This is a genomic window from Streptomyces sp. NPDC000345 (assembly GCF_042898825.1).
In the GTDB taxonomy this organism is placed as follows: domain Bacteria; phylum Actinomycetota; class Actinomycetes; order Streptomycetales; family Streptomycetaceae; genus Streptomyces.
The window spans coordinates 171167-227868 of the sequence record NZ_JBIAZE010000007.1; the positions used below are offsets into that span (position 1 = coordinate 171167).

A 56702-nucleotide genomic window follows, 5' to 3' on the forward strand; every position below is an offset into this window, starting at 1 on the left:
GGCGGTCAGGGAGATCGCGAAGACCACCGGCATCCGGCAGTTCATCGACCTGGGCAGTGGCCTGCCGACCGCGGACAACGTCCACCATGTCGCACAACGGCACGCTCCCGAATCCCGGGTCGTCTACGTCGACATCGACCCCCAAGTGTTGGTCCACGGCCGCGCATTGCTGGAGAACAACGACCGGACCCGCGTCGTCGCGGTCGATGTGCGCAACCCCGAAGGCGTCCGCACTCACCCCGACATCCTCGAAATCATCGACTTCACTCGTCCCGTCGCCGTCATCCTCAGCGCCATCCTCCACCACGTCAACGATGACGAGGACCCGGCCGGCATCGTCCGCTACTGGCGCGACCACGTCCCCTCCGGAAGCTACTTCTTCATCAGCCACTTCCGCTCCGGCAACAACCCGGAGACCGCGGAGGCCGAAAAGGTCCTCCAGCAGACGTTCGGCCGCGGCCGGTGGCGCACCGACACAGAAATCGCCTCCCTGCTGAACGGCCTGGAGATCCTCGACCCCGGGATCGTCCCCGCGTCGCTGTGGCGTCCCGACGAGCCCGACAACGCGTGGAACAGCGGCGAACGACGCGAGCTCACGGTCTGGGAACACCTCATCGCCGCCGGACTGGCCCGGAAAGCCTAGACGTGGGCCCCGGACGGGATCGCCAGGCGGTGAAGATGCCTGCCAGATGGAGCCCGGCGAGGTAGAAAGTGGCGGTCTTCTCGTAGCGGGTGGCGATGCCCCGGCACTGCTTGAGGCGGTTGATGCACCGCTCGACGGTGTTCCGCTGTTTGTAAGCCGGGGGGCTGTCAGTCCTCGAGGCGTTGAAGGATCCGCGTGAACTCGCCGGTCTCGATCAGCCCGGTAAGGACCTGGGTCATGTTGCTGGTGGCACGCTTCCGGCGTGAACAGCGATCTTCTGCCCGACGACCTGTGGGAGCAGACAGCCCCGCTGATCCCACCCCGGCCGCCGCGACGCCACCGGTTCCCCGGACGGAAGGTCGTCGGAGCTGACGACTACACCCTTCACCGTGAAGGCTCGCTCTTCCCAAGGACGCCGTTTGCCGCAGTCTCGGCCGACAGCTCCACCGGATCGGCGCCGCTGACCTGGGCACCCGTGTCGACGATCTCACCGCGGAGAACCAGCGGCTGCAGGAAGAACGCGACAAGACCCTCGCCCACGTCCAGACATTGACCAAGCAGCTCAGCGAGGCCAGGACGATCTGGGGAGCGCCCGGCTCAGTCCGCGCCGAATGATCCGCACCGAGAACCAGGCCCCCTCTCCAGGAGGGCGGCAAAGCGAAGTGTCCGCGATCGCGGGCCGTTCGCGGGTGGGCTGGGCTGAAGCTTTGACAGAACTCAAACCGCCGTTCCCCACGCGTGGAGATCATTCCCCGAGTGCGTGCGTAGTGCAATCACGTAGGGCTCCGGGCCCTCCGAAGCAGTGCCGCTCCGCCGACCTGATCTGCTGCAGCGTCATGGGTTTTCTTGTTACTCCACAGCGCGGCCGATGAGTTTGCGGTGCCCTGCCGGTCCAAACTCGTGACACCCCCAGGAAAGGACACCGCCATGTCGGAGCTTCTCGTCGACTTCATCACCTCCCTCGACGGCCACGCATCGGGAGAGGGATGGCCCGGGTTCTGGGGCCTCGAGGGCCCGGAGTACCTCGCATGGCTCGGCGAGCAGCCCGAGGCCACCTACCTGATGGGAGCGAACACCTACCGCCTGATGTCGGGCTTCGCCGCAGGCGAGGTCCCGAATGGCCAAGACGAGTTCAGGCCCGAAGAAGAGGCGTCCGTCGACGAGCTCACTCAAGCTTCCAAGGTGGTGTTCTCCTCCTCACTCGAGGAGCCACTGACGTGGGCCAACTCCACGCTCGTCCGCGACGACGCCGTCGAGGCAGTCCGCGCCATGAAGTCGAGTGGCTCGGGGCTCCTCAGCACGATCGGCAGCCTCAGCCTGTGCCGGTCCCTGCTACGAGCCGGACTCGTCGACCGTTTCCGGGTCGTGATGTTCCCGGTGATCACCGGCGCCACGGGCGAAGAACGCATCTACGACGGCTATCCGGACGTTGCCCTCGAGATGATCGACCACCGCACCTTCGACGGCCGCATCCAGCTGGTCGAGTACAAGCCCCCGCGTGCTCGAGCACCCGCCGCTCGGCGTCCCTGCGTGACGTCGCCCCGTCCGCCGGTCTGGACGGCGCCGGCCGGCGTCGGCGGGCGCGGAGCAAGACTCAATAGAGGGCGAACGGCCAACGTCAGGACGCCCGGTCCAGGTCGCGCAAGCAGTAGATCAGCCGAGCGAACGGTGACCGTGCGGGTCGGGACGTTGCGGTACGACGTCGCCACGTCGCCCCGGCCTTCATGCGCGCCGTTCAGGTGGCTGCCCTGCGGGCTCGGATCTGGGAGTCCTTCGTCCGCCCAGGGCGGGTTCCCGGGCCTCTCGATCGCGGGTGCGGTTTGCGGGGTCGACGGCCCGACGCTTCGGCAGCGCGTGCGATGCGCCCATGGTCCATTCCCCCGGTGATGGGGAGCCTGGATCACCGTCGCCCAGGGCCTGCAGGGCGTGTGGAGACGGGGGTCGGATTCAGCCTCATCCCATCGCGACGACGACCTTTCCGGCCTTGGCGCGGCCCTGCTCGGCGTACTCCAGGGCTTCACGGGTCTGGTCGAAGGGGAAGACGCGGTCGACGACGGGGCGAATGGCTCCGGCGTCGATGAGACGGGTGAGTTCACGCAGCTGGTCGCCGTCGGCCCTCATGAACAGGAACGAGTAGGTGACGCCCCGGCGCTTGGCGCGGCGGCGGGTCCGGAAGCTCAGCGCGTTCATCGCCAGTCGCAGGATCCGGTTCGCGCCGAGTTCGCGGGCGAAGGCCGCGTCGGGCGGCCCGGCGATGCTGATGACCTTCCCGCCGGGCTTGAGGACCCGCACCGACTTTTCGAGGGTCTTGCCGCCGAGGGTGTCCAGGACGACGTCGTAGCCGTCCAGGACGTCCTCGAAGTCCTGAGTGCGGTAGTCGATGACGATGTCCGCGCCGAGTTCCTTGACCAGGTCGGCGTTGGCCGCGCTTGCGGTGGTGGCTACGTGCGCGCCCAGGTGGCTGGCGAGTTGGAGGGCGATGGTTCCCACTCCGCCGGAGCCCGCGTGAATCAGGACTTTCTGGCCAGGCTGGACCCGCGCTCTCTCGACCAGCGCCTGCCAGGCGGTGAGGGCGACCAGCGGGAGGGAGGCGGCCTGCGCCATGGTGAGGGCGGCGGGTTTGGGAGCCAGGTCGTCCTGGTGGACGGCGATGAGTTCAGCGAAGGTGCCGATGCGGTCCTTGGCGGGCCTGGCGTAGACCTCGTCGCCCACCGCGAACCGGGTGACGGCCGAGCCCACCTGGACCACGACGCCGGCGAGGTCGTTGCCGAGGATGAGAGGGAGGCGGTACGGCAGGATCGTCTTGAACGCCCCGTCGCGGATCTTGAAGTCCAGCGGGTTGACGCTCGCCGCATGGATCTTGACCAGGACGTCGTCGGGTCCCGGCTCCGGATCGGACATTTCGGCGGCGCGCACTGGGGACCGGTCACCGTACTTCTCGATCAGGTAGGTCTTCATCGCCGTCTCCGTGCCTCGTCCACACAGGGACGAAATATCTGCCCGCTCCGGTTTTTCTCCGGTACGAGATGCTTTCTGGTATTCACTACTGGTTCATGGCGCTCCACACCGATGCGGCCGGGCGCGCCTCATCCTGCGTTCGGCGATGCGGCCAGGCTCCGCTTCACGTGCCGGGTTGTCTCGTCGGCGAGAATCTCGGGCAGGCCCGCCTCGATGCCGGACAGGGCTTGGGCGGCGACCTGGGCGGGGTCAACCTTCTGGCCGGCGGGAACGCCGGCGGCCATGTCGGTGTCCATGTACCCGACGTGCAGTGCCGTCATGGTGATGCCGCGGGGCGCCAGTTCTTCTCGGGCCGCGCCGGTCAGCGCCCATGCCGCGGCCTTCGCCGCGGCGTAGGCGCCGAGGTCGGCCGGGTGCAGCCAGGACAGGACCGACAGCACGTTGAGCACGCCGCCACCGCCGTTGGACTCGATGACCGGGGCGAAAGCCCGCGTCACGGCGAGCGGGCCGAAGAAGTTCACCTCCATCTCCAGGCGTACCGCGTCCGGGCTGCCCGTGATCAGAGGCGTTCCGGTGGAGATGCCTGCGTTGTTGACCAGCAGCGTCGCGTCGGCGGCGACGCGGGCCGCCGCCCGGATCGACTCCGCGTCCGTCACGTCGAGCCGCAGGGGTATGACGCCGGGGACGTCCACCGTCTCGGGTCGCCGGGCAGCCCCGTACACCTTGGCCCCGCGCTCCACGAGCTGGGCGGCCAGATGCCGCCCGAGACCCCGGTTGGCACCGGTGATCACCGCGACCGCGTCCTTCAGTTCCATGAGCACTCCCTGTGTCGTGGGCGGCAGGCATTCGACCACCCAAATAGATTACAGTCGACATCTAATGGCGAGTCTAGAATAGATTTCACTCGACATCCAACTGGGAGGGTGACCGACCGATGGGCCGCGTATCGCAGGCACAGGCACAGGAGAACCGCCGACGGGTCGTGGAGACCGCCTCCCGGCTGCTGCGGGAGCAGGGGACCCAGCTCAGCGTCGCCGACCTGATGAAGGCGGCCGGCCTGACGCACGGCGGCTTCTACAAGCAGTTCGCTTCCAAGGAGGAGCTCGTCGACGAAGCCACCGCCCACGCGTTCGCCGAACTCACCCGGCACCACCGGGACGGGCTCGACCAGCACCCCGGACGGCGCGACGCCGCCCAGCGGGCAGCGATCGACGCCTACCTGTCCGTCGAGCACCGTGACAGCCCGGCCGACGGGTGCCCGGTCGCCGCGCTCGCCGCCGACGTCGCACGCGCCGGCGTGGGCGAGCAGGCCCGCCGCGTCTACACCCAGGGCGTCGGCGACTTCGCCGACTGGCTCGCCACCGACGACCAGAACGGCATGACCCGGCTGTGCACCATGCTCGGCGCACTCGTCCTGTCCCGGGCCACCAAGGGCTCCCCGCTCTCCGAGGAGATCCTCACCACCGCACGGGAGGCGTTGACGGCCACGGATTGACCGGAACCTGACTCGCCACATGGTCAATCGCCGAAGGACGTGCGACGCAGACCACCAAGTACCAGGTACCGAGCGAGCCCCGCCGCCGCCGAACGCATGATCGGCCGCGAGCAGTGCGTACCTGATGAATACTCTGCGTCTCCCGAGTTTCACGGCTTCAGGGAGGTGGCTGTGGCCTCTCGGCCACGGTCACGCTGTGGTCGCTACGGCACCGACGCACGCGGAGATCGTTCCGCGTCGCCGTGAGCGACGAGCTCTTTGTCCGCGACCACCCCGGGTACTTCCCCGACCCGGCCAGAAGGGCTGCACGGCGGCGACCCCGGTGAGGAACCTGCCGACCTCAGTCAGGACCTTGGTGCGGTCGTCCGGTCCGTGAGCGGGCAGTTGGTCGCCGCGATCAGTGACGGTAGGCGACCAGCGATCGGGTATCCGGTGCGCCGATCTTGTTGTTGTGCCAGATCCCGGCCGCCATCGCCAGGACACGCCGGGCCACCCGAATGGCGATGCCCTCGAGAGTTCGGCCGCCGTGTACTCCAGATCAAGCCGGCCTTTCGCCCCGGGCCGCTTCGCCGGGGCCACCAGGTCGTTGAGGCCGCCGTGAGCTGGAAGACCTTGCCCGCAGAGTGTCCGTGCCACCGCGTATGCCCGAACCCCACCGACTCGTGCGGCAGTTGGGCGACCATGGAGCGACCTGCGAGAGACAGCGTTCGGTAATCTCGCAGCATTCGACATCCGCGAGGGAGTCATGGCCGCATTATCCGGGCCGAAGCCCAGTCCCACTCACGATCACAGGTCAAGGTGGTCACCACCACCGGTCCCCATGTCCAGTGGCCCCGGCTGCTTCCCCTGGACAACGCTTGCGATTCTGATCACCCTCGTCTCCGGGCTGTTCGCAACCCTGAATCTCGGTGACGACGGGCCAGGGAATCAGAGGACCTACAACGAAGAGATCGGCCAAGCCCGCCAGCAACTCTTCGAAGGCCAACTTGTCTACACGGACGCCAGATCTCTAGGGCTTGTGGCAGGCGGGGAACCTCGCTCGTTCCGTGTCGACGTCCTGGGCAGCTGGCGCCGGGCGAAGCCTGGTCAAACGCAGGCCCCGGTCAGTGCGGGTGCGCAGATCGGGGTGAAGCTGCATTGTTCGGGCGACGGAGTGCGGTGCTCCCCGCTGTCGTCGGAGCGCCAGAACGTCCTTTCCAAGAAGGACAAGGCAACCTGGATGTGGGATGTGAGCGCCCAGCGTGCCGGGAAGGTCAGCGTTGCTCTCACTGTGACGGCCTACTTCCGCGAGAGCAACACCGTGCTGATCGAGAAGCCGCCGGTGACGTCACGCGTCGACGTGGCAGCACCTCCCCGGGACGACAGTTGGTTCTCCTGGGCCAAGGACCTGTGGCAGTGGGTGAGCGGCGCGGTCACCGGTCTCGGCGGGCTCGCCGTGTCAGTGAGTGCCATCGTTGCCGCGGTCGTCATGGTGATCCGCCGGGGGCTTCCTGGCGTCGACGCGGATGAGGCTGCGGGCACCACTGAGCGCGTGCGCGGCGTCGGTCGCCGACCGGGGGCACGGTCGGCGCGCGAGGGCCATTCACGCCTGGGCCGCCCACGCACGCGGCCCCATGCGGTGAGGAGCCCTCGGCCCCGCCGTCGGACAGACGCTCACCGCGAGCCGCGCGAATGACCATGGAGGGACGGCCATGACGCCCATCGCCGCGGCGGCGGCGAAGTGAGGCGATGAAGCGCTTGGTTCGCCTGCTGGACTACCTCCCAGAGAGCGGCGACCGGTCGGGCAAGTGGTGGGGGCCGTTCGAGGATTCGGCGGCCGCGTTCAGGCTCGGTACTGGTTGCAGCGACAGGCAGGTGGCGGACTTGTCGGCGCTGGAGGTACACGTGGGCGTGGCCGAGATCGCGGAGTCGGTGATCGCTGCATCGCCTACGACGAGCGGGGCGTCAGGGGGTGCCCCCTGCTCGCCACCCTCACCCTCAGCGGGGACAACCCGACTGGCCGCTGATGGACCGAAGCCGGGCCGCCGTGGCGTGCCGGTGGGGGCGGGTCCGTGGGATGAGTCCTCCGAATCCGACGGCCGTCGACGTCCATGACGTGGGCGCCCGTTGCGCGCGGCGCAGCCGACACACCGGCGTTCGCAGGCACCGCCGAGCGCCACTGGCCCCGGTCTTCCAATCCGAGATGAACGACCAGGCATCGACGCTGTATCGCGGTCAGCAGAGAAGGTCGTCTCCACGCCTGTCGTCGCATTCGGGTCTTGGACCCGCTGCCGCACGCTGCGGCCCCGTCAGGTGCGCCAAGGAGCGAGTAGTTGATCGAGCGTCTTGACCTGCCGGGCCCCCACTGCCGCTACTCCCCGGACGACTCCCTGTGAGGAGGTCTCGTCGACGGAGGGCGGAACGCGGGAAGCGCTCAGCAGGCGGGTCAGGCGCCGAAGCGTTGATGGAATTCGTCGGCCACGGCGCCGCCTGCCACCTCCACCAAGTGGATCACCACCGGGTGGACCACCAGTCCCGCCACTGCTTCCGTGAGCGCGGGCAGGTGGCGGCTGAACCAGCGACGGACGTACGCCATCGTGGACAGACCGTCGGTGTCGGGGGCGGTGGCGGACTCCTCCAGTTCGTCGAGCAGGTCCAGCGCCCGGTCCGCGTCCGGGGCGTCCTGCGGGACGAGCGCGCGCACGCGAGCGAACTCGGCGCGCAGTTCGGCCAGTTCGCGTTCGGTGACCGGGATGGTCGCGGACTGAGCCACCTCGAGGCGGGTGACGGTGTTGTCGCGGCCGACGACGAGTTGTCCGGAGACGTCGTGAGCGCGCACGTCGTAGCGGTCGCCTTGGCTGTCGGTCATGTCTTCAACCACCGTTCGAGGGTGTCGTGGCACACGTGTAGTACGGGGATTCGACCGGGGCCCAGTCCGAGGCTCCGGCACTGTTGACGGCGCGGACTCTGAAGCACATGTGGGTGCCCGGGGCCAGGCCCTCCCAGGTGTATGTGTTCCGGCCGCCGGGAACCGTCTGCGAGGTCTCACCGTTGTTGATCTCGATCTCGGTCGGATTGCCGGGGACATACCCCCAGGAGACGAATATGGAGGTCGTGTCCGCAGGGAAGGAACCGACATCGGTGGGTGCGCCGGGAGGGGCTTCGGCGGAGGTTCCGGTCACCTGCAGCGTCATGGATTCGCGCCGTGAGTCGTCGAGCATGGTGACCCGTGCGGTGTATGTCTGGCCCGGATCCTGAGGTGTGAAGACCACATCGAATGCGCAGGCCCCGGACTGGTCCGGAGGCGGGCAGGAAGTCGGCTTCACTCTCCAGTTGGTCGTGTCGTCGACGGCCAGAGTGTTCTTGTCGCCGCAGCCCGAGAACACGGCGAATTCCATGTGGCGGGTTTCCTCTTTCCCGGCCGCCAACGGGCCGAACGTCTCGGGCCCCATCGAAACGGCCGTGCACGTCCTGGGGCTGTCTTCGGGCCCCTTCGAGGGGGGCCCGGAGACATTGTCCGTCGTCTCGCGGGACCGGGATGGAGACGGTCTGTGTCCCACGGAGGGGGCTGACTGAGTCGGAGGGAAGGCCGTCGCCTGGTACGACGCAGCCGGCGCGGCCGCCGGCTGCTCACCGCCGCCGCCTGTGAGGCCCGCTGTGAAGATGCCTCCGGCCACCAGGGCCGCCACCCCGACGCCGATCGCCGTGGGGCTGGTGGCGATCGTGGCCACGCCCGATTTGGCGGCCCCCGACGCGGCCACGCCCGATTTCGCCGTGGCGCCGTGCAGAGCACCGTGGCCGAGCACCGCCGCCGCCCCGGCGGTGACGCCGGCCGTCACCCCGGCCGCCAGCCCCAGACCGCGCCTGCGAACCTGCTCTTCGCGTAAGAAGTAGGCCTCATCATCGGCCGATCCCAGCGCACGGGCCGCTTCCAGGCCGGACTCCAGTACTTGCCGCCAGGCACCCCAGCGCAGCGTACGGGCGAACACCGGCGCCACGGCCCGCGCCAGGTCCCGCACGGCCACGTGGTCGCCCACCCGGGCCGCCGCCGTGAGGACGTGGCAGATCACGGCGGCTTCGCCGGCCACATCGCGCCGGGCGGCGGTGGTCTGTATCCAGTCCGTCAGCGGCCTCGCGAATTCCGCCGCACCGCGCACAGTCCCGGACCGCTCAGCGACCAGCTCGGCGAACCGTCCCACGACGCGGTAGCCGGTGCTGTCACACGCGACCAGGGCCAGCGACTCCAGCTCCGTGACGGCGGCGCGGTCCATGCCGCCTGCGAGCGCCGTGAGCAGGGCCGGGGAGAGGGAGAACGGCTCGAAGGCGCGAAGGAGACGCAGGAGCTTGCCCGCTTCGTCACTCAGTCGGCCGGCGAGCCCGACCGCGAGCGTCGACTCGTGCACGTCAAAGCCGGTGCCGGCGGGACCCGCCCCGGATTGGGGCTCTTCACCCGTGTCCGGCCTGGCCGCCGCTTCGCCGCGTTCGAGAGCGGCAATGGCGCCGGCGGCCTGGACGAGCGTCAGGGGGTGACCCCGTACGGTGGTGATCAAACCTCTGGCCGCGTCCGGTTCACCGCCGCGCAGCGGTCGGCCGAGTTCCCGCGCGAAGAGCGCGAGTGCGTGCTCTTCGGCGAGCCCGTTGAGGCGCAACGCTCTCGCCCCGTCCCAGGCGATGTGCTCGGCACAGGCCACCACCACCTCGCAGCCGGGAGCGGCATCGACGAGGGCGGCCAGATCTTCGGGGGCGCCCTGGAAGTCATCGACGACGAGGAGGGCACGGACCGCCCCCATCAACCGCCGCACTCTGGCGTGGTCGGGCTTGTAACCCTCGGTCTCGAAACAGGCGTGGAAGAGATCCTGGACGACATCCTCAACGGGCAGGCCGGTGGCCGGAAGGTAGATCACATCGCCGCCGCCGGGTCTCGCGGCGCGGTCCGCCGCCACACGCCGCAGCAGCGCGGACTTGCCGACTCCCGGCGGCCCGTACACCTGCACCGGGTGTCCTTCAGACAACCAGTCGTCGAACCGGGCCACTTCGTGCTCGCGCCCGAGCAGTGCGGGAATACGGCGGGGCAGGGCCCGGCCCACGGGCCGATCGCGCCGCTCGACCTGCGGGGGCCCTTCGGGGCGCACCATGACGGAGGAGCCCCGTGCCGCGTTGACGACGACGGTCTGGACGACATTCCGACTGCCGACGACAACCTGCCCGTCGACATCTCCGTGTACGTGGACATTATTCGCACTTGTCATCGAACTTCCCCCGCGGCGCCCGCACTACCCCCGGGAAAGTCGTAACACGTCGCATCAGGTGACCGTGCGTCAAGTTTCGCTATTGCTCAGGAAATGACTCCCCTGTCGCATGTGTGGGTCACTCTGTTGCGCGTTGGGGCCCGGAGCGTTGTCACATTGGCCCGGAATGATCTTTGCGTGGGTCTCCTCGGGGAGGGTTCGTGTCGGGTGAGTCGCCTTCGTACAGGAGTCACCGCTACTCGGCAGGGATCATCGCGCACCGCCTGTCCCGCAGCAGTGACGAGCCAGTTCTCGTCGTGCCGTGCATGAGGAGAATCGACTGGAGGGCGCCGACGGATCCGGGCGGTCGGCGCGTCGGCCCGCCACGCCGCCCGCGTGACCAGCGCTGCGGCAGGGGGCTGCCTCGCGGGGGCAAGCCGTCGGCGCGCCTCTCGGTGAATCGGCGCGGCGCCGGTGGGCAGCGGGATGCCGCCGAACGGCTCAAGTGAACGGTCGCGCGGGGCACGCCGTGGATGAACTTGGGCGCCGTTGTCGATCCAGCCACGTCCCGTTCGACATCCTCATGCAGGACGCGTCTCCGCACGAGGAGGCGACCGGGACTGATGAGGAAACACATGGATCAACTGCTGCGCGTGCAGAACTTCACCATCTCCAGCGACGGCGTCGCCGCGGGCGAGGACCAGAGCCTGGAGCGGCCCTTCGGCCACCACATCGATCCGGGCAGGCTCTTCGCCTGGGCCGGCGCCACGGCGAGCTGGCCCAACCGCACCGAGCCCGGGGGAAGCAGGGGCCTCGACGACTACTTCACCCGGGACTTCAGCCACAACATCGGCGCCGAGATCATGGGCCGCAACAAGTTCGGACCCCAGCGCGGCCCGTGGCGCGACCACGAGTGGCGCGGCTGGTGGGGTGACGAGCCGCCCTTCCACACGCCGGTCTTCGTCCTGACCCACCACAAGCGTCCGTCGTTCACGCTCTCCGACACCACGTTCCACTTCGTGGACGGCGACCCCGCCACCGTTCTCGCGCAGGCGCGGGAGGCGGCGCAGGGCAAGGACGTGCGGCTCGGCGGCGGCGTGACCACCGTCCGGGAGTTCCTCGACGCCGACCTCGTCGACACCCTGCACGTGGCCGTCGCGCCGGTGAAGCTCGGGTCCGGGCTGCGCCTCTGGGACGCGCCGGAAGAGCTGCTGGACCGGTTCCACATGGAGGTCGTGCCCAGCCCGAGCGGCGTGACGCACCACCTTTTCTGGCGCAGATGACCAGAGAGGCAACGCGGCAACCCGAGCGCGTACGAAAGGGGGCCCGGCGGGTGCCGGGCCCCCGTTTCGCGGAAGGTGTCACTCGTGGGAGACGGTGAACGCCACCGTCGCGTTGTCGCCGCCGCCACCGGTGCGCGAGCAGGTGTAGTGCGCGGGTACGGTGCAGGAGTAGCTGTTCGAGCCCACGTACGGGTTGTTCCAGTGCACGGTCACGTAGCCGGCCCCGGCGAGGAGGTACTGAACCTCGCCCTCGGTGCCGGTCATGAAGCCGTCCGACTCGCTCTGCCAGGAACCGCTGCGGCCCGGCGGGATGTTGCCCGGGGGCAGCTGGTTGTCGGTCCAGATGCCCCCGTCGAGGCGGTCGTAGGTGCGACCGAGCAGGCCGCCGGTGTTGTTGTTGAGGGTGACATACGTGCTGCGCGCGGCCTGGACGGCGGCCGGGCTGTGAGCCTTCGTCAGGGCCTTCAGGCGCTGGTGGCCGCCCGTGATCGTGAAGGTGACGTTGGCGTTGTTGCCGCTGCCGCCGCTGCGCGAGCACGCGTAGCCGTCCGGGACGGTGCAGGAGTAGCTGTTGGAGCCCGCCCACGGATTGTTCCAGTGGATCTTGACCTGCCCGCCGTCGACCGCGAAGTCGGCGTCGCCCTCGGTGCCGGTCATGAAGCCGCAGGACTGACTGCCCCACGCGGTGGACTTGCCGCTGGGCAGATAGTCGGTCGGCAGCTGACCGTCGGTCCAGCACCCGTGGGCGAGGCCGGCCCAGACCCGCTGCATGCCGCTACCGCTGTAGTTGTTCACCGTCACACCGGTGCTGCGCGCGGCGGACAGGGGCGCGGCGGGCTGGGCCGTGTCCTGCCCCGCGGACGCGGAGGAGGGGGTGGCCGCCGCCGGGGCGGGTTCGGCGGCGTGCGCGGACGGGATTGCCGCGATGAGGCCGCCGATCACCAGGGCGGCGGTCGACAGGGCCGTGGCCACCGCGCGGGGCGTGCCGGCGGCGGAGGTTCGGGGCGGGCGCTTCGTGCTCATCAGGACAGTCACCTTTCGGTCGGGAGGGACGACGGGCGGGATCACGCGGCGCTCGCGGCCTACCAGTACCAGAGGACCCAGTCGGGTCCCTGGGCCTGGACGTACTCGACCACGTACGCCGCGGCGGTGCCGGCGAGCATCAGCAGGGCACCGGCCGCCTCGGCCGACGCCCTGTCGGAGTACGAGCCGCCCCAGTGGCGGAAGTCGGCGGCGGTCCGAGGCGCGGCCGCGGGGGCCTGCGGCGCGGCCGCCGCACGGCTCGGGTGCGGGGACGCGGCGTGAACCGCGGGCGCGGCCGCGGCGGTGGCGGGCGGGGCGACGGCCCCGGCCGTCACGACGGCCGCCACGACGGCGAGGCCGGCGGCGCCGAGGAGGCGTCGGACGGTGTGGTGGGCGGGAACGGGCATCTCCGTGCCTTTCTCATCCGGCCCGGCGGAGGGTGGATGTGCGATGTGCAGTGCACCGGGCACGCATCACCCTGCCGGGCCGGCGGAACGGCGGGCATCGTGGAAAACCACGAGCCGTCCGGGGGCCGTGCGCGTTCGTGACTCAGGACGTCCCGATCTCCGTGAGCCTGGCCAGGAGTTGGGTGCGGCGGGTGACGCCGAGTTTGCGGTAGGCGTGGGTGAGGTGGGTTTCCACCGTGCGGCGGGAGAGGTGGAGTTCGGCACAGATCTGCATGTTCGTCCGGCCCTGGACGGCGAGGTCGACGATCCGCCGCTCGGACGGGCTGAGCGGGCTGTCGCCCTCCGCGGTCGCCGCCCGGCACGTTCGGCGGGTGGCGTGGACGGCGACGGCGTCCCGGGCCTCGACGACCACTCTGCCCTGACCGGTGGTGGACCGGGCCAGTAGCCGGACCGCCAGGTCGTACGCCTCGCGGAGATCGGCGCCTCCCTTGCGGCGGTTGCCGACCAGGATCCGCGCCCGGCCCAGATCCAGCAGCGACTCGATCAGCTCGACGGGCGCGGGCGCCGTCCGGAGCAACGCCACCGATTCGGTCAGCGACTCCAGCGCCTGCCGGCTGCCGACCACGGCGGCACGGGCCCGCAGCGCCCGGCCGACCGTGCGCGGGGTGCCCCAGGTGCGGGCGTGCGCCAGTTCCTCGTCCGCGAGCGCTCGGCCCTCCACCGGCCGGCCCAGCCGCGCCAGCGCCAGGGCCGCACCGGAGCGCCACGGCGTGGCCACCGGGCTGACGAAGTCGCGGGCGTCCTGACCGGCCCCGCAGGCCAGGAAGGCGTCGAGCGCCGCCCGGTGGTCGCCCTCGTACGCGTGCAGGACACCTCGGGCGTAGTGGAGTTCGTTCCATTCCCAGGAACTGTCCGGGTTCTCCTCTCCCCCGCGCCCCAGGAGTCGCCAGGCCGCCTCGCGCTCGCCGAGCTCATACCGGGCACGGGCCACCATGGCCGTGAGGTGGGTCAGGCGGATGCCGCGTTCCGTGCAGGCGTCCAGCAGCGGGGCGTTCTCGGCGAGTACACGGCCGAAGTCACCGGCCATCAGGGCGGCTTCGGCCCGCACGCTGACCAGGCACTGATGGCCGGCGTCGGCCGGGTCGGGCAGCGCGGGCAGTGCGGGCAGGCACGCGTCGGCGAGGGCGCGGGCGTCGGCGAGCCGGTCGGCCCACTGGAGCAGGGTGGCCGCGCTGCCGAGCCAGGCGGTGCGGATCCTCGGGTCGACCGGCTCCGGTGACGCGAGCCGCGGCAGCACCAGGTCGAGCACCGCGGCGGCGGACAGCCGGCCCGCCCCGGCGTCGTACTCGGCGACCAGCGCGCGCATCAGCGGTTCGGTCGCGGCGGGCGCGGTGGCCACCGACTCCCGCATCCCGGCGACCGCGTCGCGCCAGGCGACGGCGTCGTGCGAGGCGATGAGGGCGGTGACCGAGCGGAGCGCGTCGGCGCACCGGGCGTCGTCCGCCGTCCGGTTCTCGCGATGCAGGACCTTCAGCGCGCTCTCCGTCCGTCCCTGTGCGGCCAGGGCCGTGCCGAGGGCCGATGCGACAGCGGCGCGGTTGCCCGGGTCGGCGTGCAATTCCAGGGCGGCGCGCAGGCGGCGGACGCCCGCGTCGGCGTTGTGGCGCAACTCGAGGCCGCCCAGGCGCAGGGTGATGTCGGCGCGGCGGCCCACCGGAAGGGGGCCGGTGAGCGCGTGGCGCAGGAAGGCGATGGCCTCCGCCGTCCGGCCCTCGCGGAGCGCCTCCTCGGCGGCGTCCTCCAGGGACTGCGTCATCCACTGCTCTGCGAGCGGGTCGAGGTGCACGAGGTGGGCGGCGACGGTCGCCGCGGACGCGCCGCTCTCGTCGAGCCTGCGCGCCATTCGGCGGCGGAGCACCGCGAGTTCGGCCGGGTGGGCGGCGCCGAGGGCGGCCTCGCGGGCCGGCGGCTCGGACAGGATCCGCGCGAGGTGGTCGGCGCCCGGCGGCAGGGTGCGGAACTCCGGACCCAGCGCTGCGACTTCGCGCATCATGGCGCGGGGATGCGGGCAGTGCTGTGCGGCGACGGCCAGGGCGAGGATGAGGGCGCGGACGACCGGGCCGGCACCGGATCGGACCCAGTTCTCGATCGTCCGGCCGTAGCGGCCCGGTTCGGGCCCACCCGCCGCGTCGGCGAGGAGGGCATGGACGAGGGCCGGGTTGCCGTGCGCCGCCTGCGCGACGCTGCCGGCGAGCCGGCGGACGGCGGCCGGGCTGAGCGGGTCCAGGTGCACCGTGCCGCCGGCAGCCTCGGGCAGCGGGCCGACGAGCCCGTCGGCGCTCGCGGTCAGCAGGAGGAACACCGGCAGTCCCACGAGCCGACGGGCCAGATAGCCGAGCCAGCGCTTCGACGGTGTGTCGGCCTCGTGCACGTCGTCGACGGCCAGTAGCAGGGGCTTTCGGTGGGCGTCCCGGGCGACTGCGTCAAGGAGGCGGTGAAAGGTCCGCTGTTCGTCGACGGAGGATTCGCAGGCGAAGGGTATGTCCTCTTCCGTCACTGGAAAGAGCTGGCGCAACAGGGCGAACGGGAACGCCCCCTCCTCGCGCGAACCGCGCGCCTGCCGGACGGCCATCGTTCCACGCACCGACTCCTGCCCGACCACTTCGTCAAGCAGTGCGGTACGCCCCATTCCGGGCAGCGCCCTGACCAACAGCCACCGCCCGGTGCCGGCCCGCGCGGACGCCTCCGCGTGCGCCGCGAGGGCGCCTGCCTCATCCCGTTCGACCATCGGGTTCCCCACTCGTTCCCTCCTGCGGCGCACCGATCTTCCCTGCACAGGTAGATGGCATTCCGGAGAGTGAGGAGCTGTCGACTATCGGTCAGATTTCCGGTCGGGGCACTGCGCACCGTCGATTCCCTGAACCGGTGACCACCTTGATCTCAACCGGGCTTGAGGTTGCACCATGTTCCACATGAACGCGGAATCCACGGCGTACGCCGCCGACATCGAAGCCATCAAGCAGGTCGTTGCCACCGTCGAGCACTCCCAGCAGCACAAGGACCCCGACGAATTCCTCGCGCTCTTCCACCCCGACGCGGTCTGGACGACGGCTCACGGGAAGGTGCTCATCGGCCTCGACGCGATCTCGGAGTTCACCCGCAAGGTGCTCCCCGCGGCCCACTGGGACGGCGAGGTCAGTTACGAGGTGGTCCACGTGCTCTTCATCCGCCCCGACGTCGCGGCGGTCAAGGTGCGTCAGCGTTACCTGGGCGGCACCGACGAGAGCGAGGGCGCCCCGCTGTACGTGATGAGCAAGCAGGACGACGCTCGCTGGCTGCTGACCGCCTGCCAGAACACGGGCGTCGTCGCCGACTGATCCAACTGGGCGCACTCTCCCGAGGCCGTCGCCGTCGCGGACGTACGCTCGGAGCACATCGGCTCCGAGCGCACCGACGCCGGCGGCCTGGCAGTCGACGACGGGCCCCTCGAGCTCGACCGCCCCGGGGCCGGCAGCGAGTGGGCTCCCTTCACCGCCCCAGGTACGCCGTCGTCACCGCCAGGGCCGTCGCCATGATGCTCAGCTGCGGGTTCACTTCGGGGCAGCTTGGGAGCAACGCCCCGTCCGCGACCAGCACACCGCGCGCACCCCGCAGCTGTCCCGTCCCGTCCACGGGAAAGCCCTCCGGGTTCGCACCCGCCGCGACCGTGCCGGTGGGGTGGTAGGCCGAGAGATGCAGCTGCCGTGCGCTCGTGCCGGCGAGGACCGCGTCGAGGTCCGTCAGACCGCGTACCCAGGGCGCGGCGGGGATGCCGGTGAGGACTTCCTCGGCGCCCGCAGCGAACAGCAGCTCGCCCATGGCGCGTACCGCCCGCATCAGACGGCCCGCGTCACGGCGGTGCAGGTCGTAGCGGAGCAGCGTGCGGTCACGGCCGAGCACCCGGCCGGAGGGCAGGTCGGCGATCATCGCGCCGAGGGTGGCCAGCCGGTCGGCGCCTTCCAGTTCACGGCGCAACTCGCCACCCACTCCGGGCAGCACGAAGGAGCCCATGCCCGGCGGGGTGGCAGTGGCCTCGATGAGGACGCCTGCGTGGTGATGTTCCTCCACGCCCACGCTCTGCAGCACGCCCTGCCAGGCGGTGACCGGTTCCGCGAAGCGCCCGGCGACGCTGGTGGCCGGGTGGACGCTGAGGTTCCGCCCGAGCCGGGGATGCCGGCCCAGGCCCGAGCGGCGCAGCAGCGGCGGTGATCCGAGGGCGCCCGCGGCCACGACGACCAAAGGGGCGAGGATCTCGAACCCGTCGTCCTCCCGGCGCCCCCGCACCCCCGCCGCGTCCTCCCGGCGCACCCGCACTCCCGCCGCGCGCGGCCCGCCCGGCCGGTCCGTGCCGACGAGCACGCGCTCCACCCGCGCTCCGGTGACGATGCGGGCCCCGGCGGCGCAGGCGTCGGGGAGCACGGACAGCTGCACGCTCTGTTTGGCGCCGGTCGGGCAGCCCACGACGCACTGGCAGGAGCCCTTGCAGCCGGGCGCGTTGCGGCGCAGCGGGGCCGCGTGCCAGCCGAGCCTGCCCGCTCCGGTGAGCGCGATCCGACCGTTGCCGCCGAGGACGTCCAGGGGCTGGGTGGCCACGCGCAGGGTGCGCTCCGCGTCGTCCAGGTGGCGGCCGAGGTCCTCGGCGAGCGCGAACCCGAAGTCCGTGCTCCAGCGGGCGAGGACGTGGTCGGGAGTGCGGTAGCACGTACCGGAGTTGACGACGGTGGTGCCGCCGACGGCCCGGCCCACCGGCAGCAGCAGCGGCGGGCTGCCGACGGCGACGGTCGCTCCGCCGTCCCGGTACAGCTCGGCGAACCGCTCGAGCGGTGTGCGGCGTGCGAACGATTCGGTGGGGTGGTGCTGTCCTTCTTCCAGGACGACCACGTCGAGTCCCGCCCGGGCCAGGGTCCGCGCGGCCATGGCCCCGCCCGCCCCGGATCCGATGACCACGGCGTCGGCGGTGGACCGCGCGGGCCAGGCGTACGACGGCACGCAGTCGAGCGGTGGATCCGCCCGTGTGAGCCCGTGTGCCGGCAAGCCGTCCTCGAGCATCCGCTCGGTGCCGGCCGCGAGGAGAACGGGCACCTTGAGCACGTCCAGGAACGGCAGCAGCGCCGGCCGTGCGACGAGCCCGGCCAGCACCGACTCGCGCTCGGGCCCGGTGAGCGCGGCCAGTGGGCGTCCTGTCCGCGCCATGGCGTACGCGTCGAGGCCGCGCGCCGCCGCCCGTACACCGACGCGGGCGGGAAGCGGCATCGAGGCGAGGACCGTCTCCAGCCTCGCGGGGACGCGGGTGGGCCAGTCGGCCGTGCCGTCGTCGGCGATGACGGCGGCCACCAGGCCGGTGAGGCTCATCGGTGACCCACTTCCGCATGGGCCGTTCCGTCGAGCGTCCATTCCCTCTCGGTGCGCCAGCCGCCGAACCACCAGCGTTCGAGCAGGACATGGGCGTCGGCGCGTTCGCTGTTGCGGCAGGTCGCACGGGCGCCGTCGGGGTCGGTGTAGTCCAGGGCGAGGGTGCGGTCCGCGGGCTGGGTGACCTGCACGCGGATCCGGCGCAGTCCGGCGCGGCCGGTGACGGTCCAGGTGGGCAGGCCGACGGCGGCGCGGAAGCGTCCCGCTCCGGCCCAGCCGAGCGCAGCACGTTCGGGGCGGCGTGGCCAGGTGCGGCCGTTGCGGCGCAGGCGGAGGAAGACCAGTGGGGGGAGCCTGCGCAGGCCCGGGCGCGTGGAGACGGCGGCGACGATCTCCAGGATGTCGCCGCCGCCGAGGTCGGCGTGCAGCCAGGCCCATCGGCGGGCGTTGCCGTGACCGTAGATCCGGGCGGACGCGCCCGGGGCCGCGGTGAGCGTCAGGGGCGTGCCGTCGTGTGTGAAGGTTCCGTCGTAGAGGGCCCGTGCGGCGGGCAGCATGTGGGCGGCGGGCAGCACTGCCCGGCGCCACGACCACCGGGGGAAGGTGAACAGCGGCTCGGCCACGGGCTGTTCGGTCAGCTGCCAGTGCAGAGAGCCGCCGTCGGCCGACCCGGTCAGCCGTCCGGGCCCGGCCAGGACTCCGTCCGCGCGGAATCCGGCCTGGTCGGCGGTCCACGGAACGGGTCCGAAGCGCGCGTGCCGTACGGGTCCGTCTTGGGGGAAGAGGGCGGCCCAACCGTGTGCGTACGGCTCGGATCCGTCGGCAGGTGCGGTGAGTTCATGGTGCAGCCACAGCCCGCTCCCGGTCGCCGGGTCGGTGATGGTGGTGTACCAGACCTCGGTACGTCCCGGCTCGCCCTTCCAGCGCGGCGCGAGGAGCGCGTCGCGGTTCTCCCGCCGAGGGAAGCGGAAGCTCGCCAGGAACGGAGCGAGCTGTGTGGCCAGGGGAAAACGCAGGGTTCCGGTGCCGATGGGTGCGCCGTCCTCGTACACGGTGTACGGCAGTACGGTCATGGAGGCCACCGGTCTGCGCGGTGTCACGGACTTCCAGCCGTCGAGGGTGAGCCTGCGGCCGTCGGCGGTGAACGCGATGCGGTAGCGGATACGGCGCGCGGAGAACGGGGAGATCTCCAACTCGCCGTGGGCGTCCGGGTCGTCGGCCCAGCCCGCGACCCGTATCCGGCCGGTGGCACGGGCCTCGGTCGTGCCGGTCAGCCGCATGACACGGTCAGCCGAGACGGTCAGGTCGAGGCGTAGCGGGCGGGCGCCGTTCTCGTGGTCGAGTCGCAGCGTGCCGACCATGGCTTCGCGGAAGACGGTGCCGCGACCGGGGGTGGTGCCCTTCGGGGGCGAGGCGGGGAGCGTGCTCATGCGAGACCCTCCAGCATGATCCGTTCGGTGGCCGTCAGATACTCCTCGGCCGCCCGCCGTGCGCCGGTCTCGTCGCCGTCGACGACCGCGTCGACGACCGGGCGGAGGCGCCCATGGGCCGCGGCGGCGTCCGTGAAAGGACGGACGAGCGCGGCGCGCACCGGCAGGTAGGCGTTGAAGAGCGTGTTGGTCAGCAGGACGTAGACACGGTTGCCGGTGGCGCGGGCCAGGGCCCGGTGCACCTCGATGTCGGCGAGCTGGACGGCGTCGCCGCCCTCAGCCTCGCTCACTGCGGTCAGCAGGCCGCGCAGCTCGGCGCGCTGCCCGTCCGTCGCCCGGGCGGCCGCGCGCTCGGCGATCAACGCGCCGATGCTGCGTCGTACTTCGAAGATCTCGCCGAGCCAGTCGGGGCTGTGCCGGACGAGCATGGGCAGCAGGTCGGCCCCGCCGAGGCGCAGGTAGTCCCGCACTCGGGTGCCGACGCCGTGGCGGGTCTCCAGCAATCCGGCCTGGACGAGCCGGCCGAAGGCGTGCTTGAGAGTGGTTCGGGTGACTCCGTAGCCGTCGGCGAGACTGCGCTCGGGTGGCAGATACGTACCGGCCGGGTGCCGCCCGGTGAGGATGTCCTCCCGCAGACGGCTCTCCAGCACGTCGACGATGGTTTCGCGCGGCAATGGCTCCACACGGTCCTCCCCAGTGGCTCAGTGGATGAGCCACTCAACCAACAGCCGTTGATGAAGTCAATGCCCCGACCGCCGGTGTGGGCAGGCCCGTTACGGACGGATCGCCATGACGGGCGGCGGACTGTTCTTGTCCTCCCTGACGCAAGAACGGGCAGGGCCGGGAGCTTCGCCGCCGCCCGGGGTGGTCAACCCGCGTAAGGGCCCCTGACGACACTGTCCCCGGAGTGGTCCGGCTTGCCGTTGTACGGCTGGACGGAGACGTCGACCACCGAGTACTCCTCGAGGTCGATGGTGTCGGGCACCGGCAGCACGGCGTGGCCGTCCGGGCCGAGGACTCCCATCGAGACGAGTTTGCTGTGGGTGCGGTCCATCAGCCAGACCTCGAAGTAGCCCTTGGTCTTCGGCAGCCCCTTGACGGTGATGTCGAGGGTGCGGTGAGCGCTGCGTCCGTCGAGCCGGGCGTACCCGGCCGAGCGGGGCTGGAGGGAGTCGAGCCGTCTGCCGTCCTCGGCGGATGTGACGGAGGAGTTGTCCTGGTTGACCCACCAGGTGACCGCGCTGCCCGCGCCGGCGCCCAGAAGCGCGGCGCATGCGGCGATCATGACGGTGAAGCGGGCGAGACGGCGGGGCTTGGGCAGGGAGCGCACCGGCGTCCCCGGGTCCGCGGCGTCCGTCGTGGCCGGCGGGGCGTGCTGTCCGGTGGGCAGCGGCGGGAGGCTCGCCGGGTCTCGTCCGGGCGCGCCCGCGCCGGTTGCATCGGTGGTGTGGGAGGCCAGGTCGAGTTCTCCGGCGATGGCCTCCCACAGGTCGTCGGGCGGGGCCATCAGGTCGTCCTCATGAGGCAGGGGCGTCTTGGCCGTGGCGACCACACGGCGCAGTGCCTTGAGTTCCTCCGTGCAGCGAGCGCAGTGGCGCAGGTGCTCCTCGGCGGACGGGGAGGCTGTGTCTCCGATCGCCATCAGCGCCAGCGTCTCGTCATCCGCGTGCTTCACCGTCCACCTCCAGCCTGTTCTTCAGACGCATGAGCCCGCGCCGGGTGTGGGTCTTCACCGTGCCCAGGGGCAGCCCGGTCCGTTCGGCGATCTGCGCTTGGGTGAGATCTTCGTAGAAGGCCAGTCGGAGCACCATCTGTTGCTCTTGGGAAAGTCTTTCCAGCTCATCCGTCAGCAGAACGTAGTCCACCACGGAGTCCGACGGGGAGATCTGCTGCCGGCCGTGGTCGGGCGTGGACACGAGGCCCACCGCTTCGACGTCGCGCAGCTGCCGTGACCGTCGCGTCAGGGCGTCGGCCACCTTCTTGTGCGTGATGCCCATGAGCCAGGTCTTCAGCGACCCACGTCGTGGATCGTACCGCTCACGGCCGCGCCAGGCCCCGACGAACACCTGCTGTGCGACGTCCTTGGCCTCCTCGGCATCGCCCAGCTTGCGGGCCGCCACCGTGAACACCAGGGCTCCCCAGCGGCGGTAGGCCTCGTTGAGGCACGCTTCATCGCCGTCTGCGAAACCGTGGCCGAGATGCTCGTCGGAGACGGACGTCACACGGGACACACTAGCCGCCAGAACCTGCGAGCCGCCCCATGCCGGGGTCACTTCGACGCCTCCACGGCCGTCACGACGAGATTGTTCTGGTAGCCACCGTCGTCCGGCAGGTACGGGCCCGTGCAGGTGATCAGTGTCAGGGCGGCCGGACCGTCCGTGCGGAAGGCACCGGACGCCGCCAGCGCCTGCTTGGCGACGGTACGACGGGAGACGACGCGGTAGTCCGCGCGGCTGCCGTCCGCCCGCTCGACCGTCACCCTGTCGCCCTCGCGCACGTCCTTGAGGGCGACGAGGACTCCGAGGCCGCGATCGTCGGAATCGACGTGGCCGACGATCACGGACGACCCGGCGGGTGCGCCCGGCTGCGGCGAGTAGCGGTACCAGCCCACGCGGCGCGGGTCTTCCGGTACGGCGACCCGGCCGTCGTCGGTGACGCCCACCGGATCGACGGCGGCGCGCAGCTCCAGGCGCGGCAGGCTCAGCCTCGTCGGAGCGGGAAGGGACACGGGTGTGGCCGGTGAGCCGTACTCCCCCGTGCCTGCGGGGGCCGGGGCCGCGCCGGACACCGTCGGACCGGTGGGGGCCGGGGACACCGCCGCGGGGGCACCGGGGGCGGCGCCGGTGACCGGCTCGGCGCCGAAATCGTCGGCGTCGGCGCGCCCGCCGGCGGAGCCGGCACGCACCACGAGGACCACGGACGCGGCGAGCCCGCAGAGCGCGACGGTGAGAGCGATCAGCAGCGCGGAGCGAGAGCTGAGCCAGTTCATGCGGTGGTTCCTCTTCACCGATGGGGACGTGGTGTGCCGCCGTCGCCCTCGCGGCACACCACGTCAGGGGCAGGGGTCCTGAGCCGCGGACGCGTCCGGAGGAGGGCTCAGCGCGCGGTCGTGCGCAGCCGGTACAGCAGACCGGCGGCCCCCAGGAAGGACACGGCGCCCAGAGACAGCGCACCCAGCGGCAGGCTCGCGTTGTGTGCGGCGGCCTGTCCGCTCTCGCCGGCATCCGCGCCGGCCGGTGCGGAGTGCATGCCGGTCAGGGTCTGGGTCTTGAGCGCCAGGTTCTTGTCCGCGGCGCTGCCCCAGGCGTACACGACGGTGTTCGTGCCCTCGGCCAGGTTCAGGTCGGCCGGGCCGATCGCCACGGTGTCGGTGCCGGCGAGTACCACGTCGGCGCTGACCGTACCGGCCGCTACCTCGCCCTTGGCTTCCTTGGGGTTGACCAGGCCCTTGAACACCGGTGTTCCGTCGGCGCGGACGTCGACGGCGGGTGCAGCGGCGACGTGGCGCACGGTCAGCCGGGCCTTTCCGGCCGGCACCTTCGACATGTCGTTCACGAAGGTGTCCAGCGCGGGCTCGCCGTCCGCCGTCAGGTGGGCGACGAGGGTGGCGTTCGCGCCGGCGGGCACGTCGACCGTCTTCTCGATGGCGGGCGTTCCGTCGGGTCCTTCACCGTCCTTGAAGATCTTGATGTCGTAGGAGCCCGCGTCCAGTTTCATCGGGTCGGTGAGCGTGCCCGGCTTGAAGTCCGGGATCAGCTCGTCGTTCCCCGCGTACACGTCGACCGTCAGGCCCGGTACGGCGTGCAGTACGGAGACGGTGGCCTGCTCGCCCGTGGCGTTCGGCTGGGCGAGCGCGGGAGCGGCGGCGGTGACGGAGACAACGACGGCGACACCGGCGGCAAGGGCGGCACCCGCGGCTCGTGCAGTCATGGCGGTTCCCTTCGATCGAGTCTGTCTCGAATCTGTGAGAACGCATTCCGTCACCTGGGCGGGGTTGGTTTCACCCGCCGCCGAAATTCTTTTCGGGCTCCCGCTCGACTCGGGGCGTGCCGGCTCTGGTGGTTGGAACGCGCCTGGTCAGGGCCTTGTGGAGCGGATGCCGGCCGATCCGACCAGTGGCCGGGGTCATGGTCGGGTCGGGTCGGGCGTTGAGTGCCTGAGGTGGCCCCTCGGGCTGTCACGGTCGGCCACAGGCTGTGATGATCAACGTCTGTCTGCGTGCCCTAGGCTGGCGTGATGGGTGTGGGGATCGAAGTCCTGATCGTGGACTGGCCGCGGGTGGAGGCGGCGGCGCCCGGCGACCGCGAGACGTTCCTGAGCGATGCCGCCTTCGGAGAGGCGTACAGCGATGATCTCTTCGAGCACGGCTGGTCGTGGTCCGCACAGCCGGGTGACGACTGGTTCCGCAGGTACGCGTTCCGGGACACGCTCGGCTCGTTCAAGCCTCACTTCTGGGCCGGTCACCGGTGGGACCACATGCGGGACTTCGTCGAGCCCGACGTGCGCGACGTACTGGACCGGTTCAACGACGCGCTGTTCTGGCACGGTCTGGAAGACACCACCGGGGCCGGTTCGGGGCTGCCGGAGCAGCCGTGCACCTGGGACGCGGATCTGCTGCTGTGGTGCCCGCCCGATCACGTGCCGCTGATCGCGGGATGGTGGCGGCAGGCGGCACCGCGCCTGGAAAGTCTGCGCAAGCCGTTCACCCGGCATGCCGCGGATTCCGGCGGCTGGATCACGACCTTCGCATCGTTCGCGTACCTGCTCACCGACTGGGGAGAGGTGGTCACGGATGCGGAGCGGCGCGGCTGGGGGGTCGTCGGCCTGCGCTGCTGAGCGCCTCCACGGTCCGTGTCCAGCAAGATCAGGCTGACACCGCACGGCTTCATGCCGCGGGCCCCTGCCGAGTCGGCAGGGGCCCGCAGCATGGACAGTCACCGTCTGCCGGCGGTGCGGCCCGGCCTCACCTCAGGTGCCGGGTGAAGAACCGGGCCATGGCGTCCCCCGCGAACCGCGGGACGCCGGTGTGCCCGCCCATATGGGCGTGCAGGGACTTCTCCCTGGAGCCGAAGGCGTCGAACAGGTCCAGGGCCGTCTGCCGGTCGTTGCCTTCGTCGTCCCACTGCAGCAGGACGTGCAGCGGAATGGTGACCTGGCGGGCCTCGTCGAACACGGCGCGAGGTACGAAACTCCCGGCGAAGAGGCCGGCGGCCACGATGCGTGGCTCCACCACGGCAAGGCGAACGCCGATGGAGATCACTCCCCCGGAGTACCCGACCGGGCCGCCGATCCCGGGCAGCGACAGGAGGGCGTCGAGGGCGGCCTGCCATTCCGGGACCGCCTTGTCGACGAGCGGGAGGACGAGGGCGTCGATGATCTCGTCGCTGACCGGCTCGTCGGCTTCCACAGCCCGGCGCAGGTCGGCGCGGGCCTGCTCGGCGGCGGCCCAGCGGGGGCGGTCACCGCTCCCGGGAAGCTCGATGGTGGCCGCGGCGAAGCCGTCCGCCGCGGCGTGCCGGGCCCGCGCCACGAGCCGGGGGTAGATCTTGCGCAGTCCGAGCGGAGGATGGCCGAGCAGGATCAGCGGCGCCGGTGCGGGTGCGGGCGCGGGCGTCCACAGGATGCCGGGGATGTCGCCGAGGGTGAATTCGCGTTCGAGGACGCCGTCGTCGAGGCGTTGTCCGGAAGTGAAGTGAAGGGGCATGGTCGTGCCTTTCGGGAGTGCGCGTGAACGGCGCTCCCGGACGACCTATCGCCCGACCGTGACCCCGGAGGAGAGCACCCATGTCGAAACGTTCACGGGTACCACCTCCTCGTTCTCTCGCACGACCTCAGCGAAGGTAGCAGCGGCCGCCGTGGTCCGCCAGTCCGGTCCAGGCCTGCGGCAGTTGCCGTACTGGCTGCGGGGGTGGGGACGGCGCGGCGGCGACCGCCACGGTTGCGTCGGTTCGACAAGCTGTCGGTGACGTCGCGGAGGGTGTCAGTGTCGTGCAGCCGCCCGCTTCACTCGCCGTGCAGGTGGGCCTGGTCGGCCTTGGCATGGTGCCGGTCGTGGGAGCCGGGCTGACCTGGACCACGCCGGGGGCAAGCACTGTCGGAGGATGCCGAATGGCCTCGCCCGGGCCTCTGCCGTTCAGTTCGGCCCGGCGGAGTCGGAAGCCGAGATCGCCCGACCGCTCGTCGAACTGCTCCAGGAGCACCTGCCGGCGCATCGCACTCCCCCACCTGCGATTCACCGGGCGATGTGAGGTACGTGCAGGTGGCGAGGACTCCGCCCATGATCAGGACGGCCGCGGCGAGCGCCAGCCACAGCCGGCCCTGGCGCAGTGCCCGGATCTCGCCGCGCACGGACACCTGGGTGGGCCGTTCCGTGCGGGGGACGACGCGGCCGGTCACGGCGGCTGCGAGGGCGGCGAGTGCGGCCAGGGCCCAGAACAGGCCACGCCAGCCGATGACGTGCCCGGCCGGCGAGCCGGCGGGGACGCCGAGGACGTTGGCCAGGGTCAGGCCGCCCAAACCTGGTCACCGGGCCGGACGACCTCGATCGGTCCGTCGCGGCGCTGGCACGGACCGATTCCCTCGGTGACGAAGACGGTCTGGCCCAGGGGGTGGCGGTGCCAGTGGGTGCGGGCGCCGGGCATGAAGTGGACGAGGGACAGGTGACCCGGGACGGGGGCGGAGCTGCGGGGACGGCGTCGATGCAGACGTCACCGGTGACCAGTCGGCGGGGCCCTTGACGGTGGCGATCGCGCTGCGGGTGAGGTGCACGGTTGCTCCTTGTGCGGGTCAGGGCTCGAGGAGGGCCTTGATGGCGCGGCGCTCGTCCATGGCCTTGTAGCCCTCGGCGACCTGGTCCAGGGGCAGGGTGAGGTCGAAGACCTTGCCCGGGTTGATGGCGCCGGTCAGGACGCGGTCGACGAGATCGGGCAGGTAGCGGCGTACGGGGGCGGGGCCGCCGCGCAGGCCGACGTGGGAGAAGAACAGTTCCTGGCCGTCCACGGCGACGTCGTGGGGGACGCCGACGAAGCCGACGTTGCCGCCGGGCCGTGCGGAGCGCAGGGCCTGCTGCATGGCCTGGGCGGTGCCGACGCACTCCAGCACACTGTCGGCGCCGATCCCGCCCGTCATCTCCTTGATGCGCTCGACGCCTTCGTCTCCCCGCTCGGTGACGATGTCGGTGGCGCCGAACTCTCGGGCCAGTTGCTGCCGGGAGGCGTGGCGGGACATGGCGATGATCCGCTCCGCGCCCTTCGCCTTGGCGGCGATCACCGCGCACAGACCGACCGCGCCGTCCCCGACCACCACGGCGGTCGAGCCGGGCTGCACCTCGGCCGCATCCGCGGCCCACCAGCCGGTGCCCATGACGTCGGAGACGGCCAGCAGGCTCGGCCAGAGTTCCTCACCCGGGACATGGTCGGTGGCGACCAGGGTGCCCTGGGCGTTGGGTACGCGCACGTAGTCGGCCTGGCAGGTGGACATGAACTCGCGGTGCAGGCAGTTCGACTGAAAGCCGTTCTTGCAGTGGGCGCAGGTGTTGTCCGAGGTGGCGAAGGAGCCGATCACGAACTGGCCCGGCCTGACCGAGGTGACCTCGCTGCCGACCTCCTCGACGAAGCCGACGTACTCGTGTCCCATCGGGTGCGGCTCGTCCGTCGGCTCCAGGCCCCGGTAGGGCCACAGGTCGGAGCCGCACACGCAGGTCACGGCCGTGCGGATGACGGCGTCGGTCGGGTTGACGGTCTTGGGGTCGTCGAGGGTCTCGAAGCGGATGTCGCCGGGGGCGTGGATCACTGCGCCGCGCATGAGAGAAGTTCCTTCGCGTGCCGAGGCGTAGGGCACCGGATGTCCGGGGCCGTCGCCGAGTGCAGGGCCAGGTGCACGCCGGTCGTGAAGGCCGGACGGAAAGCACCACGTCATCCAGGTAACCCGCTCTCGGCGGGGGGAGCGAGACACCATCAAGGGGTGTACTGGCAGTACATCCCTGCTGCGGCGGGTGGGACGTACCGTCGAAGGCGTGGACAACCGAGCAGAGGTCCGCGAGTTCCTCACCTCGCGACGAGCGAAGATCACCCCCGAGCGGGCGGGCCTGCCGTCGGGCAGCCGGCGCCGGGTGCCCGGCCTGCGCCGCAGCGAGGTCGCCGCGCTGGCCGACGTCAGCGTGGAGTACTACGCCAAGCTGGAGCGCGGCCACCTCGCCGGTGTCTCCCCGGCCGTCCTGGAAGCCGTCGCCCGTGCCCTCCAACTCGACGACGCCGAGCGCGCCCACCTGCTGAACCTGGCCCACGCGGCCGACGGCTCCGACGCCCTCACCCGGCCCCGCCGCCGCGCCGCCCGGCGGGCGTGGACGCCGCACCGGAGCCTGCAGTGGGTCCTGGACGCGGTCACCGCCGGCCCCGCCTTCGTCCGCAACGGCCGTATGGACCTGCTCGCCACGAACCAGCTCGCCCGCGTCTTCTACGACGACGTCTACGCCACGTCCCGCAACCAGGCGAACCTGGCCCGCTTCAACTTCCTCGACCCCGCGTCGCGCCGCTTCTACCCCGACTGGGAGCAGGCCGCAGACGTCGCCGTCGCCATCCTGCGCACCGAGGCCGGCCGCAACCCCCATGACAGGGACCTGCACGACCTCGTCGGCGAGCTGTCCACCCGAAGCGACGACTTCCGCACCCGCTGGGGCGCTCACAACGTCCGCCACCACGGGACCGGCACCAAGCGGTTCCGCCATCAGGTCGTCGGCGAACTCACCCTCGCCTACGAGGGCCTGGAGATGGCCGCCGAACCCGGTCTCACGCTCACCATCTACACGGCCGAACCCGGCTCGGCCTCCGAGGAGGGACTGCGACTGCTCGCCTCGTGGGCCGCCACTCAGGACGCCGGCTCCCCGGCGGAGCGGGGAGCCGACTGACCGTGCCGGACGGGCCGCGTACCGCCGCGAACAGACTCAGTCGCCGCTTCTCAGGTTCTCGTTCGGCGAGAAGGTCTGGCGTACCCACGGAGAGGACGTCACGACGGCGTGGACCTCGCCCTGCGGTCTCCGAGGCCGAGCCCGGCCGGTGCGCCGCTTCCGGATGGGTCGGCGACGACGTCGAAGCTCTACCACTGCCCGCCCTCGTATTCGGCAATTCGGGAAAAGATGGCATTCATGCAGCTCAGCTTTTCCATAACGGCACATGTCGGCTTGCGGGCCCGTCAGAATCCCGTGGGTGATACGTCTTCCCGAACACGCGCAGCGACAGCGCGTCGGCAAGGTCCTGCTCGTTGTGCTCGGTGTGATGTCCCTGGGGGTCTTCGCCTGGATTGGTGTTTCCAGCAGCGACACCGCAGGTCAGATCACGGGCGTGGCCGGACTGGCCGTCTCCGTCGCGGGGCTGGCCCTCGCGTTGGTCCCGTTCCTGCAACCGCCGCCTCCGGCGAGCGAGAGAGAACTGGCCGACATCCTCGCCGAGACGCTCCAGGGCCAGTGGGACGACGAGGTGGGGGCCCGCAGGCTGCGAGACCCGTCGGTGATCCCCCTGGTGTGGTCCGCCACCGAGCGGTCCGTCGCCGACACCCCGAACTCCATCGCGGGTTCCAGCGGCACCCGGATCCGGTCCCAGGCCCTCGAGGGCCGGCTCCACGGCAGCTTCGACGAGGCGATTCGCCGGCTGGGTGACGGATACCGGCAGATCCCCAGCGGACGTCTCGTGGTGCTCGGCGAGCCCGGAGCGGGCAAGACCGTGCTCGCCATCATGCTTGTGCTCGGCCTTCTGGGAAGTCGCGAGAGCGGCACCGCGGTACCCGTGCTGTTGTCGGTCTCGAGCTGGGACCCGGTGAGCGAGTCGTTGGACGACTGGATCGTGCAGTCGCTCGCCACGGCCTACTACAACGGCCGTCCCGAGGTCCCCCGCCGTCTGCTCGACCGACGCCTGCTGCTGCCGGTGCTGGACGGCCTGGACGAGATGCCCGAGTCGGCGCGCCGCAGCGCGGTCCGCGGCGTCAACACCGCTTGCGGCGACGGGCGGGGGGTCGTCGTGACCTGTCGGTCGGCGGAGTACGAGGACGTGATCGCGGGCGGCGCGCCGGTCCTGCGCCGGGCGCCGGTGGTGGAAGTCCGTCCGGTTCCCGCGCCGGACGCCCGCGCCTACCTGAGTGCCGTCGACTGGCCCGAGGCGACCGACTGGAGCGAGGTCTACGAGCGTCTGGAGTCGGAGCCCGACAGCGCCGTGTCCACAGCGCTGTCGACCCCGCTGATGCTGTCCCTGGCCCGGACCGTCTACCAGCACTGCCCCGAGGCCCCGGCCGGTCTTCTGGACCACGCCAGTCGACACGAGGTGGAGGACCACCTCGTCGACCGGGTGATCGTCGCGGCCTACGCGCCCCGACAGGTACCGGGCGACCTGTCCAGCGCCGGGCCCGACTGGCGAGTGCGGGCCGATGAGGCCGAGCGCTGGCTCACGTACCTGGCCAGGTACCTGCACCAGTACCGCGAACGCGACCTCGCCTGGTGGCTGATGAGCGGCCGCCTGCTGTCCCGCTGGGCCGGACCGGCCATCGGTATCGGGCTGGGGATGATCGTATTGCTGGCGGCCTGCGCCGTGGCCGCCCTCATGCCCGCGACCACGACCGAAGACGTTCTCGCCGCCGGTGCCGGTATCGGAGGCGGGTTCGCCGTCCTGGCGATGTTCATCTGGTTCGCGGCCCCCGAACGTCCCCCCGGCCGGCTGTCGTTCGCCGTACGCGGATCCCTGGGCCGGCTGCGCCGCGGTTATGCCACCGGACTCGCGCTGACCGCGATTCCCGCCGTGCCCCTGATGGCCGGGGCTGCCGTGACCATCTCGATCGACACCGGGTGGTCGCCCGACGAGGTATGGGGGTACTTCGGCGTGATCACCACGCTGCTGGCGGTCGCCTCGTCGGTCGGTCTGGCACTGGCCGTGCACAACTGGCTCGACGCGCCCCCCGAACGCTCGGTCCGGGCCGACCCACTGGACTTTCTCGTCCAGGACCGCAAGTCGTCCCTGACCGCGGCGCTGTGTGCCGGAACGGTGCTGTCCCTCTCGGCGTTCCCCCTGCTGGCGATCGTCGTGCTGGCGGACTTCGTCATCGTGGCGGTGGCCACCGGTTGGTCCCACGAGCCGATCCTCGACGCGGCCTTCTCCGGCCTGGCAGTCGACGACCTGGGCGGCGGCCTGCTCGTGACGATCTGCCTGGGCGGAGCCGGAACGGTCCTCGCGCTGCTCGTCCTGCTGACGAGGGCCTGGCCTCGATTCCTGCTGACGCGTCTGGTTCTCGCGGCGCAGCGCCGGCTTCCGTGGCATCTGATGACCTTTCTCGCCGATGCGAGGAAACGGCAGTTGCTGCGCCAGTCCGGTGGGACCTATCAGTTCAGGCATGTCCGTCTGCAGGAACGGCTGGCGAGCCGGTCGCTCGCCGAGGACCGTGAGCCGCCTGACCCGAGCGTCGTCGGCCGGCAGCGGCGTCGGCTTGCCGTGACGGTCGCCGTGGCCGTCGTGGCACTGTGCCTGATACTGAGCGAGTCACTGCCCAGCGACACCTCGCGGGCGACCTCGATCACCGGTGACATCGACGGCATGGTGCTCAGCCCGGACGGCTCGACCGCGCTCACCGTCTCCCGCGGGGAAATCACCCGCTGGAACGCCGGGACGGGGACGCCGGCGGGATGGCGGCACCGCCCGCAACTGCCGTCGACCGAAGGACTTCTGAGCCTCACGGAGACAGCCGCCGGCCGGATCGTGGCCTATCAGGGTGGCGCGATTCGCGTGTGGGACGCCGGCACCGGCAGGCAACTGGGACACCCGAAGTCCGTCCACCTCCACGACTACCGGGACAGCAGTCACCGCTGTGAGTGGGACATGGACCAATCGATCACTCTCAGCGGCGACGGCACGCGCCTGGCCCTCGAGGGCAGACGCTGCCTGCTGGTCTGGGACGTCGTCGAAGACGCTCCCGTTGCCCTGGCGTGGCTGGACGGCGAGGACTTCGGAAGGCAGATCGGACTGAACGAGGACGGTACGCGGCTGACCGTGTGCGGTCCGGTGGACTTCGCATCAGGCGGTGTCCTCGTCAGTCGGTGGGACCTCGCGAGTGCCGTCGACGCGGACGACGTCCCCACCATCGACGCGTCCGGGCGGTCCCACGTCTATCTGCAGGACTACTCCCAGCTGATCACATTGAGTGGCGACGGCACCCGTCTCGCAGGCGTCCGGGACAACGAGGTACGTGTGTGGGACACGGGCATGGTCCCGGGGACCGGCCGAGGGACGCCGGTCGCGGATCTCACCGGCCATGTCTCGGACATCCATTACCTGGCCCTCAGCGAGGACGGAAGCACGCTGGCCGCGACGGCTGGGGACAGCGCCCGCTTCTGGACCGTCAGGTCTCAGGGCGGCCCGAACGGGGTTGCCGCCCGGAGCCGACCCGCACATGTTCCCTGACGATGCCCAGCAACTCGGCCGGACCGCTTGCCGACGCGGCCGACTTGACGTCTGCGCTGACGGCGGTGTGCCCGTGGACGAGAGAGGCACGGCCCGATGAGGTCATGCCTCGTTTGAAGCAGCGCATCACACGGAGGGACCGGCTCGGACAGGCGCGCCAAGGGTGAAAGGTCACAACGGGCACTGCCTGCGAAGACGTGAACCGGCACTCTGGAGAGCGAGCGGATCAGCACGACGAACGGCGTCCTCGCCGTTCACGAAGCCGCGTTCGAAAAGAGAGCAGTCGCCTTCGACGGCGTGAAGGGCCCCGCCCGGGCCTTCTCCCGCCTCGGCGGGGACGTCACGGTCTGTGCGGGGGGGGCGGATGTGACACCACGGCAAACGGTCGGGAGTTACACCTCATCAGGTCAAGGCGGCGCTGTGCCGCGCGGGTTGCCCCGTCACGTCGCGTGCGTGATGGACGGCAACGGGCGGTGGGCAGCGCAGCGGTCGCTGCCGCGGACGTCGGGCCACAGCGCCGCGGAAACGGCGGTGATCGACGTCATCGAGGCGGCCCGTTCGGCCGGGGTCGGATGGCTGAGCTTGTACGCGTTCTCCACCGAGAACTGGCGCCGCCCGAACGCCGAGGTGGACTTCCTCATGCGGCTGGTGCGGCGCGTGGTGCGCAAGCACGCCCCGCTGCTGCACGCGCGGGGAATCCGCTGCCGCTTCCTCGGCGCGACCGATCCGCGGGTGCCCGCGTCACTGGCCCGGGATTTCGCCGACCTGATGACCCTGACCGGCGGCAACCGGGGCATGACGCTGACTGTCGCCTTCGACCACGGTGGGCGCAGGGACATCGTCGAGGCCGCACGGTCACTGATCCGCAGTGGTGTGCCGGCCGACGCCGTGGACGAGAAGAGCTTCGCCGCCCACCTGCCCTTCCCCGACACCCCTGACGTCGATCTGGTCATCCGGACGTCCGGGGAGCAGCGCATCTCCAACTTCATGCTCTGGCAGGTCGCCTATGCCGAATGGGTGTTCCCGCCGGTGCTCTGGCCCGATTTCCGGGCAGCGCACTTCCTCGAGTGCCTGCACACCTTTCAGCAACGTGATCGCCGCTTCGGCGGCGTGCTGCCCCACCAGAACGGAGAAGGCCGACCTTGACCCACGCAGACAGCGGCTACCGCGCCCACACCGGTACCGATGCCCGTGCCAGTACCGAGGCGGATGGGACGGAACGCAAGGGAAGTTCTGAGCAGGTGGACGCCGAAGGCAGGACAGCACCGGTGTTCGGACCCGGCTCGCAGTTCCACGAGTTCTTCAACGATCCGCGCTGGGCACTGGCCATGCTCCGGGCGACCGTACTGGAGGCGGCGCACCCGCAGATCGGCGGTGCCCTGATCGACAACTCCACTTTCGTGGCACACCCGTGGCGCCGCCTGCGCAACACCTTGCTGAGCATGCAGCGCATGTTCGGCCCGGACGATCACGTCCGGCAACGGGAGGCGGCCCGGCTGAACCGCTTGCACGCACGGCTGAACGGCACCGACCCGCAAGGGCGTGCCTACGACGCGATGGCCCCCGACGTGCGTGCCTGGGTGGTGGCGACTCTGTTCGAGAGCGCCGTCACCATGTGCCGGCTGAGCGGACAGCCCCTGGAACAGCAGGTCATGGAGCGGCTGTACGCGGAGTTCCAGGCATTCCTCGCGGTCATGGGCGACGAGGCCGGCCATCTGCCGCCCTCCTTGCCCGACTTCTGGCGCTACTACGACCGGGTGGTGGAGGAGGAGCTCGAGAACACGGAGGCGATGCGCATCATCCTCTACAAACTCTTCGACCACCTCCCGGCCCCGCCACTGCTGAACGGCCTGCCCACTTTGTGGGCGGCCGGCCGGGCGGTCGCCGGCCCCGTGATCGGCGCTGTCACCGTGGCGTCCTTGCCCGAGCCGTTCCGCCGACGGGCAGGTCTGCCGGAACTGCCCGGTGCGCAGACCCTGATGCAAGGCGCCTATCTGGCGGTCGGTCTGGCCCGCCTCCTGCCGGACGGCTGGATCCAGGCCGACGCCATCACCGGCCTGCTGTCCCTCTCCCCCGACAGCGACGACCCACGAGCGCGCACGATCACCGCCATGCGCGACACGATGAACCGGGCCGGTGCCCTCATCCGGCTCATCTCCCCGCTCCCCCCGGAACCGGAGCCCGCACCGGAAGGCGGGACACGGCGCAGCGCGCAGCAGTTCTTCGCAGAGGTGCTGGACCAGACCGGCGACGGACACCTGGACTGGCCCGACCTCGCCGCCATGGCCCGCGAGCTGTCCAGCCGCCTCGACCTGGACGAACCCGAGGAGACCAGGCTCTACGACGCCTTCGCCGACTGGTGGCGGGAACTGCAGACCGCCCTCGACAGCGACGGCGACGGCCGCATCAGCGCCCAGGAGTACGCCGCCGCCGTTCCCTCCCTGGCCGGACCCGCATTGATCAGAGTCGCCGAGGTCCTCTTCGACGCCACCGACAAAGACGGCGACCAGAGCATCGACGCGGACGAGTACCGCGCCCTGTTCCACACGGCCTTCCAGCGCGAGACAGCCGGCACCGAGCCGGCGTACACCCGCAGCGCGTTCATCAAGGACTTCCTGTCCTTCATGACCGGCCGCCGGCGCACCACTGCCTACGACCCGCTGCTCGGGCAGGCCTGACCGCCTGCGCCCTCGCCGCCCCCACCACGGCAACGTGTCGGGGGCGGGCCGGCCCTCGCCGACGGCCAGGGCCACGCAAGCCCCTCTGAGCCAGAGGGGGGCAGGAACCTGGGGCTGCCAGAGGCTATTTGGGCGGCAGACCGGCCGCGAAGGCGTACCCCTGGTCGATCCAGTCGGCCAGGGCCGCGTCCTCGGCCACCGCGGACGCGGCCACCACGACCCAGCCGCGCATCGGGCGGCCGGTGAGGTCGAAGGGCCGAGCCCCTGGGCGCGCCAGGGCGGCCTCGGTGGCGTCCGGGCCGACCCGGACCATGAGCTCGTCCCCGCTCACCCCTACCGCCATGTTGCCCTCGTACAGGAACGCCAGCCCGCCGAACATCCGTTTCTCCGTCACCCCCGGATCCGCACCCAGCCGTGCCCGGACGCGTTCCGCCAGTCCCTCGTCGAATGCCATGACCGCCCTCGCCCTCCCGTTCGCCCACTCACCTGCCGCTCCAGCGCCGTCTGACCAGCGACGTGCGCATCCAGCGCCCCATCATGGGCCCGGCCGACCGGTGGAAGCCGGAGGCCTCGCCGCGCACCCGGATCCGGGCGATCGTGCCGCCGTCCGGCAGCGGGGCGAGGCGCTGGGTCACAGGCCTCGGTGTCGGGCCGGCCATGGGGACCACGCCAGCGACCGCGGCGGCCGGTCACCGACGCCGGAGCCGGTCGCCGACCTCTCCCAGCACGACCAGCGGTGGGACCGTCGATGCCGCGCGTCGTGGGCCGGCCCGTGGCTCGGCCCGAGCAGCCGCGTCGCAGACTTCACGGCATGCGAGTTCACGGCTTCCGACAGGTCAAGCCCGGACCGCACGCCGATACGGGCCGACGCGCCCCCGGGAGGTGACGACCAAGGCGATCGGGAGGCTGGTCACGCGCTCCCGAAGGGGCGCGGACCGACGAATCTGCCGAAAGGGCAGGCGACGGCCGATGAGTTTGACCATGATCGACAGTCAGAGATCGCGGTTGGTTCGCCGCATCCGCGGGTGCCGTGGAGATCTGTGCCGACCGAGTCTGCCGAGAACCGGACACCAGAAACTGAGGAATTGAGATGCGCACCCTGATCAGCACCGCCTTCATCTCGCTCGACGGCGTCGTGGAGGCCCCGGGCGGCGAGCCCGGATACAGGAACGCCGGATGGACCTTCAAGGACATCGCGTTCCTTCCCGAGGCATTCGACATCAAGGCCCGCGAGCAGGAGGAGGCCACCGCGATGCTGATGGGCCGGACCAGTTATGAGGCATTCAGTCCGGTATGGCCCGACATGCCGGACTTCGCCGGCTACAAGGTGATGCCGAAGTACGTCGTGTCCACCAGCCTCACAGAGGCCGACCTGGTGTCGAACTGGGGCGAGACGACGATCCTGCGCTCACTGGACGAGATCGCCGCGCTGAAGAAGACCGAAGGCGGGCCGATCATCGTCCACGGCAGCGCCGCCCTGAACCAGTCCCTCTCGGACGCCGACCTCATCGACCGCTACCACCTGCTCGTCTTCCCCCTCCTGCTCGGCGCGGGCAAGCGGCTCTTCAGCACCACGGACAAGGACACGCAGAAGCTGCGGCTGGTCGAGCACGCCGTCTATGCCAACGGGCTGCAGAAGAGCGTGTTCGACGTCGTCCTCTGACGGGGCGGCCAATCGTTTCTGCGGTCTTCCGAGGGCGGCGGGCGGCAAGGCCGCCGCGCGTCGGTCCACTGCCGCGCTCCGGCCTGCTCCAGCAGCTCGGCGATCGCAGCGACGTCAGCGCGGTGCGTCTCGGCGCGGTCGGCCTCGGCGTCGCCGAGCGCACCGACGGCCATGTTCCGTCCCACGACCCGATGCCGCCAGGACGCCACTTCGTGCCCTGACCGCAGGAGCGGGTGCTTCGAGTACGGCGACGGCGTCGCCGCTCCCGGTGCCACGCGCGGGGCGGGGGGACGGCCTCATGGGCACAGGCCCTCGCCTCGCCCCATGTCACCGCGGGGACACGTCCGCAGCTCACGTCCGGCTCCCCACGGCGAGGGTGGTCCACCTCGGAGGGTCAGCGGTGCGTGAGCAGCAGTCGCCACGCCTGGGGGCCGCGTTCGAGGTACTCCACCGCGAACGCGCCCGGGTGGCGGTCCTCGATCTGGCCCAGCAGGGGAAGGGGGTCGTGCGGGGCGACCAGGACCATGGCCCGCCCTGAGGGCACCGCGGCGATCGCGCCGAACACCGTGGCGTGCCGCAGCGAGTGAGGGACGTCGCGTACGTCCAGTTCAGGCACGTCCGTCTCGTCGGAGCCTCCGCAGCCGCAGGCACCACCGCAGCCACCGCCGGCCGTGACCGCCTCGCCGGTGTCACCGTGCTCGTGGCCGAGGATGTCGTGCATGCCCGCGAGGAGTCCGGCGAGGGAGATGCCGGGGGCGCCGGCCAGCAGCGGCAGGACCAGAGTGTTCTCCTTCTCCAGGTGCTCCTCGAACAGCACCTGGAGCGCCCGGCCGTCCGCGGCCGCCCGGACGGCCGTGCCGGCGGTGCGCAGTGCGTCGACGAGCGCGGTGAGCCTGCGGTGCTCGGCGAGCATGCCGTCGACGAGAAGGCGCGCGGCGGGCAGGTCGTGGGCGACCGGGTAGAGGGTCTCCTCCTCGGCGGCCGCGTGGGGCAGCAGGTCGCGGTCGCAGAAGTCGACCAGTCCGGCCCGGACCGTGTCGGCCGCCGCCGGGTCGCGGTCCGCGGCCGCGATCAGCATCGTGACCCGTCCGGCCAGCTCACCCGCCAGCTGCGTGTGATGCGCCTCGACGGCTTCGGCGGCCGCCGCGTCCTGGGGGTCCGATGCGAGGGTGAGCGTGCTCATGGGAGGCGTCCTTCCAGCAGCCGGCAGCCCGTCCCCGTTCGGTCCGGGCCGATGACTGCAATATAGTACGGACATGACCGTGGAAAATAACGGACCGCTTCCCGGCAGCGGAACGAACCGCGTACCGCTGTCCCGGCAGCGCCGCGGTGTCCTGCAGTACCTGCGTGGCCGGTCCGCTCCCGTCACCGCGAGCGGACTCGCCCAGGTGTGCGCGCTGCACGTCAACACCGTCCGCGAACATCTGGACGCCCTGGTCGACGACGGCCTCGCCGTCCGTGAACGGTCCAACCCCTCCGGACGCGGCCGCCCCGCCTTCCGCTACCGGGCCCGCCCGCCGCAGGAGTCACCCGCACGCGAGTACGCCGGGCTCGCCGCCGTCCTCGCCGCGCAGATCGCCCGCTCCAGCACCGACCCACGCCGGGACGCCCTCGCCGCAGGTGAGCACTGGGGGCGCGTCCTCACCGCCGGGCAGACGCCCACGACGGATCCCCAGGAGGCGCGGACCCGGCTGCTGGACCTCCTCGACGAGATCGGCTTCGCCCCGGAGGCCGACGCGCAAGCACGCCAAGTCCGTTTGCCCTACTGTCCGTTCGTCGAGACTGCACGCGAACATCCCGGCGTCGTCTGCGGTGTTCACGAGGGCCTGGCCCGGGCCGCACTCACCGCTCTGGGCGCGGCACCGCAGGATGTCGAGCTGCTGCCCTTCGCCGAACCGGACGCCTGCCGACTGCACTTGGGCATGACCGAGCGAAGCGGCGGCGAGGACGCCGACGAGCCCCCGGCCCCGGCCGGCACACCCGAGGCGCACCGGTGACCCCGGCGACCGGCTCCGCCCCCGGCAGAACGGCCGCTCGGCGGGTGGGGGCCCGCCGCGCGCCCCTGCTGCTCGCCGCCGGGCTGTGCCTGCTGGCCGGGCTCGACGCCGCCCTCGGCCTGCTCGGCCTCCCGGCTCCGGTCACTGCCGACCGGCTGCCGCAGGTGCACGGCGTGCTGATGGTGCTCGGCTTCGCCGGCACGCTGGTCGCCCTGGAACGCGCCGTCGCCCTCGGCCGCCCCTGGGCGTACCTGGCTCCCGGCTGCCTCGGCGCCGGCGGCTTGTTGCTGCTCGGCCCGGTGGACCTGGTCGTCCCCCGGCTGCTGCTCGTCGCCGGATGCGCGTTCCTGGTCGCCCTGTACGTAGGTTTCTGGCGCCGGCAGCCGAGCGCCGCCCTGATCGCTCAGGCGGCGGGCGCCGTGTCGGCGCTGGGCGCGGTGCTGCTGTGGCTGGGCGGGACCGACGTACCGCGCATCCTGCCCTGGCTGGTGGCGTTCCTCGTGCTGACCATCGCGGGCGAGCGGCTGGAACTCGCCCGGGTCGCCGTCCTGGCGCCCTCGGCTGAACAGACGTTCCTGGGCTGCGTCGCCGCGGTCACCGCCGGAGTGGTCACCACCCTGCTGTGGCCCGCGACCGGCAGCGTACTGCTCGGTGCCGCGCTGCTCGCCCTGGTCGCCTGGCTCGTCGTGCACGACGTCGCCCGGCGGCTGCTGCGCTCCACGGGCCTGCCCCGATTCACCGCCGCATGCCTGCTCGCCGGATACACCTGGCTGGGTGTGGCCGGCGCCCTCTGGCTGCTCACCGGGCCGGTCACCGAGGGGACGGGGTACGACGCGGTGGTGCACGCGGTGTTCCTGGGCTTCGTGATGTCGATGATCATGGCGCACGCCCCGGTGATCCTGCCCGCCGTACTGCGCCATCCCCTTCCCTACCGTCCGGCGCTCGCCGCGGCGGCCTGGCTGCTGCATCTGTCGCTGGCGCTGCGCGTGGTCGTCGGTGACCTGCGGGACGTCCGAGGCGCCTGGCAGCTCGGCGGCGTGCTCAACATCGCCGCCGTGCTGCTGTTCGTCATCTCGGCGGCCACCGCCTCCGTCACAGCCGCACGGCGCGCGTCAGCGACGGCCTCAGCCTCCGTCTCCACCCCCGCGTCATCACCCTCCGGAAGCCCGAGGACCATCCGGTGACCACGAACCTGTCCCCCTCCGCGTCGAGCGGGTCCGCCCCGAAGCCCCAGCCTCCCGGCCGCTCGTCGCGCACTTCCTGGCACCTCGGCGTGAACGCGATCGTGGTCGTCTGGCTCGCCCTCTTCGCCGCGGTCGGCACGGCTCACCACTTCCTGCCGCACGCCTTCTGGCTGCTCGTCCATGTGCTGCTGCTCGGCGCCGTGACCACCGCGATCGTCATCTGGTCCGGCCACTTCGCCGCCTCCGTCCTGCGGCTGCCCGAGGCGAACCGCGGTGCCCCGGCCGCCCTGCGCCTGGTCTGCCTGAACGCCGGTGCCGTCGGGGTGATCGGCGGCATGCTCTTCGAGCGGTGGTACGTCGTCCTGGCCGGCGGGTGCCTGGTCGCCGCGGCGGTCACGGCGCACGCCGTCTGGCTGCTGCGGCTGATGCGCCGGGCGCTGCCGGGCCGGTTCTCCATGACGGTGCGCTACTACGTGGCCGCCTCCGCGCTGCTGCCCGTGGGTGCCGCGCTCGGGGTCGTCATGGCTCGCGGTGGTCTCGCCGGTGATCTGCCCGAACGGCTGCGTCTCGCCCATGAGACGGTCAACCTGCTCGGCTGGGTCGGCCTCACCGTCGCCGGAACGCTCATCACCCTGTGGCCGACGATGCTGCGCACGCGGGTGGTGGACGGCGCGGAACGAGCGGGAAGGGCCGCCCTTCCCGTCCTGCTCGCCGGCCTCGGTGCCGCCGTCGCCGGCACCCTGCTCGGCCCGCCGCCCCTGGCCGCCCCCGGCATGCTCGTCTACGCCGCCGGACTGGTCGTCGCGGGTCGGCCCTGGCTGCGCGAGGCCCGGGTCAAGGCGCCGCGTTCCTATGCCGCGTGGTCGGTGGCCGCGGGATGCGGATGGCTCGCCGGGTCGCTGACCGTCCTGGCCTGCGTCCTCCTCTCCACAAGCTCCTGGATCACGGTGGGAGAGCGCACCTCACTGCTGACCGCGCCGCTCGCCGCCGGCTGGATCGCCCAAGTACTGCTCGGTGCGCTGAGCTTCCTCGTCCCGGTGGTCCTGGGCGGCGGCCCCGCTGCCGTACGCGCCGCCACCGCCGGCCTCGAACGGGCGTGGCCGGCCCGGCTGACCGTCACCAACGCCGCGCTGCTGCTGTGCGTGCTGCCGGTGCCGTCGATGGTGCGGGTGGCGTGCTCCGGGCTGCTGCTGGTCATGCTGCTGTTCTTCCTGGTGCTGCTCACGATGACGGTCGTACGGGGGTTGCGCGAGCGTCGCGGGGCCGGGCAGGGCGCTGCCGTGGCGGCGGGGGGAGAACCTGTCCCGGCTCCGGCCGAGGCCCCGGCGCGGCCGTTCCGGGTGCTCGGTGGCGTTGCCCTCGGGCTCGCGGTCATGATGCTGGCCGTCGCGGGCGGCGGGGCGGCGGACGTGAGGTCGCTGCCCATCCTTGAGCGGTCCGCCGCCTCGGGCGCCGACGGGGACGCGGTGACGCCGACCGGCCGCACCACCCGGATCGCGGTGACGGTCCGCGGCATGCGCTTCTCACCGTCCTCCGTCGACGTGCCTGCCGGAAACCGCCTGGTGATCACCCTGCGCAACACCGGCACCGACACCCACGACCTCGTGCTGGAGACCGGCGCCCGCACCGGCCGGCTCAGTCCGGGCGAGAAGGGCACGCTGGACGCGGGCGTCGTCGGCCGGGACCTGGAGGGCTGGTGCTCCATGGTCGGGCACCGGCAGATGGGGATGGTCTTCACCGTGCACGTCACCGGCGCCTCCGGGTCCGCGTCGGACCCCGGCGACTCCGGCACGGGCAGCGGCGGGGACACCCATGACCACAGCGGCGCCGGCGGCACGTCCTCAGCCACGGACGACACCGCCGCGAGCGCGTTCGACCCGATGGCCGAACCGGCCGCCGGCGTGACGGCCCGCGACGCCCGACTCCCCTCCGCCACCGATGAGACCGAGCCCCAGGTGCACAAGCGGACGATCACCGTGAAGGAGGTGACGAGGGACGTCGCTCCCGGTGTACGGCAGAAGCTGTGGACCTTCGACGGAACGGCCCCCGGACCCGTGCTGCGCGGACGCGTCGGTGACACCTTCGAGATCACCCTCGTCAACGACGGATCGATCGGCCACTCCGTCGACTTCCACGCCGGCTCCCTCGCGCCGGACGGGCCGATGCGCACGATCGGGCCCGGCGAGTCCCTGACGTACCGGTTCACCGCCACCCGTAGCGGTGTGTGGATGTACCACTGCTCGACCATGCCGATGTCCCTGCACATCGCCAACGGCATGTTCGGCGCGGTGATCATCGACCCGCCCGGCCTGTCCCCGGTGGACCGTGAATACGTGCTGGTCCAGTCGGAGTTCTACCTCGGCAAGCAGGGCGGTACGGCCGACGCCGCCAAGGTGAACGCCAAGGACTACGACATGGTCGCCTTCAACGGCTATGCCAGCCAGTACGATCACGACCCGCTGACCGCCAAGGCCGGTGAGCGCGTGCGGATCTGGGTGCTGGCGGCCGGGCCGAACCAGTCCAGCGCCTTCCACGTCGTGGGCGGCCAGTTCGACACGGTGTTCCGCGAGGGCGCCTACGAACTGAGACCGGGAGACTCGCAGAGCGGGGGCGCGCAGGTCCTCGATCTCGCGCCCGCGTCGGGCGGATTCGTCGAGCTGTCCTTCCCGGAGGCCGGCGACTATCCCTTCGTCACACACGTCATGAGCGACGCGGAACGCGGCGCGCACGGTGTCGTCCGGGTGGGTGAGCGGTGAACGACATTCCTGCACCGGAGTTGGACCGGTCACGGCACACTTGAGGCGTCCTTCGTCCCCGTGACCGGTGGCGGCCGCAGCCGGCCGCCGGGCCCGGTCAGCGTCTTCCGCCGGGAACGACGCCCGTGCCCAGCAGTGCCGACAGCTGCGGGGAGTACGTGGCGTGCAGGACGAGGGCCGCGCTGCCCACGACCGCCGCGTCCGTGCCGAGCCAGGAGGCCTCGACGTCGACGACCCGCACATGACGGGAGAGCGGGCGACTCGCCAGCGCGGCGGCGACGACCTCGACGTACCGCGACTCGACGTGCTGGATGCCGTGCCCTCCCAGGACGATCAGGTCCACGTCGATGAAGTTGACGATGTCGACCGCGACCGAGGCGACGTGCTCCGCGGCCTCGTCGATGACGGCCGCGGCGAGCGGGTCGCCGGCCGCCGCGGCCGTCCCGATGGCGGCGTGGTCGACGGCTTGGGGATCCCGGGCGAACATCGCGGCCAGCGCACTGTCCGGGTGCGGTCCGGCGGCGAGCCTGCGGTGCGCCTCGGCGACGATGGCCGTCGGGTTGACGAGCCCCTCCAGACAGCCCCGGTTTCCGCAGTAGCACTCCGGCCCGTCGGGCAGCACCGAGGAGTGCCCGAACTCGCCCGCGTTGAGTGAACCGCCCCGGTACACCTGGTGGTTGAGGATGAGGCCGCCGCCGACGCCGGTGCCGAAGAAGAAGTACGCGAAGTCGGCGACACCCCGGCCCGCGCCGGACCAGCGCTCGCCGACGGCGGCGGCGGTGGCGTCGTTGTCGAGGGTCACCGGCAGGCCGGTCGCCTCGCTCAGCATGTGCTGCACGGGCACCCGCGTCCAGCGGGCCAGCTGGGGCGCGCCGACGATCGCGCCCTGCTCGGGGTCGATGGGGCCGGGCGTGGCGAGCCCCAGCCCGAGGACCTTGGCGCGGTCGACGCCCGTCTCGGTCAGCACGTCGGCGACGAGCTCCGCCATGGCCTTGACGACCTGGGCGGGGTCGTCGCCGGGATGGGTGGGGCGCTTCTTGACGACGAGCGGCCGGCCGAGCAGGTCGACCACGGCGCAGCTGAGCTCCACGGGGTCGAAGTGCAGACCGACCGCGCTGCCCGCGTCGGCGTTGATGCGCAGGGTGGTGCGGGGCTTGCCGCCGCTGGACACCCTGCTCGCGCCGTCCTCCCGCACGATGCCCTCGTCGAGCAGCCGGCGCACGATGCCCGACACCGTCTGCGGCGTGAGGCCGGTGTGCTCGGCGATCTCGACCCGGCTGATGCCGTCGGCGAGCTGGATCTGGTCCAGGACGACGGCCCGGTTGTATCGCCCGACCTTGGGAAGGTTCGTTCCTGCCTGCCGCACGCACGGTCCTCTCTCGTTACCCCACGCCAAACCTATCTCTCGCGGCCCATTGACTTAGTAAAACAAATGGATTTAGTGTCCGGTCCCGCAGACGAAATCTCGGACACGACGGCACAGGGCAGTGCCATCGGAGGCAAGTTGATGTCCATGCAATGCCGCAGGCCCGAAGACTCGGGGACGCCTCCGCGCGTTCCCGGCGGTGGGGAGCGCCGCTCATGACGCCCACCGCCCCGAACCTGCTGGAGATGCGGTCGATCACCAAGACCTTCCCCGGCGTCACCGCGCTCGCCGACGTCAGTCTCGTCGTGCGGGAAGGTGAGATCCACGCGATCTGCGGCGAGAACGGCGCCGGCAAGTCCACGCTCATGAAGGTGCTCAGCGGGGTGCACCCGCACGGCAGCTACACCGGTGACATCGTCTACCGGGGCGAGCAGGTCCGCTTCGGTGACATCCGGGCCAGCGAACAGGCCGGCATCGTGATCATCCACCAGGAACTGGCCCTGGTGCCCGGCATGTCGATCACCGAGAACCTCTTCCTCGGCAACGAACCGCGCCGCCGCGGCGCCATCGACTGGAAGACGGCCCAGCGCCGGGCCCTGGAACTGATGGAGCAGGTCGGACTGCGCGAGGACCCCGACACGCTCATCAAGGACATCGGTGTCGGCAAGCAGCAACTCGTCGAGATCGCCAAGGCGTTCGCGAAGGACGTCAAACTGCTGATCCTCGACGAGCCCACCGCCGCCCTCAACGAGGCCGACTCCCGGCATCTGCTCGACCTGCTGCGCGGCTTCCGCGAGCGGGGCATCACCTCGATCATGATCTCGCACAAGCTGAACGAGATCGAGGCGGTCGCCGACACGATCACCATCCTGCGCGACGGCCGCACCATCGAGAGCCTCGACGTGAAGGCAGACGGCGTCAACGAGGACCGCATCGTGCGCGGCATGGTCGGCCGCGAGCTCGACAGCCGCTTCCCCGACCGCACGCCCGACATCGGCGAGGTCTTCTTCGAGGTACGCGACTGGACGGTGCGGCACCCGACTTCGGACGAGCGGATGGTGTGCAAGGGCTCGTCGTTCCACGTCCGCCGCGGGGAGATCGTCGGCTTCGCGGGGCTCATGGGCGCGGGCCGCACCGAACTCGCGATGAGCCTGTTCGGCCGCTCTTACGGCACCTGGCTGTCGGGGCAGGTCTTCAAGGACGGCGAGGAGATCCGGCTGAAGACCGTCTCCGACGCCATCCGGCACGGCCTGGCCTACGTCAGCGAGGACCGCAAGTCGATCGGGCTCAACCTGCTGGACGACGTCAAGACCTCGATGGTGGCGGCCAAGCTGTCGAAGATCGCCCGGCGCCGCGTCATCGATCCGGTGCGCGAGCATCGCGTCGCCGAGGAGTACCGCCGGAGCCTGCGCATCAAGACGCCCGGCGTCGACGAGGGGGTCGTCAAGCTCTCCGGCGGCAACCAGCAGAAGGTCGTCCTGGCGAAGTGGATGTTCACCGACCCCGACCTGCTGATCCTCGACGAGCCGACCCGCGGCATCGACGTGGGGGCCAAGTTCGAGATCTACGGGATCGTCCAGCGGCTCGTCGCCCAGGGCAAAGGGGTGATCGTCATCTCCTCCGAGCTGCCCGAGCTGATCGGCCTGTGCGACCGCATCTACACGGTGTTCGAGGGCGCCGTCACCGGCGACGTGGCACGCGCGGACGCCGATCCGGAAGTCCTGATGAAGCAGATGACCGCTACCAAGAAAAGCCCGACTCCATGAGCCGTATGACTGACCTGCAGAAGAACCTCTTCGGGGGCACGACCTCCAACGCCCGCCAGTTCGGGATGATCTCCACCCTGGTGGCCATCGTCCTGCTGTTCCAGATCTGGACCGACGGTCTGACACTGACCTCCGGCAACCTCATCGCCGTCGTCAGCCAGTACTCGTACATCCTGATCCTGGCCATCGGGATGCTGATGGTGATCGTCGCCGGGCACATCGACCTGTCGGTCGGTTCCGTCGCCGCGTTCACCGGCATCGTCGTCGCCAAGGCCATGCAGGAGTACGACCTTCCGTGGCCCGTCGGCATCCTGCTCGGCCTGCTCGTCGGCGCGGCGATCGGCGCCTGGCAGGGTTTCTGGGTCGCCTACATCGGCGTACCGGCCTTCATCGTGACCCTCGCCGGGATGCTGCTGTTCCGCGGCGGCAACCAGTACATCGGCAACGCCGACACGGTCCCGGTGCCCGAGGGCTTCCGCAAGATCGGCGCGGGCTTCCTGCCCGAGGTCGGACCGGACACCGGGTACAACAACCTGACGCTGCTGCTCGGGGCGGCCGCCTGCGCGGGCGTGGTGTGGCGCGAGTGGAAGGCGCGGCAGACCCGCCGCGAAATGCAGGCGGACCTCGCGCCGCTGTGGATCACGGGCATCCGTCTGGCCGTCATGGCCGGCGTCATCGTCTTCGCGACGCTCCGGTTCGCCGGCGGCCGGATCGGCACCAGCCTGCCGATCTCCGGCATCATCCTGATCGTCCTGGTCCTCGCGTACTCGCACTACACCCGCAACACCGTCGGCGGCCGGCACATCTACGCCGTCGGTGGCAACGCCCGCGCGGCCGAACTGTCCGGTGTGAAGCTCAAGCGGGTCAACTTCCTCGTGATGACGAACATGTCGGTGCTGGCCGCTCTCGCCGGCATGATCTTCGTCGCCCGGTCCTCGGCCTCCGGCCCGCAGGACGGACTGAGCTGGGAACTGGACGCCATCGCGGCCGTGTTCATCGGCGGGGCGGCCGTCTCCGGCGGTCTGGGCACCGTCAGCGGCTCGATCGTCGGCGGCCTGGTCATGGCCCTGCTCAACAACGGCCTCCAACTGGAGGGAGTCGGCTCGGACATGGTCCAGATCATCAAGGGCCTGGTCCTTCTGCTCGCCGTCGCCTTCGACGTCTACAACAAGAGCCAGGGACGCTTCTCGATCATCGGAACGCTGACCCGCCCCTTCAGGCGGGACGACCCGGCGGGCATGGCTCCACCCGCGGCCGCGGCCGCCGACGCCGGCAAGGCCAAGGTCGCGGGCTGACCGCAGACTCCGCTCACCGGGCGACGACAAACGCTCCGCTCACCGACCGGTCGCCCCGAACACTTCCCTCACCCCCCGACGGCCGGACACCCGGCCCCCTGACGGCCGGGTGTCCGGTCCCACCCCGCCGACCAGCACGACCCGGCACCGGCACACGGTCCGGCGGTCGAACCGCACCGCCTCAGCCGCGCTCGACGGCACACCACACTCCGCCAACCAGCACGCACGAAGGGTTCCACTCCACCATGCGCAGACTCGTCATCAGAAGCATCGCCGCCGTCGGCGCCGCCGCCCTGCTCACCCTGGGCACGGCCTGCTCCAACGAACGCGAGGGCTCAGCCGGCAGCGACAGCGCCGACGGCAAGGGCTTCTCGAAGGATTCCCTGATCGGCGTCGCCCTGCCCGCCAAGACCTCGGAGAACTGGGTGCTCGCCGGTGACCTGTTCACCGACGGCCTCGAGGACGCGGGCTTCAAGGCGGACGTCCAGTACGCGGGTGCCTCGACCACGGTCGCCGACCAGCAGGCGCAGATCTCGTCCATGGTCACCAAGGGCGCGAAGGTCATCGTCATCGGCGCGACCGATGCCTCGCAGCTCGCCACCCAGGTGAAGCAGGCGAAGGAGGAGGGCGCCACCGTCATCGCCTACGACCGGCTCATCACCAACACCCCGGACGTCGACTACTACATCGCCTTCGACAACTTCAAGGTCGGCCAACTCCAGGGCCAGGCCCTGGTCGACGGTATGAAGGCGAAGAAGCCGAAGGGTCCCTGGACGATCGAGCTGTTCTCCGGCTCGCCGGACGACAACAACTCCAAGGTGTTCTTCGACGGCGCGATGGAGGTCCTCAAGCCCTTGATCGACAAGGGCGACATCGTTGTCGGCTCGGGGCAGACCGACATCAAGCAGACCGCGACCCAGGGCTGGAAGGCCGAGAACGCCCAGCAGCGCATGGACTCCCTGCTGACCTCGGCCTACGGCGGCAAAAAGACGCTCGACGGCGTCCTGTCCCCGAACGACACCCTCGCCCGCGCCATCCTCACCTCGGTGAAGGGGGCCGGCAAGCCGGTCCCGGTCGTCACCGGTCAGGACTCCGAGGTGGAGTCGGTCAAGTCGATCATGGCCGGTGAACAGTACTCGACGATCAACAAGGACACCCGCAAGCTCGTCGCGGAGACCGTCAACATGGTCAAGTCCCTGCAGAAGGGCGACAAGCCGGCCATCAACGACACCAAGTCGTACGACAACGGTGTCAAGGTCGTGCCCTCCTACCTCCTGCCGCCCGTGATCGTGACGAAGGAGAACGCGGCCGAGGCCTACGCCAACGACCCCAAGCTGTCCCCGCTCACCAAGTAGCACCGGCCACCGCCGTCGGCCCGCCCCGTCAGGCTCTCCGGGGCGGGCCGACGGCATGCGCACACAGGTGGGTACGGCACGACGGACCTGCCCCTCCGGACCGACCGCCCGAACGAGGCCTGGGGGCGGCTCGCACCGGACCGGTCCGACGCGATGCCGGTGCGGCACGCTCTCACCGGTGACAGCCATGTGGCCCGCCCCGCCGGACCCGGTCACCCCGCCCCCGCCGGTCCGGCTGGTGGGGCGGCCTCGTCGGCCCGGGGCGGCAACTCGACACCGACCGCTGGGTCGTCGTGGCGCCGAACGTGCTCGGTGGCTGTCAGTGCAGTATCGGGCTGTCCCTCTCGGGCCCGTCCGGACAGTGCTGGGGCGGCGACTTCCCGTCCCGACACAGCGTCACCAGGTCGCGGCCGAGGCCGGCTTGGCCGAGGCGCTGGGCATCGACCGGTGGGCCCTGGTGATCGGCGGTTCGAAGGGCGGAATGCGAGCCCTGGAATGGGCGGTGCCGCGTCCCGAACGGATGGACGCGCTCCTGCTGCTCGCCACGACGGCTGCGGCGAGCGCCGAGCGGATCGCCTGGGCCGACGTCCAGCTGTGCGCCATCCGCTCCGACCCGTACCGCCGCGGCGGCCATGACCACGACACCGGCCGAATTCCGCACGCCGGACTCCGCCTGGCCCAGCGGATCGCCCGTGTCACGTACCGCAGCGAGCCTGAACTCCAGGTCCGCTTCGGCCGTTCACCCCGGGGGACGGAGGACCCCTGGAACCGGCGGCCGCTACCACGTCGAGTCCTGCCTCGGCCATCACGCGGCCGAGTGGGTGCACCGTATCGACGCGGGCAGTTACGTCGTGCTGTCCGAGGCCATGAACAGCCACGACATCGGCCGCGGCCGCGGTGGGGTGCGGGCCACCCTGAGACGGGTGACCGCCCGAACGCTCATGGCCGGGGTCGGGGTCGGTCCCGACCGTCTCTGTCCACCGTCCCAGCGGGCGGAGCCGGTGGCGGGCATCGCCACGGCTGCCGACCTGCGCGTCATCGAGCCCGCTTACGGTCACGACGGTTCCTGACCGAGGGCGAGCAGGTCGCCACCCTCGTGGGCGAGCTCGTGCACCGTCATGCCCGCCCTCGGCGCCGGAGTCACGACACGACCGCCCACGTGCATGACGGCACTTCCGCGCTCGTCCGACGTCCCGCGCGCGGTCCGACGACGGGCGGGTCTGCGAGGGACCGCCGCGCGGCGGCACGTCCTGCGGTCGCCGCGTCACACACGACGAGGCGGCGACCGGCAGGAGTCCCTGCACAGACCCTGTCCCGGACCTGGTCAGGCAGGTCAGGCGGGCGTGATGTTCTCCGCCTGCGGGCCCTTCTGGCCCTGGGTGACGTCGAAGGTGACCGCCTGGCCTTCCTGCAGCTCACGGAAGCCGGTGGCGTTGATGTTGGAGTAGTGCGCGAAGACGTCCGGTCCGCCGCCGTCCTGGGCGATGAAGCCGAAGCCCTTCTCGGCGTTGAACCACTTGACGATTCCGCTGGCCATGCTGGTGCCTCTCGGTCGATGTCAGGAACCGCACCGCGCGGCCCTGGAGGTGATCGCCCTGGCCCGGCACTGCACAGCAAAACGCCCGCGACAGAGCGCGGGCTGGTACGGCGAACCACGACAGCTGACAGCGACGCTACACGGCGGGACGGGCCTGCACCAGCGAGTAACGGCCGTTGGGAGGACTCGCGCACCGTGACGGTGTCCTCCTGGCCGTCGCCGCCACCACCCTGTGCCGGAGCGTGGACCGGCCTGCGCCGCGTCCCTCCGCGCCCTCCGCGCCCGCCGCGCTCAGTGCGACTGCCGGCGGCGGTCGAGCACCTCGAAGTGGGCCGACCGTTCGTCGAAGTCGGAGAGCACGGCCCTGGCGGCAGCCGGCACATGGGCCTTCTCGTAGTCCTCTCCCATGAACGCCTCGACCGAGGCCAGGTCGTCGAACCACATCAGGGTCGTGAACTCGACGTCGTCCTCCCGCTCGCGCCGCATCAGGTCGATCGACTCGAACCCCGGGATACGCCGTGCCTCGATCCCGGGGATCACCTCACCCCGGACGATGTGCTCGTACGCGTCGGCGTTCTCCCTCGTGGTCCAGCCACGCCACAGACGACAGATCATGCGCGGAGTGTAGTGCGCGCCGCGCGGCCCGCCCCATCACGCAGCCCTGCTCCTCCTCTCGACGTGTCAGCTTCCGTCTGCCGGTCTCCGCCTCAAGCCGGCGGCCCGAGAGGATCCCGTGACCAGCGGATCTTCCCGATGCACCGGTCCCGAACTTGACCTTGACACGGTGACAAGGTCTTCACTTGGGCGCAGGAGGTGGTCCCGATCAACACGACCGACCTGACCCCGCAGAACACCTGTGTGACCAACGCCCTGGGCGCCGAGGACTCGTCGGTCCGGCTTCAGACGGCCCTCACGGTCGGCTCGAACCCCGACCCCGTGTTCCTGGAGACGCTCGTCGAGCGGTGCGCGGTCGAGCCGGACTTCTTCGTACGAGACATGCTGTCCTGGGCGCTGACCCGTCTCCCGCCGGAGATCACCCTGCCTCGGATCCGCCAGGAGCTCGGCTCCGAGCGTCCCCAGGCCCGCAGTCAGGCGCTGCACACACTCTCCAAGATCGGCGACAAGAGCACGTGGGCCTGGGTCACCCGCGACATGCTGCGGGACGCCGACGACGAGGTCGCGCGGACCGCGTGGCGCGTCGCGGTCGTCCTCGTGCCCGAGGGCGAGGGGAAGGACCTGGCCGACGAACTGGTTCTGCAGCTCGGTCGTGGCGACCGAAATGTGCAGCTGAGTCTGAGCCGGGCCCTGGCCGACCTCGGTGACGTGACCAAGTCCGTCCTGGAGAGGGCCGCGGAAAGTGCCGACCCGGCGGTGGCCGCGCACGCCCGTGCCACCGAGCTGCTCCGGCAGAACCCGGAGACCGGTTTCGACGCGGCTCTCGACGAGGCGAAGCGCGTGGTCGCACTCGGCCCGGAACGGCTTGCTGCTGCCGCGGCTGCGTCGACGGGCACCGAGACCTCGGAGACCGCCGAACCCGCCGAACCCGCCGAACCCGCCGAGAGGACCGGGCCGATGGAGGCCGCGAAGGCTGCGGAGGCTTCGGAGGGCGCGACTTGCTGATCGGCGATGTGGCCCGCCGCTCCGGGGTGAGCGCCCGGATGCTCCGGCACTATGACGCCCTGGGGCTGGTGCGGCCCACGGGCCGCACTGTCGGTGGCTACCGCGAGTACTCTGCCGAGGATGTCCGCAGGATCTTCCACGTGGAGAGCCTGCGGTCCCTCGGGCTCTCGCTCAGGCAGATCGGGCGCGCGCTGGAGGACCCGGCCTTCACGCCGCCCGACCTGGTCAGCGACCTCATCCGGCGGACGGAGGACCGCCTGGCGCGAGAACAGGAGCTGCTCGAGCGGCTCCGTGCGATCGACGCGTCGGCGCCCACCGACTGGCAGGGAGTGCTGCGCATCGTCGCACTCATACGGGAACTCAACTCGACCAGCGCCGCGCACAGACAGCAGGCCGTCCTGGCCCGGCCGGAGGACGTGCCGGTACCCGCCGAACTGCTGGCCCGGGCGGCCCTGACCGAGTCCGACCCGCACGTCGCGGGCGCCCTGCGCTGGGCGCTCGCCCGATCGGGCGGCGACGGCGTGGCGACGCTGCGTGCCGGCATGCACTCGCAGGACGCCGACGTCCGGCGGCGCGCGGTGCTGGCGATCGCCGAGATGCCTGAGGCTCCGGGTGCTACCGCGGTGCTCGCGGACGCCCTCGGGGACCCGGACACGACGGTGCGCAGGCGCGCTGCTCTGGCTCTGGGCAGGCAGGGCGTGGCCGCGGCCGTGCCCACACTCGTCAGCATGGTGGTGGAGGGCTCCGACGACGTGGACGCGGCGGAGGTTCTGGGCATGCTGTCCCTGGACCCCGGGTGCACGGACCGGATCACGACCGCTCTGGTCGACGAACTGGCCGCGCCCACCGCGGACTCCGCGACGCGGATCCGCCTTGCCCAGGCGCTGGTCGAGCTCGCGGGAACCACCGCGCAGGAGGTCCTGCGCCAACTGGCCCACGACGACGACGGCGCTGTCGCCCTCGTCGCCTCGGCCCTTGTCGGACTTCTCGAAGAGCGGTCCCTCGACGACCAGGCTGACGAGCATTCCTGAAAGCGTGATCTGAGCGAGGCATCAGCCATGGCCTCGCAAGGAGCGCTTCACGAGAGGCTCGCCCGGGAGGCAGACGGTGCCACGGGCACAACTGGACGGCGGTACGCGCACACCACAGGTGCGCGCTGTTCCCGAACCGTACCGACCGGGTGGTACTCGACAGCACCCTGAACGCCGGCGACTTCGGGCCCGGCCTGACGAGCACCCCGGGCCCGTCCGGCACTCGGGTCATGCGGCACCGGGCGGCCTGGGCGGCACGCCGTGACCGTACCTACCACCTCGGCTCCACCGCCGCCGAGGTCATGAACGCCGTCAGCGAGCTCAACCGCGTCGTCGGCCTGACCCCGGTCCGTGCGGGCCGCCACACGGTCGACAGCCGGAACCTGCCCCAGCTCCTCTGGAACGTCACCGCGGGGGACAGCGACGCGGCCTGCGCCGGCATCTCCGCGGACGTGCGGGTGCTGCCGGGCGCGGCCCACGGCGCCGAGGTCACCCCACCCGGACCCTCGACGAGGTCCTGACCGGCCTGTCCGCCCCGGACCCGGGCGGAACGTTCGCCGTCCGGACCGCGATCCGGTGCGCCGACCGGGCCGACTTCGCCTTCCGGAACACCTGGATCGCCGTGGGCCGCGCGGTCAGCCATCACCGGGGGGCGCTCCTGGTGTGCCGGACCGCTGTCCCGTTCCGGGTGGTCAAGACATGCTCGTTCGTCCCGACCGCCGAGGTCCTGCGGACCACGCATGCGCACGCCGGGTCCCGGACCGTCCTGGAGTTCGACGGGCGTCCGGCCGCGGAGGTCTGCGCGGACGCCGTGGGCGTGAGCCTCGACGAGGTGACGCAGGCGCACGACCTCATCAACTGCTGGCTGGGCCGTGGGGAGATGGGCGCCAGGAACCTCTCCGTGGACTTCCTCGCGGCCTTGGGCGGCCTCCCGCCGGCGGGTTCCGCACCTACGGCGAGAGCCGGCCCGGGCACGTCAAGCAGACCCTCACCGGTGTCATGTTCGGAGGCCCGACCGCGTGAGCGGGAGGGCCGCCCGTCGATCACGCGTCGAGTCCTCGGTGAGGAGCACGTGTCACTTCGGTGTGGTGCCGGCGGGCAGGCTGAGGACGGCGGTGGTTCCGCCGCCGGGGGTCTCCTCGAGGCGCAGGGTGCCGCCGTGGGCCGCGGCGATCCGCTGGCAGGTGGCCAGTCCGATGCCGGAGCCCTCCACGTCCAGGTGCAGACGGGCGAACATCTCCATCACGCGCTGCCGGTCCTGCGGTGGGATGCCGCGGCCGTTGTCGACGACCGCCACGTCCCATCCGTGCCGTTGCGCCGTACCGGTCACGCTGATCCGGCAGGGCCGGTCGGCGCGACGGAACTTGAGGGCGTTGCCGACGAGGTTCTGCAGAAGCACGCGCAGTTGGGTCGCGTCGGCGACCAGGGTGGGCAGGTTCGCGACCGTGACGTGGGCACCACAGGCCTTGATGGGGGTGCTGAGGTCCTCGACGACGGCGAGGACGAGGGTGTTGAGGTCGACGCACGCCAGATGGAGCCGTCCGCCCGCGCCGGCCAGGGCGAGCACGTCCTCGATCACGACGCGCATGCGGTTCGCGGAGCGGATGACCCGTCGGGCGCAGAAGGAGGCGTCGGGGTCGGCCGCGATCGCCGGGATGTCGATGAGGTTGTCGGCGTGGCCGAGGATGCCGGTCAGCGGGTTTCTCAGGTCGTGGCTGACCTGTCCGGCGAACTGCTGCAGGGCGCGGTTGGAGCGTTCGAGTTCCGAGCGTGCCTCGTCTGCGGCCTGCAGTGCCTGATGGAGCAGCGTCTGGTGACGGTGCAGGTCGAGGACGTCCACCACCATCCGGGCCAGCTTGTCCAGCGCGTCGCGCTGCGGGGCGGTGAGTCGGCGGACCTGGGTGTCGAAGACGCAGAGGGTGCCGAGGACCGGCCCCTCGGGGGTGCGCAGCTGGGAGGCGGCGTAGAAGCGGATGTCGTCGAGGACACCGCTGACGTAGGGGTTGTCCGCGAAGCGGGCATCCCTCCTGGCGTCCGGAACGAAGACCGGCTCCGGCTCGACGATGGTCACCGCGCACATGGAGTCGCTGCGGGCGCATTGCGACGGTTCGAAGCCGATGGCCGCGATCAGGTTGGCGTGCTCTGCGGAGATGATGTTGATCACCGCGTGGGGGACCTGGCAGGTGAAGGCGGCGAGTTCGACGATCGAGGCGAGGTCCGGCGGGGCCGGTGCCGTCAGGATGCCGTACCGCTCGAGGACACGCAGGCGTTCGGGCTCGTCGACGGTCACCGGGAACGATTCTGTGGCCACGACGGTCGGCCCTTCCTGCCTGGTGGATGTCGAAAGATCATTCCCAGGGCGACGGCCTCGGCTACCGGGTCGGCCCGTGGATCACCCGACGGGCCGGTCCGGTCCGCGCAGGACGTGCCGGAGGGCGACGCCCGCCCGGCCGGAACCGGCCTGCCGGCTGCCGCCGCCGGCGCTGGGTGCGGGCACAGGGACGCCGAGTACGGCGCACGCCGTGCGCGTCACTCGTTCGGGGATGTCGTCGGTTTCCGCGGCAGGCAGCAGCATGTGACTGAGGGTGAGTCTGACGACGACGTCCGCCGCTTCGTCGCGTCGGTCCTGGGTGAGGTCCGGGGCGGTCTCGGCCAGCCAGGCGGCCAGCAGACCGCGGGCCGACGAGAACACGGGGTCCGGTCGGCTCGTCAGGAACGGAAGCAGCGCGTCGGTACCGCCGCGCGCGGCCGTGAGCACAGCGCCGATGAACGGATGGCGGGCGCCCTCGTCCAAGGCGTGGGCCACTCCCCGGCGCAGCGCGGTGGGCAGGTCGCACCGGTGGGTGTCGAGCACGGCGGCCAGGTCGAGCAGGAAGCGCTCGGTCTCCCGCTGGACCAGGGCCCGGCCGATTCCGGCCCGGTCACCGAACAGCTTGTAGATCGACGGACGGGAGACCTCGGCCCGCTCCGCGAGGTCCGCGACCCTCACCTTGTCCCAGCCCTCCTGGGCCGCGAGCGCCCAGGCCTCGTCAAGGACACGCTCACGCATGTGGCTGCGCCAGGCGACGCGTGGGGGCTCCGGGCGTTCGCCGGAGACGGGGGCCGCGTTCATCCAGGCAGTGTGACAGCGCGGCCCGGCCCCTGCCCAGAGCCTCAAGGTTACTGATGGCCCATCAGAACGTTTACACCGCACCCCATTTGTCAGCACCGCGAAGCGCTGCCACGCTCATGACTTCCCAGGTGTGCTTCCGCAGGTCCCGGGCGGGCGGCGCCGGCGCACCACACCCTGCGAAGGAGGTCTCGTGACAGCTCGACGCGCAGACGACGGTCGGCCATGGCGTGATCCGAAGCGATACCTGTGGCCTCTGGCCCTCACGGTGCCGACGCTGCCGTTCCAGGCGGGCGGGCTGGTGGCCCTGACCGGGAGAGGCGTGTTCTGGTGGTGGGGAGCCCTCTTCGCGTTCATCCTGCTGCCGCTGCTGGACCACGTCACGGGAAAGGACGGCGAGAACCCTCCCGAGGCGGTCATGAAGCACCTGGAAGCCGACCGCTACTACCGCTGGTGCACCTACCTCTACCTTCCGCTGCAGTACGGCGCCCTCGTGTGGGCCGGTGAACGGTGGGCCGGCGGAACACTGTCGGTCGCCGACGGCCTCGGCCTCGCCGTGACGACCGGTGTGGTGGCCGGCGTGGCCATCAACACCGCGCACGAACTGGGGCACAAACGTGAACAGCTGGAACGGCGGCTGAGCCGGATCGCACTGGCGCAGAGCGGCTACGGCCACTTCTACGTCGAACACAACCACGGCCACCACATACGCGTGGCCACGCCCGAGGACCCGGCCAGCTCGAGGATGGGCGAGAGCTTCTGGGCCTTCCTGCCCCGCGCGGTCGCCGGCAGCCTGCGGTCCGCCTGGCAGCTGGAGAGCCGCCGCCTGCGGCGGCGGGGCCGGCACACCTGGAGCCGGCACAACCAGATCCTGACGTCCTGGGCGCTGACCGCCCTCCTGTTCGTCACGCTGGTCCTGGCGTTCGGGGCAGCCGTGCTGCCGTACCTGCTCGCGGAGGCGGTGGTCGGGTTCTGTCTGCTGGAGACGGTGAACTACCTCGAGCACTACGGACTGCTGCGCCGGCGCCGTGCCGACGGCCGCTACGAACGCGTGTCACCGCGCCACAGCTGGAA

The 56702-nt window shown here is 71.1% G+C and carries 48 protein-coding genes and 3 pseudogenes (2 of these 51 running past the window's edge); 23 read left to right on the forward strand and 28 right to left on the reverse strand.

What is annotated here, in order from left to right; all coding sequences use genetic code 11:
- Nucleotides 1-643: the 3' portion of an SAM-dependent methyltransferase gene (locus tag ACFY30_RS18755; protein ID WP_390846268.1), read on the forward strand. Its footprint begins 185 nt before the window's first position; 643 of the gene's 828 nt are visible here — the last part of the coding sequence; its start codon lies off the left edge, out of view; it ends in the stop codon at nt 641-643.
- On the opposite strand, the pseudogene ACFY30_RS18760 reads toward ACFY30_RS18755, so the two are convergent.
- Nucleotides 612-797, reverse strand: a pseudogene (locus ACFY30_RS18760) (IS5/IS1182 family transposase); the annotation flags it as partial. The gene ACFY30_RS18755 and the pseudogene ACFY30_RS18760 overlap by 32 nt on opposite strands.
- 230 nt (nt 798-1027) lie before the next feature.
- A complete protein-coding gene (locus tag ACFY30_RS18765) occupies nt 1028-1183 on the reverse strand; it encodes a hypothetical protein (RefSeq protein ID WP_390846269.1) in 156 nt (51 codons plus the stop codon).
- A gap of 387 nt (nt 1184-1570) precedes the next feature.
- Here ACFY30_RS18765 and ACFY30_RS18770 point away from each other — a divergent pair.
- Nucleotides 1571-2177: pseudogene (locus ACFY30_RS18770) on the forward strand (dihydrofolate reductase family protein).
- A 419-nt stretch (nt 2178-2596) separates the two neighbouring features.
- Here the strand turns inward: ACFY30_RS18770 and ACFY30_RS18775 are convergent.
- Nucleotides 2597-3601, reverse strand: a complete 1005-nt coding sequence (locus ACFY30_RS18775; RefSeq protein ID WP_390846270.1) for an NADP-dependent oxidoreductase — start codon at nt 3599-3601, stop codon at nt 2597-2599.
- Nucleotides 3602-3729: 128 nt separating this feature from the next.
- Nucleotides 3730-4416, reverse strand: a complete 687-nt coding sequence (locus ACFY30_RS18780; RefSeq protein ID WP_390846271.1) for an SDR family oxidoreductase — start codon at nt 4414-4416, stop codon at nt 3730-3732.
- Between the two features lie 119 nt (nt 4417-4535).
- On the opposite strand from ACFY30_RS18780, the gene ACFY30_RS18785 reads away from it, so the two are divergent.
- Nucleotides 4536-5096 carry a TetR/AcrR family transcriptional regulator gene (locus ACFY30_RS18785; protein WP_390846272.1) on the forward strand — a complete coding sequence of 187 codons (561 nt, stop codon included), beginning with the start codon at nt 4536-4538 and terminating at the stop codon, nt 5094-5096.
- Nucleotides 5097-5493: 397 nt separating this feature from the next.
- Here ACFY30_RS18785 and ACFY30_RS18790 read toward each other — a convergent pair.
- Nucleotides 5494-5648 (reverse strand): annotated as a pseudogene (locus ACFY30_RS18790) (IS982 family transposase); the annotation flags it as partial.
- Between the two features lie 268 nt (nt 5649-5916).
- Between ACFY30_RS18790 and ACFY30_RS18795 the strand changes: the two are divergent.
- Nucleotides 5917-6771 (forward strand): hypothetical protein, encoded by an 855-nt coding sequence (locus ACFY30_RS18795; protein WP_390846273.1) that lies wholly within the window; start codon nt 5917-5919, stop codon nt 6769-6771.
- Between the two features lie 750 nt (nt 6772-7521).
- Here the strand turns inward: ACFY30_RS18795 and ACFY30_RS18800 are convergent.
- Complete coding sequence (locus ACFY30_RS18800) at nt 7522-7944, reverse strand: hypothetical protein (RefSeq protein ID WP_390846274.1); 423 nt, start codon at nt 7942-7944, stop codon at nt 7522-7524.
- Nucleotides 7945-7948: 4 nt separating this feature from the next.
- Entirely contained in the window at nt 7949-10210 is a 2262-nt protein-coding gene (locus ACFY30_RS18805) for a fibronectin type III domain-containing protein (protein WP_390846275.1), read from the reverse strand.
- Between the two features lie 728 nt (nt 10211-10938).
- Between ACFY30_RS18805 and ACFY30_RS18810 the strand changes: the two genes are divergently transcribed.
- On the forward strand, nt 10939-11586 hold the full coding sequence (locus tag ACFY30_RS18810; RefSeq protein ID WP_390846504.1) for a dihydrofolate reductase family protein: 648 nt from the start codon (nt 10939-10941) through the stop codon (nt 11584-11586).
- A 78-nt stretch (nt 11587-11664) separates the two neighbouring features.
- Here ACFY30_RS18810 and ACFY30_RS18815 read toward each other — a convergent pair whose 3' ends face one another.
- The 3 genes from ACFY30_RS18815 to ACFY30_RS18825 form a co-directional block, all read right to left on the reverse strand.
- Entirely contained in the window at nt 11665-12609 is a 945-nt protein-coding gene (locus ACFY30_RS18815; RefSeq protein WP_390846276.1) for a Crystal protein ET79, read from the reverse strand.
- Nucleotides 12610-12668: 59 nt separating this feature from the next.
- Nucleotides 12669-13016 (reverse strand): hypothetical protein, encoded by a 348-nt coding sequence (locus tag ACFY30_RS18820; protein ID WP_390846277.1) that lies wholly within the window; start codon nt 13014-13016, stop codon nt 12669-12671.
- Between the two features lie 142 nt (nt 13017-13158).
- A complete protein-coding gene (locus tag ACFY30_RS18825) occupies nt 13159-15804 on the reverse strand; it encodes a LuxR C-terminal-related transcriptional regulator (RefSeq protein ID WP_390846278.1) in 2646 nt (881 codons plus the stop codon).
- A 175-nt stretch (nt 15805-15979) separates the two neighbouring features.
- On the opposite strand from ACFY30_RS18825, the gene ACFY30_RS18830 reads away from it, so the two are divergent.
- The gene (locus ACFY30_RS18830; RefSeq protein WP_390846279.1) at nt 15980-16393 is read left to right on the forward strand and encodes an SgcJ/EcaC family oxidoreductase; all 414 of its coding nucleotides are present in this window, start codon (nt 15980-15982) and stop codon (nt 16391-16393) included.
- 151 nt (nt 16394-16544) lie between these two features.
- Here the strand turns inward: ACFY30_RS18830 and ACFY30_RS18835 are convergent, their stop codons facing one another.
- The 7 genes from ACFY30_RS18835 to ACFY30_RS18865 all read right to left on the reverse strand — a co-directional run bounded on the left by ACFY30_RS18835 (nt 16545) and on the right by ACFY30_RS18865 (nt 23767).
- Complete coding sequence (locus ACFY30_RS18835) at nt 16545-18407, reverse strand: GMC family oxidoreductase N-terminal domain-containing protein (RefSeq protein ID WP_390846280.1); 1863 nt, start codon at nt 18405-18407, stop codon at nt 16545-16547.
- A complete protein-coding gene (locus ACFY30_RS18840) occupies nt 18404-19837 on the reverse strand; it encodes a hypothetical protein (RefSeq protein WP_390846281.1) in 1434 nt (477 codons plus the stop codon). The genes ACFY30_RS18835 and ACFY30_RS18840 overlap by 4 nt, the downstream gene beginning before the upstream one ends.
- Nucleotides 19834-20520, reverse strand: coding sequence for a FadR/GntR family transcriptional regulator (locus ACFY30_RS18845; protein WP_390846282.1), 687 nt, complete (start codon nt 20518-20520; stop codon nt 19834-19836). Before ACFY30_RS18845 ends, ACFY30_RS18840 begins: the two co-directional genes overlap by 4 nt.
- Before the next feature lie 185 nt (nt 20521-20705).
- Nucleotides 20706-21512, reverse strand: a complete 807-nt coding sequence (locus tag ACFY30_RS18850) for an anti-sigma factor (protein ID WP_390846283.1) — start codon at nt 21510-21512, stop codon at nt 20706-20708.
- Nucleotides 21496-22059, reverse strand: coding sequence for a sigma-70 family RNA polymerase sigma factor (locus tag ACFY30_RS18855; RefSeq protein ID WP_390846284.1), 564 nt, complete (start codon nt 22057-22059; stop codon nt 21496-21498). Before ACFY30_RS18855 ends, ACFY30_RS18850 begins: the two co-directional genes overlap by 17 nt.
- Before the next feature lie 47 nt (nt 22060-22106).
- A complete protein-coding gene (locus ACFY30_RS18860; protein ID WP_390846285.1) occupies nt 22107-22826 on the reverse strand; it encodes a class F sortase in 720 nt (239 codons plus the stop codon).
- Between the two features lie 107 nt (nt 22827-22933).
- Nucleotides 22934-23767, reverse strand: a complete 834-nt coding sequence (locus ACFY30_RS18865; RefSeq protein ID WP_390846286.1) for a DUF4397 domain-containing protein — start codon at nt 23765-23767, stop codon at nt 22934-22936.
- Between the two features lie 306 nt (nt 23768-24073).
- Between ACFY30_RS18865 and ACFY30_RS18870 the strand changes: the two genes are divergently transcribed.
- Nucleotides 24074-24673, forward strand: a complete 600-nt coding sequence (locus ACFY30_RS18870; RefSeq protein ID WP_390846287.1) for a hypothetical protein — start codon at nt 24074-24076, stop codon at nt 24671-24673.
- 127 nt (nt 24674-24800) lie between these two features.
- Here ACFY30_RS18870 and ACFY30_RS18875 read toward each other — a convergent pair whose 3' ends face one another.
- The 3 genes from ACFY30_RS18875 to ACFY30_RS18885 form a co-directional block, all read right to left on the reverse strand.
- A complete protein-coding gene (locus ACFY30_RS18875) occupies nt 24801-25541 on the reverse strand; it encodes an alpha/beta hydrolase (protein ID WP_390846288.1) in 741 nt (246 codons plus the stop codon).
- A 799-nt stretch (nt 25542-26340) separates the two neighbouring features.
- Nucleotides 26341-26478, reverse strand: coding sequence for a hypothetical protein (locus tag ACFY30_RS18880; RefSeq protein ID WP_390846289.1), 138 nt, complete (start codon nt 26476-26478; stop codon nt 26341-26343).
- A gap of 145 nt (nt 26479-26623) precedes the next feature.
- Entirely contained in the window at nt 26624-27640 is a 1017-nt protein-coding gene (locus ACFY30_RS18885) for a zinc-dependent alcohol dehydrogenase family protein (protein ID WP_390846290.1), read from the reverse strand.
- Between the two features lie 211 nt (nt 27641-27851).
- On the opposite strand from ACFY30_RS18885, the gene ACFY30_RS18890 reads away from it, so the two are divergent.
- The 4 genes from ACFY30_RS18890 to ACFY30_RS18905 all read left to right on the forward strand — a co-directional run bounded on the left by ACFY30_RS18890 (nt 27852) and on the right by ACFY30_RS18905 (nt 34949).
- Nucleotides 27852-28742, forward strand: a complete 891-nt coding sequence (locus ACFY30_RS18890) for a helix-turn-helix domain-containing protein (protein WP_390846291.1) — start codon at nt 27852-27854, stop codon at nt 28740-28742.
- Between the two features lie 298 nt (nt 28743-29040).
- Nucleotides 29041-32271 carry a hypothetical protein gene (locus tag ACFY30_RS18895; RefSeq protein WP_390846292.1) on the forward strand — a complete coding sequence of 1077 codons (3231 nt, stop codon included), beginning with the start codon at nt 29041-29043 and terminating at the stop codon, nt 32269-32271.
- A gap of 420 nt (nt 32272-32691) precedes the next feature.
- Nucleotides 32692-33417: a polyprenyl diphosphate synthase gene (uppS, locus tag ACFY30_RS18900; protein ID WP_390846293.1), complete on the forward strand. Its 726-nt coding sequence runs from the start codon at nt 32692-32694 to the stop codon at nt 33415-33417.
- A gap of 95 nt (nt 33418-33512) precedes the next feature.
- The gene (locus ACFY30_RS18905; RefSeq protein WP_390846505.1) at nt 33513-34949 is read left to right on the forward strand and encodes an oxygenase MpaB family protein; all 1437 of its coding nucleotides are present in this window, start codon (nt 33513-33515) and stop codon (nt 34947-34949) included.
- A 124-nt stretch (nt 34950-35073) separates the two neighbouring features.
- On the opposite strand, the gene ACFY30_RS18910 is transcribed toward ACFY30_RS18905, so the two are convergent.
- Nucleotides 35074-35403: a TfoX/Sxy family protein gene (locus ACFY30_RS18910; protein WP_390846294.1), complete on the reverse strand. Its 330-nt coding sequence runs from the start codon at nt 35401-35403 to the stop codon at nt 35074-35076.
- Nucleotides 35404-35431: 28 nt separating this feature from the next.
- Nucleotides 35432-35584 carry a hypothetical protein gene (locus ACFY30_RS18915; protein WP_390846295.1) on the reverse strand — a complete coding sequence of 51 codons (153 nt, stop codon included), beginning with the start codon at nt 35582-35584 and terminating at the stop codon, nt 35432-35434.
- A gap of 455 nt (nt 35585-36039) precedes the next feature.
- Here ACFY30_RS18915 and ACFY30_RS18920 point away from each other — a divergent pair, with 455 nt between their 5' ends.
- Nucleotides 36040-36612, forward strand: coding sequence for a dihydrofolate reductase family protein (locus ACFY30_RS18920; protein WP_390846296.1), 573 nt, complete (start codon nt 36040-36042; stop codon nt 36610-36612).
- Between the two features lie 394 nt (nt 36613-37006).
- Here the strand turns inward: ACFY30_RS18920 and ACFY30_RS18925 are convergent, their stop codons facing one another.
- Nucleotides 37007-37795 (reverse strand): DUF2249 domain-containing protein, encoded by a 789-nt coding sequence (locus ACFY30_RS18925; protein ID WP_390846297.1) that lies wholly within the window; start codon nt 37793-37795, stop codon nt 37007-37009.
- A gap of 73 nt (nt 37796-37868) precedes the next feature.
- Between ACFY30_RS18925 and ACFY30_RS18930 the strand changes: the two genes are divergently transcribed.
- Genes ACFY30_RS18930 through ACFY30_RS18940 form a run of 3 tightly spaced genes read left to right on the forward strand, consistent with a single transcriptional unit; the run spans nt 37869 to nt 42549 of the window.
- Nucleotides 37869-38609, forward strand: coding sequence for a helix-turn-helix transcriptional regulator (locus ACFY30_RS18930; protein WP_390846298.1), 741 nt, complete (start codon nt 37869-37871; stop codon nt 38607-38609).
- Nucleotides 38606-39793, forward strand: coding sequence for a hypothetical protein (locus tag ACFY30_RS18935; RefSeq protein WP_390846299.1), 1188 nt, complete (start codon nt 38606-38608; stop codon nt 39791-39793). The genes ACFY30_RS18930 and ACFY30_RS18935 overlap by 4 nt, the downstream gene beginning before the upstream one ends.
- Nucleotides 39790-42549 (forward strand): multicopper oxidase domain-containing protein, encoded by a 2760-nt coding sequence (locus ACFY30_RS18940; protein WP_390846300.1) that lies wholly within the window; start codon nt 39790-39792, stop codon nt 42547-42549. The genes ACFY30_RS18935 and ACFY30_RS18940 overlap by 4 nt, the downstream gene beginning before the upstream one ends.
- A 97-nt stretch (nt 42550-42646) precedes the next feature.
- Here the strand turns inward: ACFY30_RS18940 and ACFY30_RS18945 are convergent, their stop codons facing one another.
- Complete coding sequence (locus ACFY30_RS18945) at nt 42647-43915, reverse strand: ROK family transcriptional regulator (RefSeq protein WP_390846301.1); 1269 nt, start codon at nt 43913-43915, stop codon at nt 42647-42649.
- A gap of 215 nt (nt 43916-44130) precedes the next feature.
- On the opposite strand from ACFY30_RS18945, the gene mmsA reads away from it, so the two are divergent.
- The 4 genes from mmsA to ACFY30_RS18965 all read left to right on the forward strand — a co-directional run bounded on the left by mmsA (nt 44131) and on the right by ACFY30_RS18965 (nt 49401).
- On the forward strand, nt 44131-45681 hold the full coding sequence (gene mmsA, locus ACFY30_RS18950; RefSeq protein WP_390846302.1) for a multiple monosaccharide ABC transporter ATP-binding protein: 1551 nt from the start codon (nt 44131-44133) through the stop codon (nt 45679-45681).
- The gene (gene mmsB, locus ACFY30_RS18955; protein WP_390846303.1) at nt 45678-46976 is read left to right on the forward strand and encodes a multiple monosaccharide ABC transporter permease; all 1299 of its coding nucleotides are present in this window, start codon (nt 45678-45680) and stop codon (nt 46974-46976) included. Before mmsA ends, mmsB begins: the two co-directional genes overlap by 4 nt.
- Before the next feature lie 245 nt (nt 46977-47221).
- Nucleotides 47222-48331: a substrate-binding domain-containing protein gene (locus tag ACFY30_RS18960; RefSeq protein ID WP_390846304.1), complete on the forward strand. Its 1110-nt coding sequence runs from the start codon at nt 47222-47224 to the stop codon at nt 48329-48331.
- A gap of 692 nt (nt 48332-49023) precedes the next feature.
- Nucleotides 49024-49401: a hypothetical protein gene (locus ACFY30_RS18965; protein ID WP_390846305.1), complete on the forward strand. Its 378-nt coding sequence runs from the start codon at nt 49024-49026 to the stop codon at nt 49399-49401.
- 263 nt (nt 49402-49664) lie between these two features.
- On the opposite strand, the gene ACFY30_RS18970 is transcribed toward ACFY30_RS18965, so the two are convergent.
- Together ACFY30_RS18970 and ACFY30_RS18975 are read right to left on the reverse strand one after the other, a co-directional pair.
- Nucleotides 49665-49868: a cold-shock protein gene (locus ACFY30_RS18970; protein ID WP_390846306.1), complete on the reverse strand. Its 204-nt coding sequence runs from the start codon at nt 49866-49868 to the stop codon at nt 49665-49667.
- Between the two features lie 291 nt (nt 49869-50159).
- A complete protein-coding gene (locus ACFY30_RS18975; RefSeq protein ID WP_390846307.1) occupies nt 50160-50483 on the reverse strand; it encodes an antibiotic biosynthesis monooxygenase in 324 nt (107 codons plus the stop codon).
- 198 nt (nt 50484-50681) lie between these two features.
- On the opposite strand from ACFY30_RS18975, the gene ACFY30_RS18980 reads away from it, so the two are divergent.
- The 3 genes from ACFY30_RS18980 (at nt 50682) to ACFY30_RS18990 (ending at nt 53040) form a co-directional block, all read left to right on the forward strand.
- Nucleotides 50682-51488, forward strand: coding sequence for a HEAT repeat domain-containing protein (locus ACFY30_RS18980; RefSeq protein WP_390846308.1), 807 nt, complete (start codon nt 50682-50684; stop codon nt 51486-51488).
- The gene (locus ACFY30_RS18985; RefSeq protein WP_390846309.1) at nt 51482-52519 is read left to right on the forward strand and encodes a HEAT repeat domain-containing protein; all 1038 of its coding nucleotides are present in this window, start codon (nt 51482-51484) and stop codon (nt 52517-52519) included. The genes ACFY30_RS18980 and ACFY30_RS18985 overlap by 7 nt, the downstream gene beginning before the upstream one ends.
- Before the next feature lie 149 nt (nt 52520-52668).
- Entirely contained in the window at nt 52669-53040 is a 372-nt protein-coding gene (locus ACFY30_RS18990) for a hypothetical protein (protein WP_390846310.1), read from the forward strand.
- A 554-nt stretch (nt 53041-53594) separates the two neighbouring features.
- Here ACFY30_RS18990 and ACFY30_RS18995 read toward each other — a convergent pair.
- Both ACFY30_RS18995 and ACFY30_RS19000 read right to left on the reverse strand, forming a co-directional pair.
- The gene (locus ACFY30_RS18995) at nt 53595-54830 is read right to left on the reverse strand and encodes an ATP-binding protein (protein ID WP_390846311.1); all 1236 of its coding nucleotides are present in this window, start codon (nt 54828-54830) and stop codon (nt 53595-53597) included.
- Nucleotides 54831-54911: 81 nt separating this feature from the next.
- Nucleotides 54912-55631, reverse strand: coding sequence for a TetR family transcriptional regulator (locus ACFY30_RS19000; protein WP_390846312.1), 720 nt, complete (start codon nt 55629-55631; stop codon nt 54912-54914).
- A gap of 190 nt (nt 55632-55821) precedes the next feature.
- Between ACFY30_RS19000 and ACFY30_RS19005 the strand changes: the two genes are divergently transcribed.
- Nucleotides 55822-56702, forward strand: the 5' portion of a protein-coding gene (locus tag ACFY30_RS19005; RefSeq protein ID WP_390846313.1) for an alkane 1-monooxygenase. The gene runs 280 nt beyond the window's last position; 881 of the gene's 1161 nt are visible here — the first part of the coding sequence; it begins with the start codon at nt 55822-55824; its stop codon lies beyond the right edge, outside the window.

Excerpts from the sequence above, each read along its gene's own strand:
- ACFY30_RS18960 (WP_390846304.1), top strand. The coding sequence starts at position 47,222 with ATGCGCAGACTCGTCATCAGAAGCATCGCCGCCGTCGGCGCCGCCGCC.
- ACFY30_RS18910 (WP_390846294.1), bottom strand. The coding sequence starts at position 35,403 with ATGGCATTCGACGAGGGACTGGCGGAACGCGTCCGGGCACGGCTGGGT.
- ACFY30_RS18810 (WP_390846504.1), top strand. The coding sequence starts at position 10,939 with ATGGATCAACTGCTGCGCGTGCAGAACTTCACCATCTCCAGCGACGGC.
- ACFY30_RS18930 (WP_390846298.1), top strand. The coding sequence starts at position 37,869 with ATGACCGTGGAAAATAACGGACCGCTTCCCGGCAGCGGAACGAACCGC.
- ACFY30_RS18815 (WP_390846276.1), bottom strand. The coding sequence starts at position 12,609 with ATGAGCACGAAGCGCCCGCCCCGAACCTCCGCCGCCGGCACGCCCCGC.
- ACFY30_RS18800 (WP_390846274.1), bottom strand. The coding sequence starts at position 7,944 with ATGACCGACAGCCAAGGCGACCGCTACGACGTGCGCGCTCACGACGTC.
- ACFY30_RS18880 (WP_390846289.1), bottom strand. The coding sequence starts at position 26,478 with ATGCCCGGCGCCCGCACCCACTGGCACCGCCACCCCCTGGGCCAGACC.
- ACFY30_RS18925 (WP_390846297.1), bottom strand. The coding sequence starts at position 37,795 with ATGAGCACGCTCACCCTCGCATCGGACCCCCAGGACGCGGCGGCCGCC.
- ACFY30_RS18795 (WP_390846273.1), top strand. The coding sequence starts at position 5,917 with ATGTCCAGTGGCCCCGGCTGCTTCCCCTGGACAACGCTTGCGATTCTG.
- ACFY30_RS18780 (WP_390846271.1), bottom strand. The coding sequence starts at position 4,416 with ATGGAACTGAAGGACGCGGTCGCGGTGATCACCGGTGCCAACCGGGGT.
- ACFY30_RS18970 (WP_390846306.1), bottom strand. The coding sequence starts at position 49,868 with ATGGCCAGCGGAATCGTCAAGTGGTTCAACGCCGAGAAGGGCTTCGGC.
- ACFY30_RS19000 (WP_390846312.1), bottom strand. The coding sequence starts at position 55,631 with ATGAACGCGGCCCCCGTCTCCGGCGAACGCCCGGAGCCCCCACGCGTC.
- ACFY30_RS18860 (WP_390846285.1), bottom strand. The coding sequence starts at position 22,826 with ATGAACTGGCTCAGCTCTCGCTCCGCGCTGCTGATCGCTCTCACCGTC.
- ACFY30_RS18870 (WP_390846287.1), top strand. The coding sequence starts at position 24,074 with ATGGGTGTGGGGATCGAAGTCCTGATCGTGGACTGGCCGCGGGTGGAG.
- ACFY30_RS18865 (WP_390846286.1), bottom strand. The coding sequence starts at position 23,767 with ATGACTGCACGAGCCGCGGGTGCCGCCCTTGCCGCCGGTGTCGCCGTC.
- ACFY30_RS18785 (WP_390846272.1), top strand. The coding sequence starts at position 4,536 with ATGGGCCGCGTATCGCAGGCACAGGCACAGGAGAACCGCCGACGGGTC.
- ACFY30_RS18875 (WP_390846288.1), bottom strand. The coding sequence starts at position 25,541 with ATGCCCCTTCACTTCACTTCCGGACAACGCCTCGACGACGGCGTCCTC.
- ACFY30_RS18840 (WP_390846281.1), bottom strand. The coding sequence starts at position 19,837 with ATGAGCACGCTCCCCGCCTCGCCCCCGAAGGGCACCACCCCCGGTCGC.
- mmsB (WP_390846303.1), top strand. The coding sequence starts at position 45,678 with ATGAGCCGTATGACTGACCTGCAGAAGAACCTCTTCGGGGGCACGACC.
- ACFY30_RS18920 (WP_390846296.1), top strand. The coding sequence starts at position 36,040 with ATGCGCACCCTGATCAGCACCGCCTTCATCTCGCTCGACGGCGTCGTG.
- mmsA (WP_390846302.1), top strand. The coding sequence starts at position 44,131 with ATGACGCCCACCGCCCCGAACCTGCTGGAGATGCGGTCGATCACCAAG.
- ACFY30_RS18805 (WP_390846275.1), bottom strand. The coding sequence starts at position 10,210 with ATGGTGCGCCCCGAAGGGCCCCCGCAGGTCGAGCGGCGCGATCGGCCC.
- ACFY30_RS18975 (WP_390846307.1), bottom strand. The coding sequence starts at position 50,483 with ATGATCTGTCGTCTGTGGCGTGGCTGGACCACGAGGGAGAACGCCGAC.
- ACFY30_RS18775 (WP_390846270.1), bottom strand. The coding sequence starts at position 3,601 with ATGAAGACCTACCTGATCGAGAAGTACGGTGACCGGTCCCCAGTGCGC.
- ACFY30_RS18820 (WP_390846277.1), bottom strand. The coding sequence starts at position 13,016 with ATGCCCGTTCCCGCCCACCACACCGTCCGACGCCTCCTCGGCGCCGCC.
- ACFY30_RS18825 (WP_390846278.1), bottom strand. The coding sequence starts at position 15,804 with ATGGTCGAACGGGATGAGGCAGGCGCCCTCGCGGCGCACGCGGAGGCG.
- ACFY30_RS18885 (WP_390846290.1), bottom strand. The coding sequence starts at position 27,640 with ATGCGCGGCGCAGTGATCCACGCCCCCGGCGACATCCGCTTCGAGACC.
- ACFY30_RS18835 (WP_390846280.1), bottom strand. The coding sequence starts at position 18,407 with ATGAGCCTCACCGGCCTGGTGGCCGCCGTCATCGCCGACGACGGCACG.
- ACFY30_RS18830 (WP_390846279.1), top strand. The coding sequence starts at position 15,980 with ATGTTCCACATGAACGCGGAATCCACGGCGTACGCCGCCGACATCGAA.